This is a genomic window from Actinomadura sp. (assembly GCF_044508335.1).
GTDB lineage: Bacteria > Actinomycetota > Actinomycetes > Streptosporangiales > Streptosporangiaceae > Spirillospora.
This window is the reverse complement of sequence record NZ_JBIQHY010000036.1, coordinates 1-57007: the sequence shown is the minus strand read 5'-3', so window position 1 is coordinate 57007 and position 57007 is coordinate 1. Positions and strand designations below refer to the sequence as shown.

The following is a 57007-nucleotide window of genomic DNA, read 5'->3' as shown; positions in this document are numbered from 1 at the left end:
AGGGCGGCGGCTTCGGCGTTCTGCTGGGAGTCCTGCATCGCCCGGGTGTTCTCCTGGTCGACCTCTTTGGGCGACTCGTCCTTGGGGAAGATCGTCTCTTCGGGGACGATGGCGGTGTCGCCGTCGAGCCAGCCGCGGAGGGCGGTGAAGAGGTCGATGCGGCCGCCGGGGCCGCCGCGGTAGGTGACGGTGGTGAAGTTGAGGTTGCCCTGGTCGGGGTAGGTCTTGCGGCCTTCGATGCGGATGAGGGGCTGGCCTTTGTCGTTCGTGCCGAGGGTGTTGCTCGTGGGTCCGGGCATGAGCGCGACGTAGGGGACGCGCATGACGGAGCCGATGGCGGCGAGCACGAGGACGAGCACGCTCGCGACGGTGAGCGTGGCGGCACGGCGAGACATGCCGGAAACTCTATGCGGTCGGGGGGCTCAGCAGGCTCCGACCCACTCGTCGTCCCCGTCGGCGAAGGTCTGGTGCTTCCAGATGGGGACGTTGGCCTTGAGGTCGTCGATGAGGCTGCGGCAGGCGGCGAACGCTTCGGCGCGGTGGGCGGAGGACGCGGCGACGACGACGGCGATGTCGCCGATCTCGAGGTCGCCGACGCGGTGGACGGCGGCGAGGCCGAGGACGGGGTGGTCGGCGGCGACCTTCTCCATGACGGCGCGCAGTTCCCGTTCGACGGTGGGGTGGGCGCTGTAGGAGAGGCGGCTGACGGCGCGGGCGTGGTCGTGGTCGCGGACGGTGCCGGCGAAGACGGCGATGCCGCCGGCGCCGGGGGCGCCGACGGCGGCGTACGCCTCGTCGATGGACAGGGGCGTCTCGCGGACGCCGATCAGCCGGATGACGTCCTCGCCCGCAACGCTTTGGGTCACGTCCCGCAGGCTACCTCGCCGGGAGCGGCCTATGGCCGCGGGGACGCACCGGGTTCGTCGGGTTCGAAGGTGGCGGCGAGCGCTTCGGCGAGGGCGGGGACGAGGTCGGGCCCGGCGAGGACCTCGTCGTCGCTGTCGTGGCGGCGCAGGCGGAGGGCGGAGTGCCGGGCGCCGTCGCGGAGGACGCCGACGACCATGCGCACGTCTTCCCGCTGCGGGTGGGACGCGGCGAACTCGGCGGCTTCGGCCTCGTCTTCGGGGATGTCGTCCTCGACGCCGGGCGGCAGGACGACGCGTTCCATGACGAGGGCGCAGCCTTCGACGGCGTCGGGCCAGGCGATGGAGGCGAGGGAGTCCTCGATGGCGTCTCTCTCCGGGAGGGCCGGCTGTTCGAGGGCGGCGAGGGTGTCGGCGTCGGGGGCTAGGCCGAGCTGGTCGGCGAGTTCGGGTTCGGCGCGGCGGAGCTCGGTGCTCCGGACGAGGGCGTAGAGGCGGGGCGCGCTGTCCCAGCCCTCCTGGGCCGAATGACGTTCCAGGTCCAGCACGACTTCTTCCAGAAGACTCACGGGCCCATCTTTCCCCCAATCGGGACCTGGAAATGCCGGAACCTCCGCGGCAGTCGGTAAGTTGCATCTACAGCACCGGCGGGCTGCCGGTGAGCGAGACCTCGATCGGAGGGGCCCGACTTGACGTTCCGGACTCCCGCTTTCGGGCGCCGGCTCGGTACCGGACGGACGCGGCTGGTCCTGCCGGTTCTGGTGGTACTGGCCGTGCTGCTGGTCGTCTTCATGATCTTCACGACGACGTACACGAACCTGCTGTGGTACCGCTCCATCGGCTTCTCGTCCGTCTACACGACGCAGCTGCAGGCGAAGATCGCCCTGTTCTTCGGGGCGGGCCTGCTGATGACGCTGGTGGTGGGCGCGAACATACTGATCGCCTCCCGGCTGCGTCCGGCGTACCGGCCGCTGTCGGTGGAGCAGCAGGGCCTGGAGCGCTACCGCGCGGTGATCGATCCGCGGCGGCGGCTGATCTCCTTCGTGCTGCTGGGCCTGCTGGGCGTGCTCACGGGCTCGTCGGTGGCGGGCCAGTGGCCGGTGTGGCTGGCGTTCCTGAACCGGACGCCGTTCGGCGTGGAGGATCCGCAGTTCCACAAGGACGTGTCGTTCTACGTCTTCACGTACCCGTTCCTGCGGCTGGTCCTCGGTGTGGTGTTCGCCACGGTGATCCTGTCGATCCTGGCCGCGGTGATGGTGCACTACCTGTACGGGGGGCTGCGGCTGCAGGGGCCGGGCGACAAGGCGAGCCCGTCCGCGCGGGCGCACCTGTCGGTGCTCTTCGGGGTGTTCATCCTGCTGAAGGCGGTCGCGTACTGGTTCGACCGGTACGGCCTGGTGCATTCGGACCGCGGGGTGACGACCGGCGCGTCCTACACGGACGTCAACGCCCTGCTGCCCGCGAAGACGATCCTGTTCGTCATAGCGCTGCTGTGCGCCGTGATGTTCTTCAGCAACCTGCTGCGCCGCGGCATGATGCTGCCGGGCGTCGGGTTCACCCTGCTGGTGCTGTCGGCGATCCTGCTGGGCGGCGTGTACCCGCTGCTGATCCAGCAGTTCCAGGTGAAGCCGGACGAGCTGGCCAAGGAGCGCCAGTTCATCGCGCGCAACATCAAGTTCACCCGCGCGGCCTACGGGGTGGACGGCGCGAAGGTGGTCCCGTACGGGTCGCAGCCCGTGACGGACAAGAAGAAGCTGCGGGAGGACGCCGACAAGCTCACCGACGGCGGCGTCCGCGTCCTCGACCCGAACGTGGTCGGCGAGACGTTCCAGCAGCTGCAGCGGATCCGCCCGTTCTACCAGTTCCCGGACACGCTCGACGTGGACCGCTACCAGGTGGACGGCAAGACGGTCGACACGATCGTCGCGCTGCGGGAGCTGTCGGGCGCCCCGGCGGGGCAGCGCAGCTGGATCAAGGACCACATGGTCTACACGCACGGCTACGGCTTCGTGTCGGCCTACGGCGACCGGTTCGACTCGCGGGAGCCGGACTTCATCACCCGCGACATGCCGGCGTCCCAGAACCAGCAGATCAAGGTGGCGCAGCCGGAGATCTACTTCGGCGAGCGCTCGCCGGAGTACTCGGTGGCCGGGGGGCGCGGCCAGCAGGAGCTGAACTACCCCGACAACAGCGCCTCGGGGCAGCAGAGCAGCACCTATGAGGGGCAGGGCGGCGTCCGCATCGACTCGTTCTTCCGCAAGCTGCTGTACGCGGCGAAGTTCCAGGACAAGAACCTGCTGCTGTCCGGCGCGATCAACCAGGACGCCAAGATCCTGTACGACCGGTCGCCGCGCGAGATGGTGCAGAAGGCCGCGCCGTGGCTCACGCTGGACGGCGACCCGTACCCGGCGGTGGTGAACGGGCGCATCCTGTGGATCGTGGACGGCTACACGACGTCCAGCAGCTACCCGTACTCGGAGCGGATGAGCCTCGGGGACGCGACCCGCGACACCATCACCGACACCCGGTCGGCGGTGGCGCAGCAGGCGAACGACCACATCAACTACATGCGGAACTCGGTGAAGGCCACCGTCGACGCCTACGACGGCAGCGTCCACCTGTACCAGTGGGACGAGAACGACCCGGTGACCAAGACGTGGATGAAGGTGTTCAAGGACACCGTCCAGCCGCGCTCGTCGATCCCGCCGGAGCTGGAGGCCCACTTCCGCTACCCGCAGGACCTGTTCAAGGTGCAGCGGAAGATCCTCACCAAGTACCACGTGACGGACCCGTCCGCGTTCTACAACGGCGAGGGCTTCTGGGAGGTCCCGCAGGACCCGACGGTGAGGGGCAAGCGGCAGCCGCCCTACTACCAGAGCCTGCGGATGCCCGGCCAGGACACCCAGTCGTTCGCGCTGACGACGGTGTTCAACCCGCGCAACAACCCGCAGCTGGCGGCGTTCATGGCGGTGGGGTCGACGCCGGGGCGCGACTACGGGCAGATCCAGATCCTGCAGATGCCGCGCAACGCGCAGCCGGCCGGGCCGGGCCAGGTGCAGAACTCGTTCGAGACCGACTCGAAGGTGAAGAACGACCTGTTCGCGCTGCGGCAGGGCGGCACGAAGACCGTCGCCGGCAACCTGCTGACGATCCCGTTCGGCGGCGACCTGCTGTACGTGGAGCCGATGTACACCAAGGCGTCGGGCGGCAAGGAGCAGCAGCCGTACCCGATCCTCGGCAAGATCCTCGTGCGGTACGGGGAGAGCATCGCGGCCGCGGACACCTTCGCCGACGCGCTCGACCAGGTCCTCGGCGGGACTGGCTCCGGCCCGCAGGCCCCGGCGCAGCAGGGCGCGCCGCCCGGCGGCGAGCTGAGCGCGGCGGCGCAGAAGGCGATCAACGACCTGAACAAGGCCGTGACGGACTACGAGAACGCGCAGAAGAAGGGCGACTACCCGGGCATGGGCGACGCCTGGAAGCGGATCAAGGACGCGCAGGCGGCGCTGGCCGCCGCGGGCAAGGCCGCCCCGAAGGCGTCGCCGAGCCCGTCGCCGTCCCCGAGCGCGACGCCGAGCGCCACACCGTCGTCGAGCTGACGCCCGGCTCCGCCCGGGCCGGGCGGGGCGGGGCGCCGGCGCGCGGCCCGGGCTACCTGCGGCGCTTGCGGGCGCGGCGGATGGCGGCGGCGGCGCCGATCGCGGCGACGGTGGCGCCCGCGGCGGTCGCCACCGTGGCCTCCTTGCCGCCGACGCGGCGGCCGACGACGGCGTGCCGCCCCGCGGTCTCCTCCATCACGACGCGCAGGGCGGCGGCGTTGTCGTACATGGGCTTCCAGCCGGCGGCGCGGAGCCGGGCGCAGTCGACGACCCACGGGTAGGCGACGTAGTGCAGGTCGGTGGCGGGCGCGGGGGTCATGCCGAGCCGGTGCAGCCGCTGCGCCATGCCGAAGGTGAGCGCGGCGGGCAGCTCGAAGCTGCGCTTGCCGGTGATCTCGGCGACCTCCTCGGGGCCGAGCCAGCCCTCGCCGCCGACGGCGACGGGGCCCCGCACGCCCTCGGTGACGACGACGTCCAGCGCGGAGGCGAGGTCCTCGATGTGGCAGAACTGCCAGCCGGGGGTGCTGCCCTTGACCGACAGCAGCCGCGGCGCCTCGAAGTGGCGGGTGACCACGGTGTCGACGCCGGGCCCGACGACCGCGGCGGGGCGGACGACGGTGACGTCCAGGCCGGGGTGGGTGACGGGCGCGGTCGCGGCCAGCTCCTCCATCTCCAGGTAGTCGCCGGCGATGCTGGTGCTGGCCTCGGCGAGCAGCGGCGCGTCCTCGCTCAGCGGCACCTCGTTGCCGGGCCCCGCCCCGTACACCATCGCGGAGGTGACGAGGACCACCCGGCGGACGCGGGCGGCCGCGGCGGCGGTGACGACCGTCTGGGCGCCGCGGACGTTGTGGGTGCGGCGCTCGCGCGGGTCCGCGTCCGGGGACCGCTCGATGTCGAGGTTGACGATGACGTCCACGTCGGAGAGCCGCCCCGACAGCAGCGGGTCGCGGATGTCGGTGACGCGCCAGGTGACGCCGGGCACGTCGCCGCGCTGCCCGTCGATGGCGACGACCTTGCGGATCTCTTCCCGTCCGGCGAGCCGGGCGGCCAGCAGCCGCCCCGCCCCGGACGCGGCGCCGGTGACGGCGACGACCGGGGCCTTGCTACGCCGAGGGCGAACCTTGCCCGTTGCCACGGGGCTGCCCCCTTCCTTGAGTACGCGACCTTGCCGGGACCGGCTAACGTTGCGGATATGAGCCCATCATGCATCCCAGGGGCGATCCGATGAGCAACACTCCCTTCGGCTTCAACCGTCCCGGCGACGGAGACGACGACGACCGGCCCCAGGATCCATTCAAGGGCATGGGCGGCGACATGGCGCAGTTCGCCGACATGCTGCACCGGTTCGCCGACATGATCGGCGCGCAGGGCGCGGGCGGCGGGGCGGGCGGCCCGCTGAACTGGGATCTGGCCAAGAACATCGCGCGGCACACGGTGGTGGAGCAGGGCGACCCGTCGGTCGTCGACACCGAGCGGCGCCAGGTCGAGGAGGCGCTGCGCCTGGCCGACCTGTGGCTGGACGAGCGGACGACGCTGCCCGCCGGCATCCGCACGCCGCAGGCGTGGAGCAGGTCGGAGTGGATCGAGCAGACGCTCCCCGTGTGGGCGAAGGTGTGCGACCCGATCGCGACCCGGATGGTCGACTCGATGGGCGGAGCGCTCGGCGGCGGCGAGATCCCCGCCGACGTGCAGGCGATGGCCGGCCCGCTGATCGGCATGGTCAAGCAGATGGCCGGCGCGATGGTCGGCGGCCAGGCCGGGCAGGCGCTCGGCGCGCTGGCCCGCGAGGTGACCGGCTCGGCCGACGTGGGCCTGCCGCTCGCGCCGGACGGCGTCGGCGCGCTGCTGCCCGCGGGCGTCGAGGCGTTCGGCGAGGGCCTGGAGGTCTCCGCCGACGAGGTCCGGCTGTATCTGGCGCTGCGCGAGGCCGCCCACCAGCGGCTCTTCGCGCACGTCCCGTGGCTGCGCTCGCACCTGCTGGGCGCGGTGGAGGAGTACGCGCGCGGCATCACCGTCGACCTCTCGGGCATCGAGCAGGCCGTGCAGGGGCTCGACTTGAGCAACCCGGAGGCCCTCCAGGAGGCGCTCGGCGGCGAGATCCAGCTGCAGCCCGAGGAGACGCCGCGGCAGAAGGCGGCGCTGGCCCGGCTGGAGACGACGCTCGCGCTGGTCGAGGGCTGGGTCGACACGGTCGTGAACGAGGCCGCGGAGGGGCGGCTGCCCGGCTCGGTGAAGCTGGCCGAGGCGGTGCGGCGGCGCCGCGCCACCGGCGGCCCCGCCGAGCGGACGTTCGCGACGCTGGTCGGCCTGGAGCTGCGGCCCCGCCGCCTCCGCGAGGCGGCCGCGCTGTGGCGGTCGCTGGGCGAGGCGCGCGGCACGCAGGGCAGGGACGCGGTGTGGGACCACCCCGACCTGCTCCCGACCGCGGACGACCTCGACGACCCGGACGGCTTCGTGCACGGCCGCGACGAGATCGAGGGCCTGTCCGACCTGGACCTGACCAAGCTGACCAAGGCGCCCGACGAGGGCGGGGAGTCCGCGGAGAAGCCGGACGAGAAGCCGGACGACGAGAAGCCGGACGACGGGGGGCCCGGCGGCGGGCCCGGCCCGGACGACGGCGGGCCGCGCGCATGACCGGGCCGCGTCCGCCCCGGGTGAACGGCTGCCGCTACGCGCCCGGGTCGTCCACGAACGCCGTGCGGCGCCGTGTCGCGCGGGCGAGCCTGTGCTGGCAGCGCCCGATCGATCAGGAGCGCCGTCGCCGCCGCCCCGACAACTCCCGCTACCCCCGCGTGGGCCGCACATGACGCGGGCCGCCCGATGACCGCGCGGCGCGGGCTCCACCCGGCGCGGAGGGGCCGGTGACCCGGGGTTCACCGGCACCGGACGGCCTCTACGGCGATGCGGTGCGGGTGCTGGCGTCGTGGCGGGCGCCCGACGCCGGGCAGGAGCGGGTGCGGCGGGACTTCCTGCGGCATCTGGAGGAGCATCCGGCGGACGGGATGTGGCGCGCGTGCGCGGCCGGGCACATCACCGCCAGCACTGCCGTGCTGGACGCGTCCCGCTCCCGCGTGCTGCTGACCCTGCACGCGAAGGTCAAGGCGTGGCTCCAGCTCGGCGGGCACTGCGAGCCGGGCGACGCCACCCTCGCCGCGGCGGCGCTGCGTGAGGCGACGGAGGAGTCGGGCATCGCGGGCCTGCGGCTGCTCCCCGAACCCGTCAAGCTGGACCGGCACGCCGTCCGCTGCCATCCCGCCGGTACCTGGCACCTGGACGTCCAGTACGTCGCGATCGCCCCGGAGGGGGCCCGGCACGCGATGTCGGACGAGTCGGACGACCTCGGCTGGTTCCCGGTGGACGACATCCCCGAGCCCACCGACGACGCCGTCCGCGACCTGGTGGCGCGCGCGGTCTCGCTGAGCCGCTGACGCGCACGGCCCCGTCCGGCCCGGTTCAGCGGCCCAGGGGGTGGCCTTGCAGGAGGGCGCGGGTGTTCTCCCAGCCTTCGAGGCCGGGGTCCAGGCGGCGCAGGTCGGCGAGGGTGCGCAGGCGGTGCCAGCCGGGGCCCTGCGGGACGAGGCCCGGGCGGGGCGCGGCGGCGCGGAGGCGCGCCAGGGCGTCCGGTGTGTCGAGGTCGACGTCGTGCAGGGCGGCGGCGAGCCAGCCGGGCAGGGGCAGGCGGGCGGCCAGGGCGACGAGCGTCCCGTCTTCGGCCCGGCAGGCGGCGGACGGGGCGCTGCCGACGGCGCGGAACAGCTTGCCGAGCAGCAGCGGCGGCAGGTCGGGGGCGTCCTGCGCGACGAGCGCGGCGGATCCGGCGCCCAGCGCGTGCAGCGCGGCGAACGCGCCGGCGAGGGTCGCCTCCCGGACGATCGGGGTGCCGGGCCAGGTGACCGCCTCGGCGTCCGGCTGGTCGGGCGGGTCGAGGACGAGCGCGGGCGTCACCAGGTCGAGCCCGGCGACGACCTCGTAGGTGTCTTCGAGCAGCGCGAGCCGGAACTCGCCGGGGTCGATCCCCGGCGGGACGTCCCTGGGGCGGGCGGGGAGCGAGAGCACCGCGGCGAAGCGGGCGGGCGCTCCGGGCGCCCGGTCGGGGGCGTCGGTCACCCGGCGGCCTCGTGCGGGTACTCCGCGCCCGGGTGCAGCCCGTCGCCGCGGTGGATGGCGTCCCCGGCGGCCTCGCCGTCGGGCGCGTCGGCCTCCAGCGGCAGGTGCGCGGCGGCGGCGACGCCCTCCAGGTAGCCGCGGGCGCGGTCGGCCTTCGGGTAGTTGCCGACCAGCTCCCAGAAGTCGGCGCCGTGCCCCGGGACGAGCAGGTGCGCCAGCTCGTGGACGAGGACGTAGTCGACCACCCAGCCCGGCATGCCGCGCAGCCGGGTGGACAGCCGGATCGTGCCGTCGTCCGGGGTGCAGGACCCCCAGCGGGTGCGCTGGTTGGCGACCCAGCGGACGCTGACCGGGTCGGCGCGGCCGTCCAGGTAGCGGCGGGACAGCTCGCGGGCGCGCGACTGGAGGTCGGCGTCGGTCGGCCGCCTGCGGCGCTCGCGCTCCTCGAGCCGTTCCAAGATGGTCGCGATCCACTGTTCCTCTTCGGCCTTGGTGAGCCTGGACGGAACCATCACCACCACCTTGTCGCCGTCGCGGTAGGCGGACACGGTTCGCCTGCGCCTGGCACTGCGGCGGACCTCAACATTAGGGGGCACGCTGGAACCGTACTCGAAAATTTGCCCGCACCAAAGGGGGTGTTTGACGTCGCCGCAGGTCAGGCCCTATGTTTTGACCATCCCCCGGGGGCGTGTGGAATCTCCGCGCGTGTTTTACTCACCCGTGAATTGCGGGCTGCGCCGCTCCTTCCGGGCCGTCAGTCCTTCGATCATGTCGCGGGACGACATCGTCAGCGGCTGCGCGAGCGACTCCCAGCGCAGCGCCGCCTCCATGTCGGCGTGGCCGCCCCCGGAGAGCGCGACCTTGGTGAGCCGGGTCGCGATGGGCGCCTGCGCGGCGACCCGCGCGGCGACGGCGAGCGACTCCTCCAGCAGGTCCGCGCGCGGGAAGGCCCGGTTGACCAGCCCGTTCGCGGCCGCCTCGGCGCCGGTGAGGACGCGTCCGGCCAGCAGCATCTCGCGGGCCAGCGGGAGCCCGGCGACCTCGGGGAACAGCCAGGTCGCGGCCATCCCGGGGTGCAGGCCGAGCGCGGTGAACGGGGCGAGGAGCTTGGCGTCGTCCGCGGCGTAGCGCAGGTCGCAGGCGAGGGCGAGGCAGAGCCCGGCGCCGACGGCGTGCCCGTTGACGGCGGCGATCGTCGGGACCTCCAGGCCGCGGATCAGCAGCCACGTCCGGTAGAACTCCAGCATGCGGTCGCGGAGCGGCGGGACGGAGACGGAGTTGGTGCCGGCCAGCCAGGACAGGTCGCCGCCGGAGCTGAACGCGCTGCCGGCGCCGGTGACGACGACGCATCGCAGTCCCGCGTCGGCGCGCAGGCCGCCGATCGCCGCCTTCCACGCGGCGGTCATCTCGTCCGACATCGCGTTGCGGCGCCCGGGGTCGTTCAGCGTGAGGACGGCGACCCCGTCGGGGCGGCGGTCGACGAGCAGCGCGTCGGCGGAGTCTCCGGGCATGCCCCGCACGCTACCGAATGCCGTTCCGCCCGTGTCCCCCGGACCGCCCGCACCGCCGTGAGAAAGCGCACACTTACCACATCGGTGCAGGTCACGCGTGCGAGCCGGTTCCGGCACCGGCGATACTTGCCGACCGTTGTGGCGTGAACGACACCCGATCACCGACAATGTACGGCGTGAGCGATCTTCCCCGCCGCGCGGTGACGCGGTCAGCAAAGCTGGCGTCCCTCCCCATCGGCTTCGCGGGTCGCACCGCCCTCGGCGTCGGGAAGCGGACCTTCGGCAAGCCCGCCGAGGCGGTGGCGATGGAGATCCAGACGCGCACCGCCGAGCAGCTGTTCAAGGTGCTCGGCGAGCTCAAGGGCGGGGCGATGAAGCTCGGCCAGATGCTGTCGATCTTCGAGGCGGCGCTGCCGCCGGAGATCGCCGGCCCCTACCGGGCCACGCTGACCAAGCTGCAGGAGGCCGCTCCCCCGCTGCCGGCGGCGACCGTCCACAAGGTCCTGGAGGAGTTCCTCGGCGAGGACTGGCGCGACTACTTCGAGTCGTTCGACGACAGGCCGGCCGCCGCGGCGTCCATCGGGCAGGTGCACCGGGCCGTCTGGCACGACGGCCGCGCGGTCGCGGTGAAGGTCCAGTACCCGGGCGCGGGCAAGGCGCTGATCAGCGACTTCAACCAGCTCGCCCGCCTCGGGCGGCTGTTCGGCGTGCTGATGCCGGGGCTGGACGTGAAGGCGATGCTCGCCGAGCTGAAGGAGCGGGTGGCCGAGGAGCTCGACTACACGATCGAGGCCGAGTCCCAGTCCCTGTTCCGCGAGGCGTACCTGGACGACCCGGACTTCTACATCCCCGAGGTCATCGCGCAGTCCGGCGACATCCTGATCACCGAGTGGATGGACGGCACCCTCCTCTCGAAGATCATCAGTGACGGCGACCAGGACACCCGGAACCACGCGGCGCTGCTGTACTGCCGGTTCCTGCTGTCCGGCCCGAAGCGGTCGGGGATGCTGCACGGCGACCCGCATCCCGGCAACTTCCGGCTGCTGGAGGACGGCCGGCTCGGCGTCCTGGACTTCGGCGCCGTGGACCGCATCCCCGGCGGCTTCCAGCGGCGGCTCGGGCTGCTGCTGCGCATCGGCACGATGGCCGACATCGACGAGATCGAGGAGGCGCTCCGCGGTGAGGACTTCATCCGCGAGGGCGTGGAGATCGACACCGAGTCGCTGCAGGCGTTCCTCGCCCCGATCACCGAGCCGTTCATCACCGAGACGTTCAAGTTCAACCGGGAGTGGCTGCGCGACATGGCCGCCCGGGTCACCGACCTGCGGCCGTCCAACGTCGTGCGGCAGCTGAACCTGCCGCCCGAGTACGTGATCATCCACCGGGTGCTGTCGGCGGGCACCGGCGTGCTGTGCCAGCTGGAGTGCGAGATCCCCGCCCGCGCCGAGTCGCTGAAGTGGGTGCCGGGCTTCGCCGGCGACGAGGACGGCGAGCTCGTCCCCGGCTGACGACCCGGCCGCGGACCGGCGGGGCCCCGCGCATTGATGAGATGCGCGGGACCCGTTGTTCGCGCGCCCGGTGAAGTGGGGCACCGGACGCGCTCCACGTGCCCGCCGGGAGGCGCGCCGCCCGCCGAACCATCCGAGAAGGACGGGGGCGCGGCTGCGACCGGCGGGCGTCCGGTCTCAGTGGTCCCGGTGCCGCGGCTCCGGGACATGGGCGTACGCCTCGCCGCTCGCGGTCGGCGCGAGCAGGACGCGGCGGACGCGGGAGGCCCTCGTCCGGGCGTCCCGCCGCGCGCGGCGGAGTGCGCGCACGCGCGCGGCCAGCTCGTCGGGCACGGTCACGGGCATTCGCTCACGGGCGAGGTCCTGGCTGAGCATCGTCATCTCGTTCCCCCCGGCGGCCCGGAGGCGCGGTCCCCGCGCGGGGGCCGCGCCTCCGGGGCGGATTCGGTCGATCGTCGCGGGCATGCCCGCCTCACACCGCCACTTCGTCCGGGCGCGGGTGCTTGCGCGGGCGGCCGCGCGGCCGCTTGCGCGGAACGATGACACCGCGGACGAACAGCTCGCCGCCCCAGACGCCCCAGGGCTCCTTGCGCTCGAGAGCGCCGGCGAGGCACTCCTTGCGGAGCGGGCACTCCAGGCACAGGGCCTTGGCGAGCTCGACGTCGGCGGGAGCCTCGGCGAAGAACAGCTCCGGGTCGGTCCGGCACGGAAGCGTGAGGTCCTCCTCGCTGATCGCGAGGGCCCCCTGCATCACAGTCACCCTTGTTCCTCTCGTTGGATCTCAACGGGTGTGTCGGTGGGTCGTCTGGACAAAGAAGAAGGCCGCGGATCCGGTGTCTGGATCCGCGGCCTGGGGGCTTGCCGGCCTTCGCTAGACCGGTCGCCTCCAGGGATACGGACCCGACACGCCACCCTTGACGGTGACGCCCACGTGGGCCGTGGCCGGAGCCTGGACGTTCGCGTCCTCGATGAGGTGTTCGAAGACACTTCGCCCCTGGTCGTCCTGGATCAGCTGCTCAAAGCGCAGATCGCGCAGCTTCGCGCGCCGCTGCCCGCGCAGCCCGCCGGACGCCGGGAGATAGGCGTCGGGCATGGACATGCGGGACATCGAGGCGCCGCGCACCGAGACACAGGGCATGGAGGCGCCAGGGACGGACGCGGTCCAGGACGACGCGAGTTTCAGCAACGTGCTGCTCACCGGACTGCACACCACCTCTCTGGCTCCTCGGGCCGGGGGCCGGTGGATCAAGATCCACACGGTCGGCCGGTTGAATGCTCGCGACGAGCGTACGGGGATCCCGCCGAATCAAGCAAGATATTTTTGACCTGCGGTTTTGTGGGTGACTTCACCCTTTTCCCGGGGAACCCGCGCCGCCTCGCGGGCGTCGAAGCTCACGGGAGCCCCATAGGGGGACGATCATCCCACAGGCCGCCGGGTCAGCGCCGCGGCTCGGCGGAGACCCGGACGAGCCCCTCCTGCATCACCGAGACGACCAGCTCCCCCGACCGGGTGAACACCTGGCCGCGGGCGAGGCCGCGGGCGCCGCCGGCGAACGGCGTGTCCTGGTAGTACAGCAGCCAGTCGTCGGCGCGGAACGGCCGGTGGAACCACATGGCGTGGTCGAGGCTGGCGCCCATCGTCCGCTTGTCGCCCCAGGCCAGGCCGTGGTTGAGCAGGACGGTGTCGAGCAGCGTCATGTCCGAGGCGTAGGTCATGAGGCAGACGTGCAGCAGCAGGTCGTCCGGCAGCTCGCCGTCCACTTTCAGCCACACCTTCGACTCGGGGCTGGCGAGCGACGGGTCCCTGGCCGCCTCCCACGTCAGCGGGGTCGCGTGCCGGATGTCGAACGGGCGCCGGTCGGCGAACTCGCGCGCGCCGACCTCGCCGAAGATCGGCGTCAGCCGCGCCAAGCTGTCCGGCAGCGTCTCCGGGGGCGGCGCGTCCGGCATCGCGGCCTGGTGGGACGGGCCGTCCTCGACGATCTGGAACGACGCCGACAGCGTGAAGATCGCCTTGCCGTGCTGGATCGCCATGACCCGCCGCGTGGTGAACGACCGCCCGTCCCGGACCCGGTCGACGGTGTAGACGATCGGGACGAGCGGGTCGCCGGGCCGGATGAAGTAGGCGTGCAGCGAGTGCACGGGCCGGTTCGCGGGGACGGTGCGCCCGGCGGCGACGAGCGCCTGCCCGGCCACGTGGCCTCCGAAGACGCGCTGCCGCCGCTCCTCGGGGCTGCGGCCGCGGAAGATGTCGTTCTCGATCTGTTCGAGGTCGAGCAGGTCCAGCAGGGCCTTGAGCGATTCCTTCACGGCGGCCAGTCTTCCGCATCGGCCCGCGTGACCGCGATCTCACCCCTGCGGCACCGGCTCATCCGCCGGGCCCTGTGACCGGGATCTCAGCCAGCGCGGGTCAGTGGCCGCAGAGGGCGAGGACGGCGTCGCCGTAGCGGTCGAGCTTGACCCTGCCGACGCCGGGGATGCGGGCCAGGTCCTCCAGCGACTCGGGGCCGCGCTCGGCGATCGCCTGGAGGGTCGCGTCGGTGAAGACCACGTACGCGGGGATCTTCTGCTCGGCGGACACCTGGGCGCGCCACTCCTTCAGCGCGATGAGCAGCTCCTCGTTCAGCTCGGACGGGCAGTCCTCGCAGCGGCCGAGCTTGCGCTCGACGGCGGCGGTCAGCGGGCGCCCGCAGACCCGGCAGGGCTGCGGGCCCTTCGCCGGGCGCCGCTTCGACCGGTCGGCGCGGGGCGGCGTGTGCGTGGCGGCCTTGCCCGTCAGGCCGTCGAGGAAGCGGGACGGGCGGCGGTTCTGCGCCCCGCCCGGCGACCGCGACAGCGCCCACGAGAGCGCCAGATGGACGCGCGCCCGCGTCACCCCCACGTACAGCAGGCGGCGCTCCTCCTCGATCTGCGCGGGCGTCTTGGCGTAGACGATCGGGAGCGTGCCCTCGGCCAGCCCGACGAGGAACACCGCGTCCCACTCCAGGCCCTTGGCGGCGTGCAGGGACGCCAGCGTGACGCCCTCCAGCGGCGGCGCGTGCTGCGCGGCGGCGCGCTCCTCCAGTTCGGCGACGAACTCGGCGAGCCCGGCCTTCGGGTCGTCGGCGGCCATGTCCTCCGCGAGCTGGGCCAGGGCGGCGAGCGACTCCCAGCGCGCGCGGGCGGCGCCCGCGCCCTCGGGCGGCCGGTCGGAGAACCCGGCCCCGGACAGGACGTGCCGGACGGTCTGGATCAGCCCCATCCCCTCGGTCTCGGCGTCGGCGCCCGCCCGCGCCGCGCCGCGCAGCCGGACCACCGCCTCGCGCACCTCGGGCCGCTCGAAGAACCGCTCGGCGCCCCGCACCACGTACGGGACACCCGCCGCCGCCAGCGCCGACTCGTAGGTCTCCGACTGCGCGTTGATCCGGAACAGGATCGCGATCTCGCGCGCGGGGACGCCCTCGTCGATCAGCTTGCGCGCCCGGCGGGCGGCGTCGTCGGCCTCGGCGACCTCGTCGTCGTACTCGTTGAACACCGGCTCGGGGCCGTTCTCCCGCTGGGCGACCAGCTCCAGCCCGTGCCGCGCTCCCCCGGCCCGGCCGATCACCCCGTTCGCGAGCCGGACGACCTGCGGCGTCGACCGGTAGTCGCGGACGAGCTTCACGACCTTCGCGCCGGGGTGCTCGCGGGTGAAGCCGAGCAGGTGGGACGGGGACGCGCCGGTGAACGAGTAGATCGTCTGGTTGGGGTCGCCGACGACGCACAGGTCGTCGCGGTCGCCGAGCCAGGTGTCGAGCAGCATCTTCTGCAGCGGGTTGACGTCCTGGTACTCGTCGACCACGAAGTACCGGTACTGCTCGCGGACCTGGTTCGCGACGTCCCGGTGCTCGGTGAGGACGGCGGCGGTCAGCTCCAGCATCCCCTCGAAGTCGAGGAGGTTGCGCTCGCGCCTGAGCTGCTCGTACATCGCGTAGACGCGCGCCACGTCCACGACCTCGGCGGGCGGTCTCCGGCCGGCCCCGGCGACCGCGGCCGGGTAGTCCTCGGGGCGGTTCTGGGTGACCTTCGCCCATTCGATCTCGCTCGCGAGGTCGCGCAGCTCGGTCCGGCCGAACGACAGCCGGCAGGCCCGCGCCGCGTCCGCGACGAGCCCGATCTTCGAGTCGATGATCTTCGGGGGTTCGCCGCCGACGACGCGCGGCCAGAAGTAGCTGAGCTGCCGCAGCGCCGCCGCGTGGAACGTCCGGGCCTGGACGCCGGGCGCGCCGAGCTGCCGCAGCCGGCCGCGCAGCTCCCCCGCCGCCCGCGTGGTGAACGTCACGGCGAGCACCCGCTGCGGCGTGACGACGCCCGTCAGCGTGGCGTAGGCGATCCGATGCGTGATGGCCCTGGTCTTGCCCGTCCCGGCGCCCGCGAGCACGCACACCGGACCCTTCACCGCCTCGGCGACCGCCCGCTGCTCGGGGTCGAGTCCCTCCAGCACCGACTCAGCCAACATGCCCCCATACTCGCAGCCCGTCCCGTCTGCCTCAGCCGATACGCCCACCTGTGGACAGCGGAGGAATGCGCGGGGCGCGTCTACTGTTCTCCGGTAGGCACTGATCGTCCGAACGAACGAGGAGACGACGAAGCGATGGCGACGCCTTCGACCGCGCATGGCACGGGCCCGAGCGGCCGGCTCACCATGTACACGACCACCTGGTGCGGGTTCTGCCGCCGGCTGAAGAGCCAGCTCGCCCGGGACGGCATCGAGATGGTCGAGGTCGACATCGAGCGCGACCCGGAGGCCGCCGACTTCGTCATGAGCGTCAACGGCGGGAATCAGACCGTCCCCACCATCCTCTATCCCGACGGCACGGCCGCGACGAACCCGAGCGCCAAGGAGGTCAAGCGCCGCCTGGCGGAGATCGCGAAGACCGCGTAGGCCCATCGCGGAGCAGGCCCGCCGGCCACCGGGCCGGCGGGCCTGCTCATGCCCGCGTGCGCGGGGAGCGGACTGCTCGCGCCACGTGAGCGGCTTCAGAAGGCGGGCATCTTGGGGAGTTCGCCGCCGTACCAGCGCATGATGAGCTGGGCGGCGATGGACAGCGGGCCCGGGGCGACGATCTCGCCCGACTCGATGGCGGCGCGCAGCTCGTCCCGCGTGTACCAGGCGGCGTCCAGGATCTCCTCCGGGTCGGGGTTCAGCGGGACGTCGCCGTCCGCCCGCGCGGTGAAGCCCAGCATCAGGCTCTGCGGCAGCGGCCACGGCTGGCTGCCGAGGTAGCGGACGTCCCGGACGGCCAGCCCGACCTCCTCCTTCACCTCCCGCGCGACGGCCTGTTCGAGGGACTCGCCCGGTTCGACGAACCCGGCGAGGATCGAGCGGCGGTCGGCGGGCCACTGCGGTCCGCGGGCGAGCAGGACGCGGTCGGCGTCGTCGGTCACCAGCATGATCACGGCCGGGTCGACGCGCGGGAAGTGCTGCGAGTCGTCGCGCGGGCAGACGCGCACGTGCCCGGCGGACTTCACCCGCGTCTCCGCGCCGCAGCGCGGGCAGTAGCGGTTGGTGTCGTGCCAGTGCTCCAGCGCGACGGCGTGGGTGAGCAGGCCGGAGTCGCGGTCGTCGAGGAGTGCGCCGACGCGGCGCAGCCCGGCCGGCTCCGCCCCCTCGATGGTGGGCAGCGGGCCGGACACGCCGTAGTAGACGACGCCGTCGTCGTCCGCGCCGAGGAGCCAGCGCTCGCCGTCCGGCGCCCGGTCCGGCGGGACGAGGACCAGCGCGGGGGCGGGCTCGCGGGTCACGAGCGCCCGCCCGTCCCGGACGATCAGGACGCGCGTCTTCGGATCGTTCCAGGTGGCCTCCAGCCAGGCGTCGTCGCTGCGGTTCAGCGCGACCCGGTCGAGGGTTCCGCGCGCGAGCGCTAGCCACTCGAGGCTCTCTGTCACAGGGGGCACTCCTCTCACACGCACGCGGGGCGTCGTCGGGGGCGACGCCGGGGGCGACGCCGGGGGCCCGCCTCACGCGGCCGCGGGCGGATACGCCGGCGGATACGCCGGCCGGATACGTCAGCGCAGCGCGGTGGCGAGTTCTTCCCAAAGGTACGCGGCGGCCTCCGCGCCCTTGAGCAGCAGCGGGATCTCGACCTTCTCGTTGGGCGCGTGGATGCGGTCGCCGTTCAGCCCGACCGCGACGAAGATCAGCGGCGCGTCCAGGATGTCGGCGAGGTCGGCCTCGGGGCCGCTGCCGCCCTCGCGGGTGAACAGCACCTCGGTGCCGAACGCCCGCTCCATGGCGCGCCGCGCGGCGGCGACGCCGGGCGAGTCGATCGGCGAGAAGCACGGCCGGACGCCGCCGCCCGGGATGCGGACCTCGGCCTCCACGCCGGGCGGGACGTGCTCGGCGACCCACGCCTCGAACGACTCCTGGACCTTGCGGGGGTCCTGGTCGGCGACGAGCCGGAACGAGATCTTCGCGTGCGCCTCGCGCGGGACGATCGTCTTGCCGCCCGGCCCGGTGTGCCCGCCCCACATGCCGTTGATCTCGGCGGTCGGGCGCGCCCAGACCCGCTCCAGGGTCGTGTAGCCCTTCTCGCCGTACGGGGCGCGGCTGCCGCCTGCGGTGCGCAGCCACTCCTCCTCGTCGAACGGCAGGCGCGCGAAAAGCTCGCGCTCCGCCTCCGTCAGCGGGACGACGTCGTCGTAGAAGCCGGGCAGGGTGACGCGCCCGTCGGCGTCGTGCAGGGCGGCGAGCAGCGCCGCCATCGCGTGCAGCGGGTTCGGGACGGCGCCGCCGAACGAGCCGGAGTGCAGGTCGCCGGACGGGCCGCGCAGCGTGACCTCTGCCTCGGTGAGCCCGCGCATCCCGGTGCACATGGACGGGACGTCCTCCGCCCACATCGTGGTGTCGCTGATGACGACGGCGTCGCAGGCGAGCCGGTCGCGGCGCTCGCGGAGCAGCTCGGCGAAGTGCACCGACCCCGACTCCTCCTCGCCCTCCACCAGCAGCTTGACGGTCACGGGCGGGGCCTGCCGGCCGGACGCGGCGAGCAGCGCGCGGAGGCCGAGCGTGTGGAAGAACACCTGGCCCTTGTCGTCGGACGCGCCGCGCCCGATGAGCCGGTCGCCCTTCTCGACGGGCTGGAACGGGGCGGTCTCCCACTCCTCCAGCGGCTCGACGGGCTGGACGTCGTGGTGGCCGTAGACGACGACGGCGGGGGCGTCCGGGTCGTCGGCGGGCCATTCGGCGAACACGGCGGGCAGCCCGGCGGTCTCCCAGATCTCGACGGTCGGGAAGCCCTGCTTGCGCAGGCGGGCGGCGAGCCACTCGGCCGATTCGCGCACGTCGGCGGCGTGCGCGGGGTCTCCGGAGATGGACGGGATCGCCAGCCACTCCCCGAGGTCGGCGACGAACCGGTCCCGTTCGGCCTGGATGTACCCGACTACGTCGTTCACCCGCATGCCCCTTCGCATGTGTCGTGTCGTACCGTTGCACCGGCTCCGCAGGCCGTCACCGCCGCGAGCTTACATCGGTGTCAACGCAGTGTTAGGGGAAGCAGCCGTGATCCTCATCGATCCGCCGCTGTGGCCCGCGCGCGGCCGGATCTGGTCGCACATGGTGAGCGACGTCTCCTACGAGGAGCTGCACGCGTTCGCGGCGGAACTGGGGATGCCGCCAAGGGCGTTCGAACGCGACCACTACGACGTCCCGTCCGAGCTGTACGAGGCGGCGGTGCTGCAGGGGGCGCAGGCGGTCGGCTGCCAGGAGCTTCTCCTGCGGCTCACCAGGGCGGGCCTGCGCCGCCGCAAGGACTACCGCCCCCGCGTCGCAGGACGCTAGCCGCCTGTCGCCGGACGCCAGGCGCCTGTCGCCGGACGCCAGGCGTTGCCGGACGCTAGGCGTTGAGGAGCATCAGTTCCGTCCGGACGTTGTTGCGCGCCGGTTCCTCGAAGCGTTCGCGGGCGGCGGGCGTGTGGAAGAGCTCGGGGAGGGCCAGCAGGCCGTTGAGCACTTCGGCCCGCCCGGCGCGGAAGAACTCGTCGGGGACGAACGCGTACTCCTCCCGGACGGCGGCGGCGTAGGCGGCGTAGGTCTCGGGGTCCGCGCCGAGGATGGCGAGGTCGGCGTCGCACAGGACCTGGCCGTTGCGGTCGTCTCCGTCCGGCGCGTGCGTGGCGGTCAGCTCCACCAGCCGGACGACCTCCTCGACGCGGGCGGGCGCGAGGTCGGTGTCGGCGAGCATGCGGGCGGCGAGGCGGGCGCTGCGCTCCTCGTTGTCCGCCCGTTCGGGGGCGTAGACGGCGTCGTGGAACCAGGCCGCGAGCCGCACGGCGTCCGGGTCGGCGGCGTGCCCGGCCAGCTCGTCCACGAGGTCGAGGACGGCGGTCAGGTGCGTCCGGGTGTGGTAGCGGCGGTGGGGCTCGCCGTAGCGTTCGTCCAGTTCTGTCCCGATATGCCGGGTGTGAGGCCCTGCCAGCGCGACCCACCGGTCGACAAGATCCATGGCCCCATCCTGGCCGATGGGCGCCCGGCCGGGACACGCGGTGCGCCGTTCTTGCGCGCGCCGCACCGCCCCGCCACTATGGTGATCACCGTGAGTTAGGCAAGCCTTACCTCACCACGGCTTGCCGCACCATCCGCCCGAACTGGAACCGCCCGAGCTGGAAAGGCCGACCGTGGCCGCCTCTGTCCATCTGGTCGCCGGGAAGGCGACCGACTCGGTGACGTACGGGTTCCTGCCCGCCGCCGCGCGCCTGGGCCTCGACGTGACGCTGCTCACCGACCGCCCCGCCGCGTACCGGTCCGGCCCGCACGCGTTCGGCGGGCCGGTCGTCGGATGCGACGTCTCCGACTTCCGGGACATCGTCGCCCGCGTCGCGGACGCCGGCGGCGAGCCCGCCGCCGTCTTCTCCAACAGCGACTTCCTGCAGGCGCCCGCCGCGCTGGCGGCCGCGTACTTCGGTCTCCCGGCCAAGGACTGGCGGGCGGCGGCCCGCGCGAAGAACAAGGCCCTCATGCGCCGCCACCTCGCGGCCCTCGACCCCGTTTTCTCGGCGGACGCGCGGCGGGTGCCCGCGGACGCGCCGTACCCGCTCGTCGTGAAGCCGCGTGAGGGAGTGGCCAGCGAGGACGTGTTCCTCGTCCACGACGCCGCGGAGCTGAACGCACGGATCAAGGAGATCTCAGCCCGGCGGGGCGACCCGCTGGTGGCGGAGGAGTACCTGCCGGGGAGCCTCCACACGCTGGAGACCCTCGGCGATGGGCGGGAGCTGCGGGTGCTGGGTTCGTTCCGTACGACGCTCTCACCGCCGCCCTTCTTCGTGGAGGAGCGCCTCGAGTGGACGGAGCCGCCCCCGGAGACGCCCCAGATCCTGCGTCAGCTGGAGGCGCTGGGCATCGGCTTCGGCGCATGCCACACCGAGTTCGTCGTCCACGAGGGCCGCGCCCGCATCATCGAGGTCAACTACCGGCTGATCGGCGACCACTGCGACTTCCTCCTGGCCGACCTGCTGGGCGTCCCGCTCTTCGAGCAGATCCTGCGGGTCCACCTGGGCGAGCCGTTGCCGGGCCCGCCGGCACCGGGCGTGCCGCGTCCGCGGCACGCGGTCGCGGAACCGGTCATCGCCGACCGCTCCGGCACGCTCACCGCGGCCCCCGGCCCGCTGCGGCTGGACGACGGCCCGGTGCGGCTCTCCTACCGGCCGCAGCGCGCGGTGGGCGACACGATCGCGGTCACCCGCACCAACCGCGACTACCTGGGCACCGTGCGCGCCATCGGGCCCGGCCCGGACGAGGTCGACGCCGCCCTCGCCCGCTTCCGCGCGGCCCACGACTGGACGATCACGTGACGGGCGACCTCGAAGGCCCGTTGGCGGCCCGTGTCCTGGACGCGCTGCTGCGCGAGGACTACGGCGGCATACGCCGCTTCGTCCGCGACGGCGCGTTGGAGATGCCGGGCCGTTCCGTGCGCCTGCTGCGGGCGCGTCCCGTCTTCCTCGCCGAACTCGTCGTGGACCCCGAGCAGGGCCTCAAGCTCACCGACGTCTTCCGAGCCGTCCGCGCGGTCGCCGACCCGCGCGACGACACGGCGGCCTTCGAGCGCGAATGCCTCGACGCGCTGGCGGCCGCCAAGCTGCATGACGACGCCCGTCCGGCCGTGCACCGGCGGCTGGCGCGCGTCCCCGACGAGCTGCGGCGCGGACCGGGGACGTTCTACGAGACGCTGGCGGCCTACAACGGCCATCCGGTGCACCCGGCAGGGCGGGGCCGCGCGGGGCTGTCCATGGCCGATCTGAGCCGCTACGCGCCCGAGTTCGCGCCGTCGTTCCCGCTGCGGTGGGCGGCCGTCCGGAACCCGGTGCTCGCCGGGCCGCTGCCGGAGTGGTGGCCCGTCCCGTCCGACGTGGGGCTGGAGCCGGGGCCGGTGCTCTTCCCGGTCCATCCGCTGGCGGCGCGGCGGGTGCGCGAGCAGCCCGGCGCGACGCTGGCCCCCGCACCGTTCCTGCGGGTCGCCCCGACCCTGTCGATGCGCACCGTGGCCGTCCTGAACGGCGAGACGCCGCACGTCCACCTGAAGATGCCGCTGCCGACCAGCACGCTCGGCCTCCGCAACCGGCGCACCATCAAGCCCGGCACCCTGCCGGACGGCGCACTGGTCGAACGCATCCTGCACCAGGTGCTCCGGCGCGAACCTGGGCTCCCCGTCCTCCTCGCAGACGAGCAGACCTACGGCCACGCCAACGACCCGCTGCTCGCCTACCTGGTACGGCGTTTCCCCGCGGACACGGCGCGCGCGCACATCGTGCCCGTGGCGGCCTTACTGGCGGAAGACCCCGCCGGGGGCCACGTCATCGAGCGCTGGGATGTCGAAGACCTCTTCGGCACCTACCTGTCGGCGCTGTTCGCATGGAACGTCACGCTGTTCCGCTACGGCATCGCGTTAGAGGCGCATCAGCAGAACGTCGCCCTCGTCTTGGACGACACGTCCCCGCCCCGCCTCCTCATCAAGGACAACGACGGCGCCCTGATCGACCCGTCCCGGCTCAGGGAGCGTGTGGCTCCATCCCCGGGCACGGACCCGCGCGACCTCTCGGACCGCCGGATGGTCGTCCACGACCCCGACGCGCTCGCCCGAGTGTTCGTCACCATCACGCTGCACCTGTGCGCGGCGGCGGTCGCCGCCGGCCTCGCGGAGCGCGGCCTGCTCCCCTGGCGCACCGCGATCACGATGGTCCGCGACCGGCTCGACGGCGCGCTCGGCCCGGACGACGCGTTCCTGCGCTCCCGCACCCTCGACGCCGACACGCTGCCGGGCAAGGCCATGGTCACCGCCGGGACCCTCGTCGACAAGGCCAGGACCGGCGCGGCCGACATCAACAAGCACTACGGGCCGCCAGGGCCCAACTACCTACGGGACGCGACGTGCTGCTGACTGGGCTCTCACAACACACCGGTGCGGCCGCCAAGGCCGGCGACGCCACGGCGACCGCGCTGCTCAACTGCCTGATCCGCGAGGTATGCGCGCCCGAGCAGCAGGTATGGCCGGACGGTGCGCGGCTCGTCGTCCGCCTGCCCCGGGCCGGGGTCGTGTTGCGCGCGGGCCTGGCCCGTCCCCCGGCCGGCCCTACGCACCGCCTGGCGCCGCCCTACGAGGAGCGACGCGAGGACGAGTGGATCCCGGCCCCATGGGACCGGCTGGCGAACCTGGTCGCGGGCGAGCTGGAACTGGCGACCGGCCGTCCCAACCCGGAGTTCCTCGCCCAGGTGGACGCCAGCCACACCGCACTGGCCGCCATCCTCGCCGCCAGGGGCGAGCCCTCGGACGACCGGTACATCGCCTCGGAGCAGGCCCTCGTGGCGGGGCACCGTTTCCATCCGTCTCCGAAGTCCCGCCAGGGGGCGCCCGAAGACTGGCTGCGGTACGCACCCGAGACGAGGGCTCGTTTCCGTCCGCACTGGCTGGCCGTCCACGAGGACCTCATCGCCGAAGAAGGGCACCCGGACGCGTTCACGGCCTTGTCGTCCCATGGGCCGGACGCTCCGCCCGGCCGAAAGCTGCTTCCCGTCCATCCGTGGCAGTTCTCCCTGCTGGCGGACAACCTCGTCCTGCGGAGCGCCATGGCGCAGGGCCTCGTGCTCGACCTCGGTCCGTCCGGCATGGAGGCGATCCCGACCTCGTCCGTCCGGACCGCCTACCTGCCGGACGCGGACGTGTTCTGCAAGTTCAGCCTGGACGTGCGCATCACCAACTGCGTGCGCAAGAACGCCTGGTACGAGCTGACCGGAGCGATGGTCCTCAACGATCTACTGCCGCCCATCTTCGAGAAGCTGGACTCGACGCTCCTGTCAGAGCCCGCCTACCGCAGCGTCGCGCTCCCCGACCGCCGCCTCTACGAGGGCCTGGGGGTGATCCTGCGCCAAGGCGTCAGATCGCTTCCCGGGACACCACTGCTGGCAGGAGCGCTCACCGACCCTTACAGCACGTTCCTCGCAGACCTGCCCGCCCTCTCGACCCCGGAGAACGCACGAGCATGGTGGGACGCCTACGTCGCTCATGTGGCACCACCCGTTCTTCGCGCCTACCTGGATCACGGTGTCGTCCTGGAACCGCACCTCCAGAACGTCCTTGTCTGCGTCGACTCAACGGGCATGCCCGTCCATGCCGTGTTCCGCGACCTTGAGGGGACCAAACTGACCGCCGGGCGCTGGGACCTCGCCCACCTCCCGCCCCGCGTGGCCGAAAGCATCACCTACGCGCCCGACCGAGGCTGGAACCGCGTCGTCTACTGCCTGCTGGTCAACCACCTCACGGAAATCGCGGCCGCCGTGGCCGACCTCCATCCGCACCTGGAAGCAACGCTTTGGCAGGACGCGAGGAAGTACCTCGCCGCGCACGACCGCCACCCTCAAGTCAGGGCTCTGCTGGCCGGAGTCCCGCTGCCGGCCAAGGCGAACCTCCGCACCCGCTGGGCGCGCGCGGCCGACCGAGGCGCCACCTACGTTCCCGTGCCCAACCCGCTGGCAGCACCCCGACCGCTATGAACGAACTCGCCCTGAGCCTCGACGCCTACCCGGCCTACGTCTACGACCTGCCGGGCTTGGAACACCACATAAGGACGATCCGTGCCGCTCTCGGCCCCACGGAACTGTTCTATGCCGCGAAGGCCAACCCGGATGCCGAGATACTCCGCACCCTCGCGCCCCACGTGGACGGCATCGAGGTGTCATCAGGCGGCGAACTGGCCCACGTCCGGCAAACCCTGCCGAGCAAACCGCTGGCCTTCGGCGGCCCCGGGAAGACTCCTGAAGAACTGCGCCAGGCCCTGACCGCGGACCGCATCCACGTGGAAAGCCCGAACGAGCTGAGACGACTGGCCGCGCTAGGCCCCGCCGACATCCTTCTCCGCGCGAACCTGCCCTTGAACACGCCGAACGCCGCCCTCACCATGAGCGGCCCTTTCGGCATGGACGAGGACGCGCTCAACGAATGCGCCCGCCTCCTGGCCGACAATCCCGGCCTCACCCTCCGGGGCGTGCACGCCCATCTGGCCTCCGGCCTGGACGCGCCCACCATGCTCGACCTCGCCCACCAGATAGCCGACTGGGCACTCCCCTGGCTGAAGGCCCACGGCGTGGACGAACCCGAACTGAACGTGGGCGGTGGAATGGCGGTGGACTACACGTCCCCCGAAGCGCTCTTCGACTGGCGTACCTATGGCACCGGCCTGGCCTCCATCCCGGCCAAGGTCCGCATAGAGCCGGGCCGTGCCATCACGGCCTACCACGGCTGGTACGTCACCGACGTCCTGGACGTGAAGACGACCAGGGGCGAGACCTACGTGATCCTCAGGGGCGGTACGCATCACCTCAGAACCCCGGTGACGAAGGGCCACGACCAGCCCTTCAGCATCCTGACCGCCATGGGCCCGGAGTCACCCGCCACCCTCGTCGGCCAGTTGTGCACCCCGAAGGACGTGTTCGCCCGTGACGTCCCCGTCCCGCCCCTGTCCCCCGGTGACGTGGTCGCCTTCGCGATGGCCGGCGCCTACGCCTGGAACATCTCCCACCACGACTTCCTGATGCACCCCAAGCCGGCCTTCCACTACCTGCGCTGAGCCTCCCATTCGTCCAAGACCGGGCAACGGACGGGTCGTGAACGTCCTGGGCCACCGCTGAGGAGCGTCAGGGACGCGGCTCCCCGTACCAGCGCCAAGAGGTGAGGCGCGGGCGGCCGGGGAGTTCCGCGCGTCCCGTCGCCCACAGCAGCGTCGTCCAGGGGTCGGTGTCGCGGGGCGCATCGGGGAACAGGCGGCCGAGCGCCCGCGAGCACAGGCCCGCGGGCGGCTCCCAGGCGAGCCCCAGCCCTTCGGCGAGGTCATGGGTGTGGACGAGCGTCTCCACGACCCCCATGGCGGCGAAGCCCTCGGCGTCGGCGGCGCCGAAGACGTGGTGGGCGCGGACATCGGGAGAGGCGGTGCGCACCATCGCGACGAGAAGTCCGCCGCACGCATCGAGCACTTGCAGCAGCCCGTCCGGCCCGGCCTCGCGGTCCGCGTGGATGACGTTCGCGGGGCCGCCCGGCCGCCGGCTCCACCAGACGAAGGGCACTTCGCCGTCCATCGGCGGCGCTTCCGGGCCGAGCTGGGCGGCGTACGCGAACAGGTCGTCGCTCAGATGCTCGACGGTCTCCCAGCAGTCCCATTCGAGCGATCCGGCCTTGCCGTCCCACGCGTCCGGCGGCGCCTCCCGGAGAACGGACACGGCAAGCCGGACGGCCGACTCCACATCGTCGGCGGTCACGGCGGCATTCGAGGTCGGCATCCCTCGACGGTAACCGGCGATACGGAGGTACCGAGGTCGATATTTGGCGGGACGGTGGGTATGTCCTTGCGCCACGGCCGTTGACGGAGAGAGGCGTTCTGTGTTGGTCGAGAGGCTGCGCGGGGTCGCGCTGGCGGGCGGACGGGCGGCGAGGGCCGTCAGGAACACGGGGGTCCTGCGGCCGGTGCGTCCGGACCGGGCGCTGCGGCTGCCGTTCCCGTATCTGCGCTTCGGGCCCGTGCCGGCGACACTCTGCGCGATGTCGGCACTGCGGTTCCCGCAGCGCACGGCGCTGATCGACGAGCGCGGCGCGCTGACCTACGCGGAGCTGGACCGGCGGGCCGCGTCGCTGGCCACCGCGCTGAGGAGCCGGGCCGGGGACGGCCGGGTCGGGGTCCTGTGCCGCAACCACCGCGGGTTCGTGGAGGCGGTCCTCGCGGTGACCCGGCTGGGCAACGACGTCGTCCTGCTCAACACCGACTTCTCCGCCGCGCAGCTCGGCCAGGTCGCGGAGCGCGAGGGCATCTCGTTCCTCGTCCACGACGAGGAGTTCGCCGCCGCCGTCGACGAGTCGGGCTTCGCCGGCGGACGGGCGGTCGCCTGGGCCGACGGCGCCTCCGGCACCACCGACGCGCTGATCGGCGCCACCGAGCCCGAGCGGGTCGCCCCGGAGCGGGCGAGCAACGTCATCGTGATGACGTCCGGGACCACCGGCACGCCGAAGGGCGCCCGGCACGACATGTCGCTCTCGGCGCTGCTGCCGGCCGCGCTCACCCACGCCATGCGCGTGCCCGTCCGGTCCGGGGCGCCGATCGTGGTCGCGCCGCCGCTGTTCCACATCCTCGGCTTCGCGTACACGGCGGTCGCTCTCGGGATGGGGATGCCGCTCGTCCTGTCGCGGAGGTTCGACGCGCGGGAGACCCTGCGGGCCGTCGCGGACCGCCGCGCGGAGGCGCTCGTCGCGGTGCCGGTGATGCTCCAGCGCATCCTGGAGGTGGACGACAGGCCGGAGACACCGCACCTGCGCGCGGTGGTGTCCGGCGGTTCGGCGCTCCCTCCGCATCTGTCGGAGGCGTTCATGGACGCGTTCGGCGACGTCCTCGTCAACGTGTACGGCGCGACGGAGACCGGGTGGGCGACCATCGCCACGCCGGACGACCTGCGCAGCGCGCCCGGCACCGCCGGGCGGCCGTCCCTGCGGATCGCCGTCAGGATCCTCGGCGAGGACGGGCGGGAGGTCCCGCGCGGGGAGGTCGGGGAGATCTACACCGGCGGCGGCCTGCGGTTCGCCGGGTACACGGGCGGCGGCGGCAAGCGGGTGCTGGACGGCCTGACGGGCACCGGCGACCTCGGCCACCTCGACGAGGCGGGGCGGCTGTTCGTCGACGGCCGCGCCGACGACATGATCGTGTCCGGCGGGGAGAACGTGTTCCCGGGCGAGGTGGAGGACCTGCTCGGCGGGCACCCGGACGTCGCGGACGTCTCGGTGACCGGCGTGGACGACGAGAAGTTCGGCCGGCGGCTGGCCGCGTACGTGGTGCGGGCGCCGGGCTCGTCCGTCACCGAGGACGACCTCAAGGCCCACGTGAAGAAGCACCTGGCCCGGTACAAGGTGCCGCGCGACATCCGGTTCGTCCGGGAACTCCCCCGCACGAGCACGGGGAAGGTCAGGGCGCGGGCGCTGCCGGGCTGAGGGCGGCGTCCGGGCCCAAGGCCGCACGGTCCCGGACGCGCCCGGTCAGTGGAGCGGGACGCGAGACCGCCGGCGCCGGGCCCCGGCGCGTCCGGTCAGGCGGCGCCGCGGTTCTTGGCTGCCATGCAGATGCGGGCGAGGTCGTTGAGGGCGTCGGCGCGGCGCTCGTCCAGGGTGCGGCGGTCGCCCGGGCCGGCCTCGGCCAGGGTGTCGATGACCAGGGAGAACACCGGCCATTCGGCGGGGCCGATGGCGCCCTGGAAGTCGACGCCGTCCTCCAGGTCGTCCAGGTCGAGGTTGCGGGCGAACGTGGCGAGGGCGGCCTCGGCGGCGACGACTCCGATGCGCATCGCCAGCGCGGCGGGCTCGCGGTCGAGGGACCGCGCGGTGGTGGAACCCATGTTCGACAACATAGAACATATGAGCGATCCACGTCGAACGTTTGCTCGAAACGTTACCCGGCGATCGCCTGCTGGAACAGGTACGAGTGCGTGAAGTGCAGGACGCCGTCGACCATGCTCGGGCGCATGCCGGTCGCCGGCCCGCCCTCCAGCTCGTCCCGCAGCTCCCGCCTGATCCGCGCGGCGTCGCCGGCCGGCGTCCGGGCGAACTCCAGCCACGGGTCGAGCGCGCGGACGTAGTCGAACCGCTCGGCGCGCTTCACCTCCGCGCCCGCCGCCGTGACGAGGTCCGCGATCTGCGACTCGGTGAGCATGGTGGCGTGCGAGGGGTCGCGGAGCCGCTCGATGCGGTCGGGGTCGCCCTCCAGGCCGTCCGGGCGGATGAGGTCGGCGATGATCAGCGCGGCGCCGGGACGGCTCACCCGGGCCATCTCCTTCACCACGGCCTCCGGGTCGGCGACCTGGTGCAGCGAGAAGCGGGTGACGACCAGCGTGAACGACCGGTCGACGTACGGCAGCGCGCTGGCGTCGCCGTGGGTGAAGGTGATGTTCATGAGGCCCGCGTGATCGGCGTCGCGCTTGCCTTCGGCGAGCATCGCGGGCGTGAGGTCGAGGGCGGTCACGTGCCGGACCCGGTGCGCGATGGCGCGGGACACGAGGCCGGTGCCCGCCGCGACCTCCAGGACGACGTCCTCAAGGTCGAGCTCGGGGTCCATGAAGCGGACGAGCCGGTCCAGATGGCGGGTGAACGCGACGTTGAGCCGCGGGTCGGCGAAGCCGGCCGCCTGCTTGGAGAACTCCTGTACGACTTTCTCGTCGTGGGTCACCGTCACCGTCGCCTCCCTCACATGGTTGCCCGGATCATCCCCGAAAGCACTCACGGTGAACAGGGGTGAGTGAGACTCATCACCCCGATTCCGGGACAAATCACACGGCTACGGGGCACCCGTGACGATCACAGCGCGGGGACGCCGTCCAGCAGCGCGGCGAGCCCGGCGGCGTCCAGCAGGTCGGCCGGGCGGACGGTGACGTTGGCGGCGACGTAGTGGAACGCCGCGCTCACCTGGTCGACGTCCACGCCGGCCAGCTCCGCCCACGCCAGCCGGTACGCGGCGAGCTGCACCGACGCGAAGCGCGCCTCGTCGCCGGACGGCGGCGACCCCGTCTTCCAGTCGACGACCTCGTAGCCGCCGCCCGGCGACCGGAACACGGCGTCCATCCGGCCCCGGACCAGCCGGTCGCCGATGATCGTCTCGAACGGCACCTCGATGTCGAGCGGCTCGCGGGACGCCCACTCCGACTCCTCGAACCGGGCCCGCAGCCGGTCGAGCTGCGCGTCGTCGGCCGCGCCCTCGTCGGCGGCGCCGGGCAGCTCGTCCGGGTCGATGAGGCGCTGCTGCCCCCAGCGGCTCTCCAGCCAGGCGTGGAACGCGGTGCCGCGCCGCGCGTAGGGGGCGGGCGGGCGCGGCATGGGCCGGCGGATCTGCCGGGCCAGCGCCGCCGGGTCGCGCGCCAGTGAGACGAGGGACGACACCGACAGGTGCGCGGGCAGCTCGACGAGCATGCCGTCGCCGCCGCGGCCCCGGTCGCGTTCGGCGAGCAGCAGTTCGACGTCGCGTGCCCACGCGGTCATGCGGGCGCGGTCGGCGTCGGACAGCCCGGCGTCGCCGGCCCAGTGCCGGGTGCGCCCGGCCATCTCGTCCTGGACCATGCGGGCGCCCTCGACGACCGCCTCGTACCGCTCCCGCGCGGTGATGCCGGACCGGCCTCGCTCGCCGGGCGCGACCGGCCACCGCGCCTCCTCGGGGTCGGCGAGCAGCGGGTTCGCGGCGCCCTCCTCCGGCGGGTCGGTCCACACCGGGACGGACCCGGCGCCGGCGACGCAGACCGCGCGCACCTCCTCCAGGAACGGCGAGGGCCCGAGCGGGCGCCCCGACGACCCCCACCAGTAGCCGGTGGCGATGAGCAGGCTGGACGCGCGGGTGACCGCGACGTAGGCGAGCCGCCGCTCCTCCCGCAGGTCGCGTTCGGCGCACGCCCGGTCGAACTCGGCGAGGTCGTCCTTCTCCAGCCCGGTCAGCACGGGCAGGTCGGCCCGGTCGCCGCGCAGCATGAACGGCAGGACGCGCGGGTTCGCCGTCCAGCGGGTGGCGTTCTGCGGCGGCGACGGGAAGACCGACCCCTTGGCGGGGCCGCCGTTCTTCTGCGGGGTGTACGACAGGCCCGGCACCACGACGACGGGCCACTCCAGGCCCTTGGACGCGTGGACGGTGAGGAGCTTGACGCTGTCGGTCTCCCCGACGCGCCCGGCCTCCAGCCCGAACTCCTCGGTCTCGGCGGCCTTGAGGTAGGCGAGGAACGCGCCGAGCGTCGGGTCTTCGGCGTCGCCCGCGAACGTGGCGGCGGCGTCGATGAAGGCGTCGAGGTCGGCGCGGGCGGTGACGGGGTCGAGCCCGGACCGCGCGGCGACCTCGATGTCGAGCCCGAGCGCCCGCTCGACCTCGGTGACCAGGTCGGGCAGCGGCAGCCCGACCTGGCTCCGCAGGCCGCGCAGCTCGTCGCGGAGGCGGCGCAGCCGCCCGTACCCCTCCGGCGAGTACGCGTCCGCCGGGCCGAGGTCGTCGAGGGCGTCGACCAGGCTCCCGGTCTCCTGGCTCAGCTCGCCGACGAGCTGGCGGAGCGGGTCGCCGGACGGCGCGGCCTCGTCGCCGCCGGGCGCGGCTCCGTCGCCGCCGGGTTCGGCCCCGTCGCCGCCGGGTGCGGCCGCGCCCTCGGGCGGCGTGACGTCGCGGGCGGACTCCTGCGCCAGGGCGCGGGCCCGGCGGCCGAGCGCGACGAGGTCGCGGGGGCCGAGGCGCCAGCGCGGGCCGGTGAGCAGCCGGGCGAGGGACGCGCCCGCGGCCGGGTCGTGCATGACCCGCAGCGTCGCGACGACGTCCTGCACCTCGGGGACGGTGAGGAGGCCGCCGAGCCCGACCACCTCGACGGGGATGCCGCGCGCCTCCAGGGCCCGCCTGATGAGCGGGAACTGCGACCGCTTGCGGGCGAGGACGGCGATGTCGGAGTACCGCAGCGGCTCCGCCAGCGGCCCGCCGTCGGGCGCGGTCCCGGGGTCGGCGGCCATGAGGCCCGCGATGCGCGCGGCGATGCGGTCGGCCTCGTCCTCGACCGTGTGGAAGAGGGCGCATTCGACGCGCCCGCGCCCTTCGCGCCCGGCGCCCGGGACCAGGCGCGGCACGGCCTTCGTCTCGGCGCGCAGCTCCTCCTGCACCTTGGCGGCCGCCTCGAGGATGCGCTCGCCGTTGCGGAACGACCTGCTGAGCTGGACGACGGGCGCGGGCACGGGCCGCCCCCCGCCGGCGCCGGGCCGGAGGGGGAAGTCGTGCGCGAACCGCAGCAGGTTCCCGGCGCTCGCGCCGCGCCACCCGTAGATCGACTGGCACGGGTCGCCGACGGCCGTCACCGGGTGGCCGCCCGCGAACAGCGACCGCAGCAGGACCAGCTGCGCGTGCGAGGTGTCCTGGTACTCGTCGAGCAGCACGACGGAGAACCGGGACCGCTCGATCATCCCCACCTCGGGATGCCCGGCGGCGATGCGCGCGGCGAGCGCCATCTGGTCGCCGTGGTCGATGACCTCCCGTTCGGCCTTGGCCCGCCCGTACGCCTCGACCAGCGGCATGAGCTGCTCGCGGACGGCGTGCTTGGCGAGGATGTCGCGCTGCGCCTTGAGCGGCTTCTTCACCGCGGCGAGCCGCTCGTCCAGCCAGGCGCCGACCCTGCGGACGTCCTCGGCGGTCCGCAGGTGCTCCGCCAGGTCGCCGGCGAGGTCCATGACGGCCTTGGTGACGGTGTCGGGCTGCCAGTCGACGCGGTCCATGGGGCCGTGGTAGGCGTCGACCACCCGCGAGCAGATCTGCCAGGCGACGGCCGGCGAGATCAGCCGCATGGTGGGTTCGAGCGCCTCGCGCAGGGCGTGGTCGCCGAAGAGCCGCGCCGCGTACGAGTGGTACGTCGACACCGTCGGCTCGCCGTCGAACAGGGCCTCGCCGCCGAGCCGCTCCAGCTCGTCCCCCGGCAGGACCTCGCGCAGCCTGTCGAGCCGCTTGCGCACGCGCACGCCGAGCTCGGCGGCGGCCTTGCGGGTGAACGTCAGCCCGAGGACGCGCTCCGGCCGGACGAAGCCGTTCGCGACCAGCCACACCACCCGCGCGGCCATCGTCTCGCTCTTCCCGGACCCGGCGCCCGCGATCACCGCCATCGGCGCCAGCGGCGCCTCGATCACCCGCGCCTGCTCCTCCGTGGGCGCCGGGATCTCCAGCAGCCGGGCCAGCTCTCCCGGCGTGATCACCTCGCTCCCCCCGAGCCAGTCCGTTCCGTTACGGCCCGGTCAGTCGCCGACCCGGCCGCCCTCGTCATGGACGGGGCAGCAGGAGCGTACGGGACAGGTGCGACACTTGTCGTTCGCGCGCGCCTGGAAGACGTCGCTCGCCATCCCGGTCGCGACGATCTCGATGAGCTTCTTTGGCCATTCGGGGTCGGGGTCCTCGCTGGGCGGCGGCTGCTCCTGCTCGCGCGCCTTCGCGGCGAACGCGGCCTTGCCGACCTGGATCAGCTTGGCGCCGCCGGGCTCGATCAGCCCGTGCCGCTCGAACGCGCCGAGCATCACCGCGTACTGGTAGACGCCGAGCTGCGGGTGCCGCGCCAGGTCGTCCTTGGGGACGGCCGTGGAGGACGTCTTGATGTCGATGATGACGGCGCGGCCCTGCTCGTCGCGTTCGGCGCGGTCGATGCGGCCCTTGATGACGACGCGGCCGAGGTCGACCTTGAAGGACTCCTCCAGCGCGACGACCTCGTTGGGGTTGTCGCGGTGCCAGGCGAGGAACTTGTCGACCATCCTCGCGGCCTGCTCGCGCTGCTTCTCCGAGTACCAGGAGCTGCGGAACTCCAGGTCGCTCCAGATCTCGTCGAGGCGCTCGGCGACGTGCACCTCGTCGATCCCGTCGTCGGCGCCGGCCATCTCGGCGACCGCGTGGACGACCTTCCCCATCGTGCTGTACTCGTTGGGGCCGCCCTCCTGCGCGCCGACCGCCGAGGCGAGCAGCCAGCGCAGCCCGCAGGTGGTGAACGCCTCGACCTGGGACGGCGAGATGGTGATCTGCTCGTCGGCGGCGAACGCCGGCCCCGGGTCGGACAGCGCGGTGATGGCGTACCAGTTCTCCGGTCTCGCGCCGCGCACGCCCGCGCGGGCGAGCCGCGCCAGGTGCGCGGCGGCGGCGCGCCGCATGGGTTCCGGACGGGACGGGTCGGCCACCACCGAGCGCAGGTCGGCGACCAGCGCGGACAGCGACAGCCACCGCGTCTTCTCGTCGAGCTGCGACTGCTCGATGGCGCCGGGCAGGAGCTCGTTCAGGAACCGGGACGGCCGCTCCTCGGTGTCGTCGCCCCCGACGGCCGTGACGACGAGGCGCTTGCGGGCGCGCGTCACCGCGACGTAGAAGAGCCGCCGTTCCTCGTCGAGCATCTTGGCGGCCATGGAGGCGCCGGCCGCGGCGCCGCCTTCCGGCTCGGCGCCGGCGGCGTGCTCGATGAGCTCCTCGACGCCCAGCAGCGACCCGCGCAGGCGCACGTCGGGCCAGACGCCCTCCTGGACGCCGGCCACCACGACGACGTCCCACTCCAGGCCCTTGGAGCGGTGCGCGGTGAGGATGCGGACGGCCTCGCCCTCCGGCGCGTGCTCGGCGAGCGTGTCGCCGGCGATCTCCTGGGAGGCGATGTTGTCGACGAACAGCTCCGGCCCCGCCTGGGGGAGCCGGTCGACGAAGCGCGCCGCGTGGTCGAACAGCGCCACGACGGCGTCGAGGTCGCGGTCGGCCGCCGCGCCGCGCGTCCCGCCCTTCGCGCTCTGCTCCAGCAGGGCTTCGGCCTGGCCGCTCTCCTGCCAGACGGCCCACAGCACGTCCTCGGCGGTGCCGCCCTCGCGGACGGACCGCCGCGCCACCTCGATGAGGTGTGCGATCCGCTCGGCGGGGGCGCGCACCTTCTCATGGACGAGGATCAGCTCGCGCGGGTCGTCGATCGCCGCGACCAGGAGCTCGCCGAGCGGACGGTTCCCGCCCGACAGTTCCTCCAGGTCGCGCAGGGCCCGCTTGAGCCGCCGCATGGCCAGCGCGTCGGCGCCCCCGAGCGGGCCCGTCAGCAGGTCTTCCGCGACGACCTCGTCCAGGAAGCCCTTCTTCAGCGCGGCGCGCAGCAGGATCAGGAACGGCCGGACGGCGGGCTCGCCGATCAGCGGGACCTCGTCGCCCGCGACGACCACCGGGACCCCGGCCTGGGCGAGCGCGCGCCGGAGCACCGGGACCTGCCGCACCGCGCTGCGCACGAGCACGGCCATGCGCGACCACGGGACGCCGTCCAGCAGATGGGCGCGGCGCAGCTCGTCGGCCACCAGTGCCGATTCCTGGCTCTCCGAGTCGGCGATGACGGCGCGCACCTCCCCGTCGTCCAGCCCCTCGGCGGGAAGCAGCGCGCGGTGCTCGGCGGCGCCCGCCGACCCCGCGGGCAGCCTCCGCGCGATGCGGCGCGACGCGGCCAGGATCTCCGGCCCCATCCGGCGGCACGTCCGCAGCGCCACCACGGGCGCGGGCTCGCCGTCGATCGTGCGGAAGCGGTCGGGGAACTCCTGGATCCCCCGCACGTCGGCGCCGCGGAAACCGTAGATCGACTGGTCGGGGTCGCCCACGACGACGAGGTCGCGTCCCTCCCCGGCCAGGTGGTGCAGGAGGGCCTCCTGCGCGGGGTCGGTGTCCTGGTACTCGTCCACGAACACCGCGTCGTAGGCGTCGCGCTCCCTGATGCGCACTTCCTCGTCGGCGAGCATGCCCGCGGCCATGTGGATCAGCTCGCCGTAGTCGTACGTCGGCACGGGGTCGAGCAGGAACCGGTCGACGTAGCGCTCCATGAACCCGCCGATGGCGGGCCAGTCGTCGCGGCCCCGCATGCGCCCGAGCGCGACGAGGTCTTCGGGGGCGTACCGCCGCTCGACGGCGCGCAAGGTGAAGTCGCGCAGCTCTTCGGCGAACCCGCGCGTCGCCAGGGCGGCCCGCAGGCGCTCCGGCCAGTCGCGGGCGCCGTCCGCCAGCTCGCCCTCCAGCAGCCGGCGCACTTCCAGGAGCTGCTCGGGCCCGGACAGCAACCGCGGCGCGGGCTCCTCGTTCAGGACGGCGTCCCGCCGGATCAGCGCGTAGGCGTAGCTGTGGAACGTGAGGGCGAGCGGTGTGCGCGTCGTCCGGTGCAGCCGCCCGGTGATCCGCTCCCGCAGCTCCCCGGCCGCCTTCCGGCTGAACGTCAGGACGAGCACGCGCTCCGGGTCGACGCCGCGGTTCTCGATGCGGTCGACGACCGCCTCGACGATCGTGGTCGTCTTCCCGGTGCCCGGCCCGGCCAGCACCAGCAGCGGCCCCCCGGCGTGCTCGACCACCCGGCGCTGCCGCTCGTCGAGCGCAGGCGGGACGGTCCGCGCGGGACCGGCGCGGCGCACGAGGCGGTAGGAACCAGAGGGCACAACAGTTCATTGGAACAGATCACCGGGACGGTTCTGACCACAACGCACGCATGTCGCGCAGGAGAAAACCCACACCGCGCCCCCGGTGCTCGGCGACCTTCCACCGCCGCCCGCCGCGCCGCACGGCCTCCGCTCAGGCCGCGGCGACCTTCTCCTTGAACGCCCGCAGCGCGGCGGCGCCCACCGCCTTGTCCTGCTCTCCGTTCCCGCCGCTGACGCCGACGGCGCCGACGACCTCGCCCTCGTGGACGATCGGGAAGCCGCCCACGAAGATCGCGAACTTGCCGGGGTGCATCTGCTCGATGCCGAACGCCTCGTTGCCGGGCAGCGCGGGCCCGTTCGGCGGCTCGTTGAACTTGTGGGTGTCGCGCTGGTGGCCGGCCGCGGTGAACGCCTTGGCGATGGCGATCTCGACGCCGGTGAGGCGGGCGCCGGTCATGCGGTGGACGGCGATCGGGTGGGCGCCGTCGTCGGCGATGCAGATGGTCTGCTTGACGCCGATGCGGCGCGCCTCCTCCTCGGCCGCGGTCAGCATCACGAGGGCGTCTTCCAGGGTGAGCCGGTGGACGGTGTGCAAGGGGGCCTCCCATCGGGCGCCACCCCGCTTCTGAAATGCGGGGTATTGCCGGATTCGGACTGGTAAAGCAGGATGTGACAGACGGTCTTTCCTTTTTCCCGGCCGTCCGCCACGAACTCCTCCACTCCCGTCAGTCTCGGAGGACCGCGTCCGTCGAGGCTATGTACACTCTGCCGAACGAACCCGACGGGATGTGGGCACATGGCACATCACCCATCGATCGTGACGACCACCGACGGGCACGTGCCGGTCGGGACCCTGCTGGGCGAGCCGCTGCTGCGCGGCACCCTCCTCGCCGGGCGCGACGGGCTCGGCCGCGGCGTCGGCTGGTGCCTCCCGCTCTCCGAGACCCGCCGCTACGGCGATGGGCAGGACGCCGACCTCGCCGGCGTCGCCGTCCACCTGCCGGTGACCTCGCTGGCCGCGCCGGACGAGGCCGCCGCGCTGATCGCCGACCTCGCCCGCCGGGACGCCGCCGCGCTGCTCGCCTGGCGGCCGCCCGGCGTCGAGTCCGACCTGGTGGCCGCCGCGCACGCCGCCGACGCGGCGGGCGTCCCGCTGCTGGCCCTGCCCGCGGAGGCCGACTACCGGGCGGTGAGCCGGCTCATCGGGCAGAAGGCCCTCGCCCAGTCCGCGCACATCCTGGAGTACGGGTCGCGCGTGCACCGCATGCTCGCCGAGGTCCTCGCGCGCGGTCCGGGCGTGCCGGCGATGGCCCGCGCGGTGGTCGGGCTGTCCGGGTGCAGCGTGCTGATCTGCGACGCCGACGGCGAGCGCCTGGCCTGGGAGGAGGCGCCCGGCGCGACGCCGCCCGACCCGGACGCGCTGCTGTTCGCGCTCCCCGACGGCCTCGGCCGCCCCGAGGACCATCCCGAGTTCGCGGACGGGAGCACGCACACGGCGGAGGTGCGGCTGCGGATCGTCCCGGACGGCCCGGCCGTGTACGCGCTCGTCACGCCCGTCCTGGTGGGCGGCCAGGTGTTCGGGCGGATGGTGATGGTGGAGCGGTCCAGCCCGCCGGACCCGCACGACCTGGCTCAGCACCGGGTCGTCGCCGAGCACGGCGCGACGCTGGTCGGGTCGGAGATGCTGCGGCAGCGGTCGGTGCGGGCGGCGGAGGAGCGGGCGCGCGGCGACTTCGTGGAGGCGCTCGTCCACGGCCGGTTCGCCGACTCCTACGAGCTGGGGTCGCGGGCCCGGCACCACGGCTTCGACGTGGACGGGCACTTCGCCGTGCACGTGGTGGCGGCGCCGTCGCTGCTGCCGGTCGGCCGCGACTACCTGCGCCGGACGGTCACCGCGACGCGCACCGCGCAGAACCTGGAGCCGGGCGGCTGCGCGCTCACCGCCGCGATCAGCTCGACGATCGTGGTGATCCAGCAGGTCACCGCGCGGCACGACCCGATCAGGCAGCGCGGCGAGGCCGCCCGGTTCGCCGAACGGCTGCACCGGGCGCTGCTCCCCCAGCTGGGCGACGACCTGCGCGTCGCGCACGGCCGCCCGGGGCAGGGCGCCGCCGGGGTGGCGGCCGGATACCACGAGGCGCGGCTGACGATGGGCCTCGCCCGGCACGCCGCCGCCGGCCCCGTCTGCGGCTACGACGACCTGCGCGTGTTCGCCGCGCTGAAGGACGTCGCCGACAGCGCGGAGGCCCGCTCGTTCGCCCGCGAGACCCTCGCCCCGCTGCGCCGGGCGAACGGCGGCGACCTGGAGAAGATCGTGCTCGCCTACATCAGGGCGTCCGGGAACCTGAACGCGGCGGCCCGCGACCTCGGCCTGCACCGCAACACGATGCTCTACAAGCTGGACCGGGCGTCCCGCGCCCTGCGCATGGACATCCGGTCGGCGGAGGCCCAGTTCACGTTCTGGCTCGCCCACCACATCGACACGCTGACGAAGGTGACCGGCGCGCTCGCCGACGAGATGGCCCCACCCGCCCCCGCCCGCTAGGCGGGGTCGGGGCCGGCGAAGGTCGCCAGCAGGCCCAGTACCGCCGTCGCGGCGCAGACGGCGAACACGACGCCGAAGGCGGGGGTCTGGTCGAGGACGGCGCCGACCCACGCGGCGCCGAGCGCCGAGCCGCCGAAGCGCAGCAGGTTGAACAGGCCGAGCCCGGCGCCGCGGCGGCCGGCGTCCGAGCGGGTGGCGCCGGTCGCCGCGGGCGTCTGCACGAACGCGACGCCGGCGCCGGTCAGGGCGAGCGCGGCGAGCAGCCACGGCACCGTCCCGGACGCGGCGAGCACCGCGCCGACGAGCACCTGCCCGGCGATGAGGACGACGAGGCCGCCGCGCAGCACGGCGCGCGGGGACAGCCGCTCCATCAGCACCCCGGTGACCGGCCCGAGCACCGCCATCATGACGGGCAGGCTCAGCAGGACGCCCCCCGCGTAGAGGGCGTCGGTCTGGCGCTCGGTCGTGAGGTACACGGGGACGGCGAGCAGCGTGGCGCCCAGGCAGAACATCTGCGCGAGGACGCTGAGGCAGGAGCGCAGGTAGCGGGTCTCGATCAGGAGCCGGGGCGGCAGGAACGCGTCCGGGCGCCCCCGCGAGGACGCGACGTACGCCGCGGCGGCGAGGAGCCCCGCCAGCGAGCCCGACCACACGACCGGGGAGGTCGCGCCGAGCGTCGCGGCGGCCGACGTGGCCCCGAGCCCGAGCCCCGCCGCGAGCGTGAGCAGGGCCGCGCCGCGCCAGTCCAGCGGGACGCGCCGCGCCCGCCCCGCCGGGACGAACCGGACGGCGAGCGCGGCGGCGGCCACGCCCAGCGGCACGACCGGCCAGAACACCGCGTGCCAGCCGAACCAGGTGGCCAGGCCGCCGCCGAGGGTGGGCCCGGCGGCCTGGCCGACGCCGTTGGCCGCCGCCCACAGCCCGAGCGCCCGGCCCCGCCGCCCGCCGCCGAACAGCCGCGCGATCAGCGCCATGACCGCGGGCAGCATCGCCGCGGTCGCGACGCCCTGCACCACGCGCATCGCGACGAGCGCGGTCAGGTCGCCGGCCAGCCCGGCGCCCGCGGAGGCGAGCCCGAGCACCAGCATCGCGGCGATGAACACGCGGCGCGGGCCGCAGCGGTCGCCGAGCCAGCCCGACACCGGCAGCAGGACGGCGAACGGGAGCGTGAACCCGATGACGACCATGGTCCCGGCGGAGATCGAGACGCCCAGGTCCCGCACGATCAGGGTCAGCGGGACGTTGACGATCGTGTTGGCGACCGTCCCGGTGAACGTGCCGAGGAGCAGCGGGACGAGCGCCGCCCACGAGCCGCGCGGCGGGGGGTCAGGCTCGGCCAACGGGCCTCCGCCGCCTGGGGCCCGCCTGCGCGGCGTCCTCCGGGGGTACGTGCACGAAGATCTGCCCGTCCTCCTCCTTCGCCGGGTACACCTTGACCGGCTTGGTCGCCGGCGGCGTGACCGGCTCGCCGGTCGCGAAGTCGAAGACGCTGCCGTGGCAGGAGCACAGCAGCCCGTCCTCGGTGGCGCGCCCGGACGACAGCAGGCAGTCGAGGTGGGTGCAGTAGTTCGACATCGCGTGCACCTCGCCGTCCCAGCGGGCGACGGCCACCTCGGCCTCGCCCACGTAGAAGCGGCGGACGACGCCCTCGGGCACCTGGCCCGACCGGGCCACGCGCTGGTACTCCATGGTCGCTCCCTAGCTCAGTGCGTCGAACAGGTCGGTGAGGTCGGTGTCCTCGTCCCGCAGGACCTCGGGGTCCGGGACGGCTTCGCAGGCGATGAGCTGCCGCGCGACGGCCAGGTCGGCGCCGCGGTCGATGGTGAACGCGCCGCGCAGCACCCCGTCGGCGAGGTAGAACGCGATGAAGTCGAAGTCCTCGACGCGGCCGCGGACGACGAGGCGGTCCGCGCCGTCGGCGAAGCCCGCGTGCTGGAGGCTGTGGCCGAACTGGTCGGACCAGAACCACGGCGGCGCCGTGTGCGGGGACGCGGCGCCGAGGATGTTCTTGGCCGCCGCCATGCCCTGCGTGTTGGCGTTGTCGAAGTGCTCCGCCCGCACGTGCCTGCCCAGCGCCGGGCGCCACTGGCAGGCCACGTCGCCGGCCGCGTAGACGCCGTCCAGGCCCGTCCGGCAGTACTCGTCGACGGGGACGCCGCCGGGGGTCCCGATCCCGGCCCCGGTGACCGGCTCGACGTTCGGGACCATGCCGGCGCCGACGACGACCACGTCCGCCTCCAGGGACGTCCCGCCGCTGGTGGTGACGACGCCCGCCGACGGGGTCTCCTCGTAGCGCTCGACCTTCTCGCCGGTGCGCAGGTCGACGCCGCTCGTGCGGAGCATCGCCGCCATCACGTCCCCCATCAGGTCGCCGAGGACGTGCCCGAACGGCCGCGCCGCCTGCTCGACGATCACCACCCGCGCGCCGCGGTCGAGCGCCGCCGAGGCGACCTCGCAGCCGATGAACCCGGCGCCGACGACCACGACCCGCGCGCCGGGCCGCAGCTCGGCGCGCAGCCGGTCGGCGTCGGCGATGGTCCGCAGGTACCGGACGCGGTCGCCCGCCACGCCGGGCAGCCTGCGCGGGCGCCCGCCCGTCGCGATGAGCAGGACGTCGCCGCGCAGCGCCGTGCCGTCCGCCAGTTCCAGCGAGCGCTCGGCGGGGCGGATCGCCACCGCCTCCGCGCCGAGCCGCAGCTCGACGCCGTTGCACTCGCACCAGTCGGGCGTGAGCAGGCACAGCTCGTCGCGGTCCTGCTCCCCCGCCAGGTACTCCTTCGACAGCGGCGGACGCTGGTAGGGCGCGTCGTGCTCGGCGCCGACTAGGGTGATCCGGCCGTCGAAGCCGCGGCGGCGCAGCGTGCGGGCCGCGACGGCGGCGGTCTGCCCCGCCCCGGCCACCACAACGGATTCCATCACGGCCGCTCCTCCCTCACGGCTGCTCCTCGGTCAGGACGCGCGGCCGAGGGTCGACGTAGACGACGTCGCCGTCGACGCGCACCGCGTGGGTCGGCTGGCACTCGTCGCCGTCCTCGACCCGGCCGGTCGCCGGGTCGAACACCCACTGGTGCCCTGGGCAGATGACCCGCCCGTTCAGCACGGCCCCCTTCGACAGGGACCGCTGCTTGTGAATGCACACGTCGGCCAGCGCGTACACGTCGCCGCCGACGAGGAACAGCGCGATCTGCCGTCCCTCCACGGTCACGGCCAGGCGCTTGCGCCGCCGCACCTCCGCGAGCGTGGCCGCCGCCACCCACTCGCCCGTCCGCTGGTCCACGGGCGTCCCTCCTCACGTGCGGTCCGGCGGCGGGGCGGGCCGCGCCCCGCCGCCGGGTCGGAAATCGGATCAGGCCCCGACCAGGTCGGGCTTCACGTACGAGTCGTAGAGACCCTGCGTGTAGGAGAACCGCATCTCCGCGCCCCACCGGCACATCTGCAGGCAGCGCTGCTGCAGCTCCGGCGTGTCGGCGTGGTCGAGGACGATCTGGTAGCCGCGTTCGCCGTGCACCACGTCCGAGGTGATGTGCAGGTCGAAGAACTCGATCTCGTCCTCGGTGAACCCGTAGATCTCGCGCAGCGGCACGATCTGCTTCTTGTAGATGCTCGGGACCTGCGACTCCAGCCCGACCACGAGCGCCGCGGTCGCGACCACGAAGTGCTCGCGCATCGCCACCGCGTAGCACCATGCCTGCAGCCCGCGGGTGATGGCGTTCATGTTGGAGGGGTCCTCGACCCGCTCCCGGGTGGTGCCGCACGCCTCGGCGAACCGGATCAGCAGATCGGTGTGCCGGATGTCGGCCAGCTCCTCCTCGTACATGTTCTGGAGCGTGAAGTCCTTCGCGCCGGTGAACTCGTCGGGGGTGTTGGCGTAGACGTAGGCGAGATAGTCGGCGAACGGGCCCACGTAGTGGTAGTGGTTCTCCGCCCACCGGGCGAAGTGCTCCCTCTTCAGTTTGCCTTCGGCCCACGCCCTGCTGAACGAGGCGTCCTTCGCCTCACGCCCTTTGATGGCGTTCTGCAGCTCGGCGCGGAACGCGTCCTTTGACAGCAGCTCTGCCATTTCCTGCTCCTTCCGAACCCTTTCTCGGGTCTCTTACCGGGGTGAGATGTAGACGCTCTTCTCCTGCGTGTAGAAGAGCATCATCGAAGGTCCGGCCTGCTCCTTGAACGTCTGCGTGCTGGAGTCCTTGAGCCCGCCGAACGGCACCGTCATCGCCATTCCGGACGTCGGCTGGTTGACCTTGACCAGTCCGCTCTCGGACCGCCGCGCGAACTCCAGGGCCCGGTCCAGGTCCCGGGTGACGATCCCGGCGGACAGCCCGTACCGGGTGCCGTTCGCCAGCGCGATCGCCTCATCGAGCCCGGACGCGCGCTGGAACGCGAGCAGGGGCCCGAAGACCTCCTCCCGCGCGATCCGCATCTCCGGCGCCACGCCGGCGAAGACCGCCGGACGCACGAAGTACCCGTCGCCGCGCCCGTGTCCCGCGGGAAGGCGGCGCCCGCCGGTGACGAGCTTCGCGCCCTCCTCCTCGCCGATCCGCACGTAGTCGAGGAACTTCTCCAGCTGGAAGCCGGCGGCGAGCGGCCCCATGTCGACGTCCTCCCGCAGGCCGTCGCCCACGACCCGCGCCTCCGCCGCCCGGGCCACGCGTTCGAGCAGTTCGTCGTGGACGGCCTCGTGCGCGATGACGCGGCTCGTCCCCGTGCACGCCTGCCCGGACAGCCCGAACGCGCCCTTGGCGATGATCTGCGCGGCGCGGTCCAGGTCGGCGTCGTCCAGGACGACCACCGGGTTCTTGCCGCCCATCTCCAGCTGGCAGCGCCGCGACGGCCCGACCGCCGCGTGGACGGCGCGTCCCGCCGCCGTGGACCCGGTGAAGGTCACGGCCCCGACCCGCTCGTCGGCGGCCAGCGCCGCGCCCGCCTCGGCGCCGCCGTGCACCATCGCGACGACCCGCGGCGGCAGCCCGCCGGCCAGCAGCGCCTCCACGAGGCGCTGCGCGAGCAGCGGCGTCACGGGGCTCGGCTTGAACACCACCGCGTTGCCCGCGGCGAGCGCCGGCCCGATCTTCCGGGACGGGATGTTCAGCGGGAAGTTCCACGGCGTGATGGCTCCGACGACCCCGACGGGCTCGCGCCGCGTGTAGACGATGCCGCCGTCGCCGGCCGGGAAGCTCGTGCCGTCGATCCGGTGCGCCTCGGCCGCGTAGAACCGCAGATTGCGCGGCGTCCGGGACACCTCCATCGCGGCCTCGGCCCGCGTCTTCCCCTCCTCGCGCACCAATTCGACGACGAGTTCGCCGGCGCGTTCTTCAAGCCACCGCGCCGCCTTCTCCAGAACGTCGGCCCGTTTCTCCGCGGGCGTCGCGGCCCACAGGGCGGCGCCTTCGACGGCGCCGGCGACGGCCGCCTCCACATCGGCGGCCGACGATTCGGGGAATTCCCCGACGACGTCGTCCAGCGAAGCGGGATTGCGCCGCCGGAAAGTCGTCCCGGACGCGGCCGCCGTCCATTCCCCGCCGACGAAGTTCAGCCCTTGGTGCATGTTCACTCGTCCTCCGCGCTCGAATCGGCCGCCGCGGCGACCGCGGTCAGTTCGATCTCGACCGGGGCTCCGCCGGGCAGCGCGCGGACGCCGATCGCGCTGCGGGCGGGACGGCCGAGGCCCGGCGCCGCCTCGTCCAGCACGGCCGAGGCCCCGTCCGCCACCGCGGACAGCTCGGCGAACCCGTCGGCGCACGCGACGTACACGCTCATCCGCACCCACCTCCGGACACGGCCGGGCGCGCCCGCGGTGGCGGCGGCGACGGCGTTGCGGGCCGCCAGGGCGGCGGCCTCGCGGGCGGCGCCCACGTCCAGGTCGCGGCCCACCAGGCCGGTCACGGCCAGGCGGCCGTCCCGGCGGGGGGTCATGCCGGCGGTGGCGATCAGGACGTCGCCGGTGCCGAGCGGTTCGGCGACCACCGGGACGTAGGCGCCCTGGGGGCGGGGCATGGCGGACCGCTCAGACACCGAGGGTCACCCCGTCCTGGCGGGGGTCGGAGGCGCCGAGGAGGGCGTCGCCGGCGACGGAGACGACCTGCGCGCTGCCGCCGCCGTCCCAGGGGCCCTGGACGGTGACGTCGTGCCCGGACGCGCGCAGGGCGTCGATCCGGGCGGAGCCGAGGCGCGACTCGACGCGCAGTTCGGGCGGGCTGCCGAGGACGTCGGCGTCGCTGCCGGGGTGCACGGTGAAGCGGGGCGCGGCGACCGCGGTGGCCGGGTCGTGCCCGTGGTCGAGCAGGTGGGAGATCAGCTGGGTGTTCCACTGGACCTGGCCGTCCCCGCCGGGGGTGTTGCCGATGTGCAGGAGGCGGCCCGCGGCGTCGGTGACGAGCCACGCGTTCAGCGTGTGCAGGGGGCGGCGGCGCGGGCGCACCTCGTTGGGGTGGCCGTCGAGCAGGTAGGCGCCGCGGCCGAGGCGGTTGTTCAGGACGATGCCCGTGCCGGGGACGGTGATCCGGGCGCCGAAGGTGAACGCGAGGGAGTGGATGAGGCTCACCGCGCGCCCCTCGGCGTCCACCGCGACCATCGAGGTGGTGTCGCCGCCCGCGGGGACGGGCGAGGGCGCGGCCGCGGGGAGGTCGCCCGCGTCGAGGCGGGCGCGGGCGGCCTCCAGCGCGGACGGGGTGAGCAGCTCGCGCCAGTGGTCGTTGTCGGCGCCGCAGCCGGCGAAGCGGTCCGCGAACGCGATGCGGGCGGCCGAGGCCATCCGGTGGACGGCCTCGGCCGACAGCCACGGCAGCCCGGAGAGGACGCCGTCGCAGAGCCCGGCCTGCTGGGCGACCATCCAGCCGGGCGTGGGCGGCGGCGTGAGGTGGACGGTCGTCCCGCGGTAGGCACAGGTCAGCGCGGGTTCGGGGGCCGAGCGGCCGCTCGCCAGCCATTCGTAGCCGGAGAAGGGCGCCCCGGCGTCCACGAGGGCGTCCACGCAGCGTTCGGCGAGCACCCCCGAGTAGAGGTCGCCGGGGTCGGCGGCCAGGCGGCGCAGGGTGGCGCCGAGGTCGCGCTGGAAGACCGGCTCACCGGTGCGGGGGACGCGGCCGCCGGGCAGGAAGACCTCGGCGGTGCCCGGGTCGCGGGCGAGCGCGTCGCGGCGTTCGACGATGTCGGCGCGCGTCTTGGCGGTGCAGGGCAGGCCGTCCTCGGCGGCGGCGATCGCGGGCGCCCACAGCTCGGGCAGGCCGCGGGACGCCGAGTCGGCGTGCAGGGCGGCGAGGGCGGCGACCGCGCCGGGCGCGGCGACGGCGAGGGCGCCCTCCAGCGGGAGGGCGGTCAGGCCGCGGTCCCGGTAGAAGGCGGGCTCGCCGCCGTCCGGGCCGAAGCCGCTGCCGCCGAACGCGGCCACCGAGCCGTCCGGGCGGCGCAGCAGGACGAACGCGTCGCCGCCGACCCCGCACTGGCCGGGCAGCGCGAGCCAGGACAGCGCGGCCATGGCGAGCGCGGCGTCCGCGGCGTTCCCGCCGTCCGCGAGGACGCGGGCGCCCGCGAGGCTCACCGCCGGGTGGCTCGCGGCGACCATCCCGCCGGCCCCGGCGGCCGGGCCGCGTCCGGGAAGTCCGAACTCTGGTGACATGCCGCCCAGTCTCGGCGGCGCCTGATCAGCGCCGATACGGACCGAGTGCCGGGAATTCCGCGGATTCCTTGGGCACCGTGCACAGGGATGCCGGGCCCTGCGGGTTCATCGGCCGGGTGCCCGACATGGTGCACAAAATGACTAAGTCCGTCGTGTGCACGTTCCTCATTGTTCACCTCTCGCCGATCGAGCAGATTCTCTGCAATCGTTGCGCCCACCGGTCCAGCAGAGGCGCGTACAGGGAGGGGGCGTCCTTTGGGAGCCGCTCACTGGATCTATCTGTCCGGAATCATCCTCATCATCGCCGTGATGATCGCCCGCAAGAACGTCGTCATCCCCGCGGTCGCGGCGACGTTCCTCACCGCCTGGGTGTTCACCGGCAACTTCGTCACCGGGCTGGAGTCGATCTTCAACGCCAGCCTGACCGCGGCGACCGAGCTGTTCAGCATCTTCTTGATCATCGCGCTGGTGACCGCGCTGCTCGGGTCGCTGCGCTCGCTCGGCGCCGACCGCCGCATGGTGGAGCCGTTCCGCGTCGTCATGCGGTCCGGCCACTCCGCCTTCTGGGTGCTCGCGCTCGTCACCTACGTGATCAGCCTGTTCTTCTGGCCGACGCCGGCGGTGCCGCTGATGGGCGCGATCCTGCTGCCCGCCGCGATCGCCGCCGGGCTGCCGCCGATCAGCGCGGCGGTCGCGATCGCCATCGCCGGGCAGGGCATGGCGCTGTCCAGCGACTACGTCATCCAGGTCGCGCCCGGCCTGTCCGCGAAGGCGGCGGGGGTCGACACCGGAGCGGTCGCCGACCGCTCCATGGTGCTGTCCCTGATCACCGGCGGGATCGCGCTCGTCCTCGGCTACCTGATGTCCCGCTCGGAGTTCCGCAGGCCGGACGCCGTCCTGCTGGAGCGCTGGGAGGCCGGCGAGTCGGAGGCCGCCGTCCCGGCGCCGCGCCGGTCGCTCATCCGGGTGCTGCCGCGGCGCCGCGTCCTGCAGACCGAGACCGTCGGCGGCGAGGGCTCGGTCGCCGTCCTCGACCCCGGCCCCGGCTCGGGCGGCGGGTCCCGCACGTCCGGCGGCGGGACGGGCGCCGGGACCGGTACCGCGAGCGGCGGCGGGACGGGCGCGGACACCGGCGGCGGGGCGGGCGGTGCGGACGCCGGCGGCGACGCGATGGCCCGCGAGGCGCTGGCGTCCATGAACGGCGACGACGCGCCGGGCGCCGACTGCCCCCGGCGGTCCAAGTCGTTCGCCGTGATCGTCCCGATCGCCCTCATCGGCCTCGTCGGCTACATGATGCTGGGCAAGTTCACCGGCCTCGTCCCCGAGGTCGTCGGCGGGGACGCGGCCGCGCTCGTCGGCGGTGTCGCCGCCGCGCTGCTGCTGTCCGCCACGATCGCCAAGGACGGCCGGAGCAGCCTGGAGCGGTGCGCCGACCACGTCGTGGACGGCCTGGTGTTCGCGATGAGGGCGATGGGCATCGTCATCCCCATCGCCGGGTTCTTCTTCATCGGCAACGCCGACTTCGCCGGGAAGATCATGGGCATGGAGGAGGGCGCGAAGGCGCCCGCCTTCCTGTTCGACATCGTCGTCCGGATCCAGGACGCCATCCCCGACAGCCAGTACGTCGTCGGCTTCGGCGTGCTGATCATCGGCATGCTCACCGGGCTGGACGGGTCCGGGTTCTCCGGGCTGCCGCTGACCGGCTCGCTGTCCGGGTCGCTCGGCCCGGCGTCCGGCGTCGACCCGGCGCTGCTCGCCGCGATCGGGCAGATGGGCTGCATCTGGGCGGGCGGCGGCGTGCTCGTCGCGTGGTCGTCGCTGATCGCGGTGGCGGGGTTCGCCCGGGTCCCGGTGCTGGAACTCGTCCGCCGCTCGTTCCTGCCCGTCATCGCCGGCCTGGTCGTGGCCACGGTGGTCGGGCTGATCATCTATTAGGGGGTATGTTGACCGCCTCGTCCGATCTGTCCCCCGCCGCCGCGGCCACCGCGGCGGCGGGGGCCCGTCCCGCCGCGGGACCGCTCCGGCTGCGCGCCGCGCTGCTGGTGCTGCTCACCTTCGGCTCCGGGACGACCGACATCGTCGGGTTCCTCGGCATGGAGAAGGTCTTCACCGCCAACATGACCGGCAACATCGTGCTGTTCGGCCTCGCCGCCGGCGAGGGCAGCGGCGCCGACCTGGCCCGGTGCGGCGCCGCGACGCTGGCGTTCGCGTGCGGCCTGCTCGCCGGCTTCCTCATCGCCGGGCGCCCCGCACCCGGCCGGGTCTGGCCGCCCCGCGTCACCGCCGTCCTCGGCGTCGTGCTCGCGCTGCAGACCGTGTTCCTCGCGGGCTGGGCGGCCGCGGGCGCCGCGCCGCGCGGCGGCGGGCTGATCGCGCTCATCACGCTGTCGTCCACCGCGATGGGCGCGCAGACGGCGGCGGCGCGCAGCCTGTCCGCGGACGGCATCACCACCACGTTCGTCACCGGCACGCTCACGTCCATGATGGGCGGGTTCGCGGTCGGGCAGGGCGGCGCCGCGGGCCTGCGCACCGCCGTGATCCTCAGCCTCGCCGCCGGCGCCGCCGTGGCCGGCGCCCTGATGGCGAGCGCCCCCGTGCTCGCCGCCGCGCTCAGCCCCCTCGTCCTGGCGACCGTGATCGCCGGCGCCGTCCGGCTGCACCCGGCACGGGCGGCCTGACGAGCCGCCCGTGCCGGGTGCGGCTCCGGGCGCGGTTCAGGACGGTCCCGGCCAGCGGGCGCGGGCCATGTCGACGCGGCGGCCGTCGGGGCGCAGAGGCGTCCCCTCGGCGCGGTAGTGCTCGTGGGCGCGGCCCTCGTGGCAGCGCGGCGGGCTCCCGTCGGCGCGGATCACCCGCCACCACGGGACGGCGCCCCCGTACAGCGACATGACCCGCCCGACCTGCCGCGGCCCTCCGCTTCCCACCAGTTCGGCGACGTCGCCGTAGGACATGACGCGGCCCGGGGGGATGCGCTCCACCGCGTCCAGCACCGCCTCGGCGTACTCATCAGGTTCGGACCACATCCCCCGATTCTCCCGGATCGTGCGGCGCGCCGCGCAGGAACACCGCCGCGCCCGCCATGCCGAACAGGGCCAGCGCGCAGACCACCGCGTAGGTGAGGACCAGCGCGCCCGAACGGTGCACGACCTGCACCGGGCGGACGGGCTCGTCCGCGAAACGGCGGTCGCCGGGCAGGCCCGCGGCGCTCATCCGGGCGCCGGCGAGGCCGTCGGACGCGGCCAGCGCGGCCGCGGCGTCGACCCGGCCGAACCCCACGGCGCGGTTGTAGCCGCGCTCCGGGCGGTTCCGCGTGCTCTCCACGATCGCCTGCGAGACGAGCGCGGGCGCCATGCCGGGATGGCGCGACCTGATGAGCGCGGCGACGCCGGAGACGAACGCGGTCGCCGGGCTCGTGCCGTCCCCGATCCAGTAGCCGCCGTCCGGCCCGGCGCCGATGATCTGCACGCCGGGCGCGGACACGACGACACCCGAGTTGCGGTTGGAGAACCCGGCGTGCCGGCCCGCCGCGTCCACGGCGGCGACGGAGATCACGCCGGGGAACGAGGCCGGGTAGGAGTACTCGGTGTGCCCGCCCGCCGCGGCCCCGCCGGAGCCGCGGCGCCGTTTCGAGGGGCCCCGCACGCCCCCCGGAGCGCCCTCGTTCCCGCCGTTGCCGGCCGCGGCGACCACCACCGCGTTGTGCCGGATCGCGTAGGCGACGGCCTCCCGCTCGCGCGGCGTCGGGTAGGAGCGGCCCAGCGACAGGTTGATCACGTCGGCGCCGTGGTCGACCGCGTACCGGATGCCGTCCGCGATCGTCCCCGCGAAGCGCTCGGCGCCGGTGAACTCCGCGAAGCCCTGCTCGTCCCGCTCCAGGATCACCCGCAGGGACAGCAGCCGCGCCTCGGGCGCGACGCCGATCATGCCGAGCGCGTTGCCGGGGCCGTGGCCGTGCCCGGCGATGATGGACGCCATGTTGGTGCCGTGCAGCCGCTTCGGCCGGGCGCCCGCCGGGCCGGCGCCGCGGGTGAGGTCGGGGCCCGCGGTGACCGACCCCGCCAGGTCGGCCTGGTCGGCGTCCACCCCCGAGTCGAGGACGGCGACGGTCACGCCGCGCCCCTTCGACATCGTCCAGGCGCGCGGGACGTTCATCGACTCCAGGACGGGCATCACCGCGTCCCGCACCTGATCGGCGCGGGCGGCGGCGGGCATGAGGGCGGGCGCGGCGAAGGCCGACAGCGCGGCCAGCGCGGCGGCGGCCCGCCTCAGCACCGCCACTCCCGCTCCCCGCAGCGGACCTTCGCGGGCGTGGTCAGCGGCCGGAGCACGCCCCGCACCAGCTGCGGCGCGAGCTCGGCCGGGTCGGGCTGCCCCCCGCGCAGCGCGGGGCGCCCGTCGGCGTACCCGGCCGTCGCCGCCACCACGTACGGGCCGCGCTGGGCGGCGGCGGACGCCTGCCGGGCCGCGTCGCCGAACCGGGCCGCCACCGAGCCGGGGAACGGCAGCGCCCGCAGGCCGGGGCTCGGCGCGCCGTCGGAGAACCATTCGACCGCCTCGCGCGCCGCCGGCTCGCCGGGGAACACCACCACGCCGACCGTCACCGCGAGCCCCTGCGCCTGGTCGAGGTAGGTGGCGCGGAGCACGGCCCGGCAGCCGCGGGACGTCAGGGACCGGACGAGCGCGTCGTCGGCGGCCGCCTCGCAGCGGGTGTCGGCGCCGATCCCGACCCGGCGGGCCGTCTCCGGGGACGCCTGGCCGAGCGTGTACGGGAGCTCGGCGGGGAAGATCCGCCCGGCCGGCCAGGTGCGGTAGCGGCCGGCGAGCTCCGCCGCCGTCGCCGCGGCGCGCTCGGCGGGCGTCGGGCCGCGGGTCAGCTCCGCCGACAGCCGGACGCCGGCGACCACGAACACCGTCGCGCACGCGGACGCCGCCACCAGCGCGGCGGTGCGGCGCGACACCCGCCGGCCGCCGGGCGGCTCGCCGGATTCCGGTTCCGGCTCGGTGCCCGGGGCGGAGACATCGGCGCGCGACACGCAGCGGAGCGTAGCCGAAGCCGGGCCCGTACGGGCAGGGTCAGGGAGGAGTGAACGTCGGGCCGCCGGGCGCGGCGCGCGGGCCGGACGGCGCCGGTCCCGGCGGGTGCGGCGCGATGTACGGCGGGCGGGGCGGCGGCGGGACGTACGGCCCGGGTCCCGTCGCCGGGCCGGGCGGCGGGCCGTCCGCGGCCCTGGGGTGGCGGCGCCGGAACGCGAGGGAGATCGCGCCGGCGCCGGCGGCCCCGCCGACGCCGATGACCAGGATCGCGACGACCAGCCAGGTGACCCAGGCCGGACGGTCGATGATCTTCACCGGCCCCGGGTCCCCCGGGCCGAACCGCTCCCGGGCCGGCTTGCCCCTGCCCGGCCCGGCGGCCGTCGACGCGAGCGAGTCCGCGGCCGACAGCGCGCGGGCCGCGTGCACCTCGCCGAACCCGATGTCGGGGTCGTAGCCGTCCTTCGGCCCGTGCCGGACGCTCTCCACCAGCGCCTGCGACACCAGCGCCGGCGCCATGTCCGGGTGCTCGGCGCGGATCAGCGCGGCGATCCCGGAGACGATCGCGCTGGCCTGGCTGGTGCCGGCGCCGATGAAGTACCGGCCGCCGGGGGCCGCCGCGGGCACGGCGACGCCCGGCGCGGACAGCACCACCGAGTAGTTCCGGTTGGAGAACGGCGCGCGGGCGTGGCCGGGCTCGGCGGCCGCGACCGCGATGACGCCGGGGTAGGACGCCGGGTAGGAGTACGGCGCGAACCCGTCCTCGTCCAGCAGCCGGTCCTTGTCGCCGTCGTTGCCGGCCGCCGACACCACCACGACGCCCTTGCCGATGGCGTACCCGACGGCCTCGCGCTCGTCCGCGACCTCCTCGCCGCTGCCGATGGACAGGTTGATGACGTCGGCGCCGTGGTCGGCGGCGTAGCGGATGGCGCGGCCGACGGCCTTCCTGGCCCGCTCGGACCGGTTGTAGAGGGCGAAGCCCGCGTCCTCCCGCTCGCTGATGGCGCGGATGGACAGGATGCTCGCCCGCGGGGCCATCCCGATGATCCCGGAGCGGCCGCCGGAGCCGTGGCCGTGCCCGGCGATCAGCGACGCCATCCCGGTGCCGTGCAGCCGCGCGGGCTTCCCCCGGTCGACGAAGGAGATCATGTTGGGGCCGGTGGTGACCTTGCCGCGCAGGTCCGCCTGGTTCGGGTCGACGCCGGAGTCGATGACCGCGACGGTCACCCCCTCGCCCCTGGTGACCTTCCACGCGGCGTCCGTGCCGAGGAGTTTCAGGATCGGCCGCTGCAGTTCGCGGACCTCGTCCGCGTGCGCCTGGACGGGCGCCAGCCAGCTCCCGGCCAGCGCCCCCGCCAGCAGGGCGGCGGCCGCCCGCGAACGCCTCAGCATTCCCACTCCGGGTCGTCGCAGTCGGGCACCGCCTTGACCGCGAGCGACCGCGCGACGGCGTGGCCGATCTGCGGCGCCACGGCGAACAGCTCGCCCGGCCGCGCCTTCTTGATCTCCGACGCGGGGCGTCCGTCGGACTGCCCCGAGGTCGTCAGCACCACGTACGGGCCGCCGCGGTCGCTCGTCCGGTCCTGGCGGGCCTTGTCGGTGAACTTCGCGGACGCCGTGCCCGGGAACGCGGCCGCGTGCAGCGCGGGGTCGACCGGCCCGGCCCCCTCCTCGTCCGGTCCCTTCGAGCCGGGGATCTCCTTGTACGCGCGGTCGGCCTTCCACGGGTCGGGGAACGCGACGACGCCGACGGTGACGACGACGCCCTGGAGCTGGTCGACGTAGGTGGCGCGCAGGACGGCCCGGCAGCCGTGCCGGGCGAGCGCCGCCGCGATCTCCTCGTCGACGGCCTGGAAGCAGCCGGTCTCGGGGACGATGCCCGTCCGGGTCGCGTACTCGGTGTGCCGGCCGATGGGGCGGTACGGGATCCGCTCGGGGAAGATGCGGCTCGCGGGCCACGCCTGCCAGCGCCGCGCGACCTCCTTGTTCGCGGCCACCTGCAGTTCGGCGCTCGTGGGCTCGCGGTGGTAGGTCGCCCACGCCCCCGTCATGGCGATCCCGGTGATGAGGAGGTAGCAGCAGCCGACGACGAGCGCGACGAGCATCCACTGGCGCCCGGTCAGCCCCAGCACCGTCAGCGGGTCGCGCGGTGCGGGCAGCGGGCCGCCGGGCCGCGGCGGGCCCGCGTAGGGCGGCCCCGGCGGGCCCGGATACGGGGGGCGCGGCGGCTGCTGCGAGGGGGGCGTGAATGCCACAACAATCAAGATTAACTGTGCTTCGCGACATTCCGCCCCGCCGTTATGGCGAGGAAGCCCTCCCGGGGAGTACGGACAGGGGGAGACCCCTCCGCGGAGGGGCCTCCCCAGCGGGTCCCGTCAGGACCCGGTCCCGAAGGTCTTGCGCGCCTCCTGCGCGGCGTCCTTGGCCTTCTCACCGACCTGCTTCGCGCCGCCGGACGCCTGGTCCCTGCGCCCCTCGGCCTCCAGGGACGGGTCGCCGGACCGCCGCCCGGCCTCCCGCTTGCCCTGGCCCTTGGCCTTCTGCGCCGTGTTCTTGAGCTTGTCGAGGAAGCCCATGGCTCCTCCTCCTGTGTGGACGTTCGTGCGTCCTGCCCCTGTGCCCGCTGGTTCCCGGGTCATGCGGGTGCTCCGCGTCACGCGACGGCCGGGCGGTCGCGGGGAATTCCGCGGGACATGGCAAGGTTGTGCGGGTGAGGACAGTGACGTCTTCCTCTACTCACCGCCGAGCGTCAGCACAGGAGCACCCACCGTGTCGTTGCCACCTCTGGTCGAGCCCGCAGCGGAGCTCACCCGCGACGAGGTCAACCGCTACTCGCGGCACCTGATCATCCCCGATGTGGGCATGTCCGGGCAGAAGCGCCTCAAGAACTCCAAGGTTCTGGTCGTGGGCGCCGGCGGGCTCGGCTCCCCCGCCCTCCTCTACCTCGCCGCCGCCGGCGTGGGCACCCTCGGCGTCATCGACTTCGACGTCGTGGACGAGTCCAACCTGCAGCGGCAGATCATCCACCGCCAGTCGTCCCTCGGCAAGCCGAAGGTGGAGTCGGCGGCGGAGACCGTCCGTGAGATCAACCCGCTGATCGACGTGGTCGTGCACAACACCGCGCTCGACCGCGACAACATCATGGACATCTTCTCCCAGTACGACCTCATCCTGGACGGCACCGACAACTTCGCCACCCGCTACATGGTGAACGACGCGGCCGTCCTGCTCGGCAAGCCGTACGTGTGGGGCTCGATCTACCGCTTCGACGGCCAGGCCTCGGTCTTCTGGGCCGAGCACGGCCCGTGCTACCGCTGCCTCTACCCCGAGCCGCCGCCGCCCGGCATGGTCCCGTCCTGCGCCGAGGGCGGCGTCCTCGGCGTGCTGTGCTCGTCCATCGGCTCCATCCAGGTGAACGAGGCGATCAAGCTCCTCACCGGCATCGGCGAGCCCCTCGTCGGCCGGCTGATGATCTACGACGCCCTGGAGATGACGTACCGCTCGGTCAACGTCCGCAAGGACCCCGAGTGCCCCCTGTGCGGCAAGAACCCGACGCAGACCGAGCTCCTGGAGGACTACGAGGCGTTCTGCGGCGCGGTGTCCGAGGAGGCCACCGAGGCCGCCAAGGACTCCACGATCTCCGTCCACGACCTCAAGGCCATGCAGGACAACGGGGAGGACATCTTCCTCGTGGACGTCCGCGAGCCCAACGAGTACGAGATCGTCTCGATCCCGGGCGCGACGCTGATCCCGAAGGGCGAGTTCCTCAACGGCTCCGCCCTGGAGCGCCTGCCGCAGGACAAGAAGATCGTCCTGCACTGCAAGTCGGGCGTCCGCTCGGCCGAGGCCCTCGCCGTCGTCAAGAACGCCGGCTTCTCCGACGCCGTCCACGTCGGCGGCGGCATCGTGGCCTGGGTCAACCAGATCGACCCGAGCCAGCCGTCCTACTGACCGCACGCGCCGACCGCGCACGAAGGCCCCGGGCTCCCCGCCCGGGGCCTTCGCACGTCATCGGCGATGTGGCGTTCGTAGACGTCCGTGAGGGACGGGCCGTAGGGCGCCCGCGGTTCAGCCCGCGGACGGCGGCCGGTACGGGAGAGCCAGGTCGGTGGAGACCTCGGTGAGCATCAGCTCGAACATCGGCGCGGCGTCGTCCAGGGCGAACTTCAGGTGGCCGAACACCTCCAGGCTCACGCCGCCCTGGAGGCGGATCCAGCATTTGAGGAACTGCCGGATGACGCCGAGGGGCAGGTCGATGCCGAGGACGTCGTCGCGGTAGTGGCGCAGCTGTTCGCGCAGGGCGGGGTCGATGTCCTCGTCGGCCGGCACCGGGAAGGGCTTCTTCTTCCACAGCTCCAGGAACAGGTCCATGAACGTCCAGGCGAACTCCCGGGCGCGCTCGTCGGCGAAGTCGGCCTCGTCGGTGTCCTCGGCCCCGCGCACGGGCGCGCCGAACAGCAGCGCGTACTCGCGGGGATGCGCCAGCGACCAGCTGCGGAACTGGCGGGACACGGCCAGGAACTTGCCGCCCATGTCGCCGGGCGGCACCTTCTCCAGCGCGCCGCGCAGCTCGCCGGTCAGCTCGCTGAACAGGTCGCCGACCAGGTGCCGCAGCAGCTCGCGGTGGCTGCCGAAGTAGCGGTACAGCGCGGGCGCGGTCATGCCCATCTCGCGGGCGATGGCCCGCAGGGTCACCGCCTCCGGCCCCTCCTCCACGAGGATGCGCCGGGCGGTCCCGGAGATCTCCCGGACCGTCGCGGCGCGCAGCCGATCACGCCGTGTTTCCAATTCGCCGCCCTCTTCCCTGCTCTCGCCGGCCGCTCCGGGCCGTCTCCGCATGATTCCCCATGAACGCCCTTGACGAAAGCTAACACTGTATGCGAAGTTAACGTCGTTCGCAGTTTACGGCGTTCACTCAACTGATAGGCGTTCGCAGAGGGGAACGGGTCATGTTCGATCGATGGGGACGGTGGGTCCACCTGCGCAGGCGATGGGTCCTCGCGGCGGCCGGCGCGGTGCTGGTCTTCGCCGGCGTGTGGGGGACGGGCGTCTTCGGGGCGCTGAGCACGTCCGGCGGCTTCGACACGCCGGGCAGCGAGAGCGCGAAGGCGGCGCACATCGCCGAGCGGGATCTCGGACGGGACGAGGCCGACGTCGTGGTCCTCTACCAGGGGCGCACCACGGTGGACGATCCGGCGTACCGGACGTCGGTCGAGCGGGCCCTGGCCGCGCTGCCACCGGACAAGGTCGCCGCCACGAGCACGTACTGGTCGACCGGCGCGCCGCAGTTCGTCAGCCAGGACCGCAGATCCACCTACGCGGTGCTGCGGCTCGCCGGCGCCGACGAGGGCGCGCGGAGCGACAGCTACGAGGCGATCCGGGACGACCTGACCGACGTCGGCGGCGGGCTCACCGCCAAGGTCGGCGGGTCGGTGGCCACGGAGGCCGCGATCAACGAGCGGGTCTCGTCCGACATCGGGCGGGCCGAGGGCATGGCCATGCCGGTCCTGCTGGTGCTGCTGGTGCTGATCTTCGGCGGCCTGGTGTCGGCGAGCCTGCCGCTGATGATCGGCGGCATCGCGATCCTGGGGTCGTTCACCGCCCTGCACGCGCTGACGTACGTGACCGACGTGTCGATCTTCGCGGTGAACATCACCACCTTCCTGGGCCTGGGGCTGGCGATCGACTACGGCCTGTTCATGGTGAGCCGGTTCCGCGAGGAGATCGGGCGGGGCCGGTCCGTGGAGGACGCGCTGGCCGCGACGATGGCGACGGCCGGGCGCACGGTCGCCGTCTCGGGCGTCACCGTGGCGGT

52 protein-coding genes (1 of these 52 cut by a window edge) are annotated in these 57007 nt (G+C 73.8%); 16 read left to right on the top strand and 36 right to left on the bottom strand.

The genetic code is table 11. The annotated features are described in order from the left end of the window. The 3 genes in view from ACIWVC_RS15380 to ACIWVC_RS15370 are tightly spaced (at most 29 nt apart) and all read right to left on the bottom strand, a layout consistent with a single transcriptional unit that may run on beyond the window. Positions 1-395: the start of a PDZ domain-containing protein gene (locus ACIWVC_RS15380; protein WP_396448998.1), read on the bottom strand. It extends 655 nt beyond the left edge of the window; the window shows 395 of its 1050 coding nt (coding positions 1-395); its start codon is at positions 393-395; the stop codon falls past the left edge of the window. A gap of 27 nt (positions 396-422) precedes the next feature. Then, positions 423-866: a molybdenum cofactor biosynthesis protein MoaE gene (locus ACIWVC_RS15375; protein WP_396448997.1), complete on the bottom strand. Its 444-nt coding sequence runs from the start codon at positions 864-866 to the stop codon at positions 423-425. Between the two features lie 29 nt (positions 867-895). After that, on the bottom strand, positions 896-1432 hold the full coding sequence (locus ACIWVC_RS15370; RefSeq protein WP_396448996.1) for a PPA1309 family protein: 537 nt from the start codon (positions 1430-1432) through the stop codon (positions 896-898). A gap of 120 nt (positions 1433-1552) precedes the next feature. Between ACIWVC_RS15370 and ACIWVC_RS15365 the strand changes: the two genes are divergently transcribed. Further along, positions 1553-4459, top strand: a complete 2907-nt coding sequence (locus ACIWVC_RS15365) for a UPF0182 family protein (RefSeq protein WP_396448995.1) — start codon at positions 1553-1555, stop codon at positions 4457-4459. A gap of 52 nt (positions 4460-4511) precedes the next feature. Here ACIWVC_RS15365 and ACIWVC_RS15360 read toward each other — a convergent pair whose 3' ends face one another. Next, a complete protein-coding gene (locus tag ACIWVC_RS15360; RefSeq protein ID WP_396448994.1) occupies positions 4512-5594 on the bottom strand; it encodes an NAD-dependent epimerase/dehydratase family protein in 1083 nt (360 codons plus the stop codon). A gap of 89 nt (positions 5595-5683) precedes the next feature. On the opposite strand from ACIWVC_RS15360, the gene ACIWVC_RS15355 reads away from it, so the two are divergent. Next, positions 5684-7093, top strand: a complete 1410-nt coding sequence (locus ACIWVC_RS15355) for a zinc-dependent metalloprotease (RefSeq protein ID WP_396448993.1) — start codon at positions 5684-5686, stop codon at positions 7091-7093. Positions 7094-7320: 227 nt separating this feature from the next. Beyond that, positions 7321-7887 carry an NUDIX hydrolase gene (locus ACIWVC_RS15350; RefSeq protein WP_396448992.1) on the top strand — a complete coding sequence of 189 codons (567 nt, stop codon included), beginning with the start codon at positions 7321-7323 and terminating at the stop codon, positions 7885-7887. Positions 7888-7912: 25 nt separating this feature from the next. On the opposite strand, the gene ACIWVC_RS15345 is transcribed toward ACIWVC_RS15350, so the two are convergent. The 3 genes from ACIWVC_RS15345 to ACIWVC_RS15335 all read right to left on the bottom strand — a co-directional run bounded on the left by ACIWVC_RS15345 (position 7913) and on the right by ACIWVC_RS15335 (position 10077). After that, the gene (locus tag ACIWVC_RS15345) at positions 7913-8566 is read right to left on the bottom strand and encodes a hypothetical protein (RefSeq protein WP_396448991.1); all 654 of its coding nucleotides are present in this window, start codon (positions 8564-8566) and stop codon (positions 7913-7915) included. Then, positions 8563-9114, bottom strand: coding sequence for a M48 family metallopeptidase (locus ACIWVC_RS15340; protein ID WP_396448990.1), 552 nt, complete (start codon positions 9112-9114; stop codon positions 8563-8565). The genes ACIWVC_RS15345 and ACIWVC_RS15340 overlap by 4 nt, the downstream gene beginning before the upstream one ends. 162 nt (positions 9115-9276) lie before the next feature. After that, positions 9277-10077, bottom strand: coding sequence for an enoyl-CoA hydratase/isomerase family protein (locus ACIWVC_RS15335; protein WP_396448989.1), 801 nt, complete (start codon positions 10075-10077; stop codon positions 9277-9279). Positions 10078-10253: 176 nt separating this feature from the next. Between ACIWVC_RS15335 and ACIWVC_RS15330 the strand changes: the two genes are divergently transcribed. Continuing rightward, positions 10254-11585, top strand: coding sequence for an ABC1 kinase family protein (locus ACIWVC_RS15330; RefSeq protein WP_396448988.1), 1332 nt, complete (start codon positions 10254-10256; stop codon positions 11583-11585). A 177-nt stretch (positions 11586-11762) separates the two neighbouring features. Here ACIWVC_RS15330 and ACIWVC_RS15325 read toward each other — a convergent pair whose 3' ends face one another. The 5 genes from ACIWVC_RS15325 to ACIWVC_RS15305 all read right to left on the bottom strand — a co-directional run bounded on the left by ACIWVC_RS15325 (position 11763) and on the right by ACIWVC_RS15305 (position 16062). Continuing rightward, positions 11763-11966 carry a hypothetical protein gene (locus tag ACIWVC_RS15325; RefSeq protein WP_396448987.1) on the bottom strand — a complete coding sequence of 68 codons (204 nt, stop codon included), beginning with the start codon at positions 11964-11966 and terminating at the stop codon, positions 11763-11765. Between the two features lie 91 nt (positions 11967-12057). After that, a complete protein-coding gene (locus ACIWVC_RS15320) occupies positions 12058-12336 on the bottom strand; it encodes a WhiB family transcriptional regulator (RefSeq protein ID WP_089326219.1) in 279 nt (92 codons plus the stop codon). A 120-nt stretch (positions 12337-12456) separates the two neighbouring features. Next, complete coding sequence (locus ACIWVC_RS15315; RefSeq protein ID WP_396448986.1) at positions 12457-12783, bottom strand: hypothetical protein; 327 nt, start codon at positions 12781-12783, stop codon at positions 12457-12459. Positions 12784-13022: 239 nt separating this feature from the next. Next, positions 13023-13895, bottom strand: a complete 873-nt coding sequence (gene tesB / locus ACIWVC_RS15310) for an acyl-CoA thioesterase II (protein WP_396448985.1) — start codon at positions 13893-13895, stop codon at positions 13023-13025. Between the two features lie 100 nt (positions 13896-13995). Then, complete coding sequence (locus tag ACIWVC_RS15305) at positions 13996-16062, bottom strand: ATP-dependent DNA helicase UvrD2 (RefSeq protein WP_396448984.1); 2067 nt, start codon at positions 16060-16062, stop codon at positions 13996-13998. Positions 16063-16197: 135 nt separating this feature from the next. On the opposite strand from ACIWVC_RS15305, the gene ACIWVC_RS15300 reads away from it, so the two are divergent. Beyond that, a complete protein-coding gene (locus ACIWVC_RS15300; RefSeq protein WP_396448983.1) occupies positions 16198-16488 on the top strand; it encodes a mycoredoxin in 291 nt (96 codons plus the stop codon). 95 nt (positions 16489-16583) lie between these two features. Here the strand turns inward: ACIWVC_RS15300 and nudC are convergent, their stop codons facing one another. Further along, positions 16584-17492 carry an NAD(+) diphosphatase gene (gene nudC, locus ACIWVC_RS15295; RefSeq protein WP_396448982.1) on the bottom strand — a complete coding sequence of 303 codons (909 nt, stop codon included), beginning with the start codon at positions 17490-17492 and terminating at the stop codon, positions 16584-16586. Between the two features lie 120 nt (positions 17493-17612). Beyond that, positions 17613-19004: a dipeptidase gene (locus tag ACIWVC_RS15290; RefSeq protein WP_396449000.1), complete on the bottom strand. Its 1392-nt coding sequence runs from the start codon at positions 19002-19004 to the stop codon at positions 17613-17615. A gap of 100 nt (positions 19005-19104) precedes the next feature. Here ACIWVC_RS15290 and ACIWVC_RS15285 point away from each other — a divergent pair, with 100 nt between their 5' ends. Then, positions 19105-19383, top strand: coding sequence for a DUF4031 domain-containing protein (locus ACIWVC_RS15285; protein ID WP_396448981.1), 279 nt, complete (start codon positions 19105-19107; stop codon positions 19381-19383). 55 nt (positions 19384-19438) lie between these two features. On the opposite strand, the gene ACIWVC_RS15280 is transcribed toward ACIWVC_RS15285, so the two are convergent. Continuing rightward, positions 19439-20047, bottom strand: a complete 609-nt coding sequence (locus ACIWVC_RS15280; protein WP_396448980.1) for an HD domain-containing protein — start codon at positions 20045-20047, stop codon at positions 19439-19441. Positions 20048-20219: 172 nt separating this feature from the next. On the opposite strand from ACIWVC_RS15280, the gene ACIWVC_RS15275 reads away from it, so the two are divergent. Genes ACIWVC_RS15275 through ACIWVC_RS15260 form a run of 4 tightly spaced genes read left to right on the top strand, consistent with a single transcriptional unit; the run spans position 20220 to position 25658 of the window. Then, positions 20220-21392, top strand: coding sequence for an ATP-grasp domain-containing protein (locus tag ACIWVC_RS15275; RefSeq protein ID WP_396448979.1), 1173 nt, complete (start codon positions 20220-20222; stop codon positions 21390-21392). Further along, positions 21389-22975 carry an IucA/IucC family protein gene (locus ACIWVC_RS15270; RefSeq protein WP_396448978.1) on the top strand — a complete coding sequence of 529 codons (1587 nt, stop codon included), beginning with the start codon at positions 21389-21391 and terminating at the stop codon, positions 22973-22975. The genes ACIWVC_RS15275 and ACIWVC_RS15270 overlap by 4 nt, the downstream gene beginning before the upstream one ends. Beyond that, positions 22966-24585, top strand: coding sequence for an IucA/IucC family protein (locus ACIWVC_RS15265; protein WP_396448977.1), 1620 nt, complete (start codon positions 22966-22968; stop codon positions 24583-24585). Before ACIWVC_RS15270 ends, ACIWVC_RS15265 begins: the two co-directional genes overlap by 10 nt. Then, entirely contained in the window at positions 24582-25658 is a 1077-nt protein-coding gene (locus tag ACIWVC_RS15260) for a type III PLP-dependent enzyme (RefSeq protein WP_396454248.1), read from the top strand. The genes ACIWVC_RS15265 and ACIWVC_RS15260 overlap by 4 nt, the downstream gene beginning before the upstream one ends. A gap of 67 nt (positions 25659-25725) precedes the next feature. On the opposite strand, the gene ACIWVC_RS15255 is transcribed toward ACIWVC_RS15260, so the two are convergent. Then, positions 25726-26364 carry a hypothetical protein gene (locus tag ACIWVC_RS15255; RefSeq protein ID WP_396448975.1) on the bottom strand — a complete coding sequence of 213 codons (639 nt, stop codon included), beginning with the start codon at positions 26362-26364 and terminating at the stop codon, positions 25726-25728. Between the two features lie 100 nt (positions 26365-26464). Here ACIWVC_RS15255 and ACIWVC_RS15250 point away from each other — a divergent pair, with 100 nt between their 5' ends. After that, positions 26465-28057, top strand: coding sequence for an AMP-binding protein (locus tag ACIWVC_RS15250; protein ID WP_396448974.1), 1593 nt, complete (start codon positions 26465-26467; stop codon positions 28055-28057). A gap of 95 nt (positions 28058-28152) precedes the next feature. Here the strand turns inward: ACIWVC_RS15250 and ACIWVC_RS15245 are convergent, their stop codons facing one another. From ACIWVC_RS15245 to ACIWVC_RS15225, 5 genes are all read right to left on the bottom strand, one after another. Continuing rightward, positions 28153-28458, bottom strand: a complete 306-nt coding sequence (locus ACIWVC_RS15245; protein WP_396448973.1) for a hypothetical protein — start codon at positions 28456-28458, stop codon at positions 28153-28155. Positions 28459-28511: 53 nt separating this feature from the next. Continuing rightward, positions 28512-29291: a class I SAM-dependent methyltransferase gene (locus ACIWVC_RS15240; protein WP_396448972.1), complete on the bottom strand. Its 780-nt coding sequence runs from the start codon at positions 29289-29291 to the stop codon at positions 28512-28514. 122 nt (positions 29292-29413) lie between these two features. After that, a complete protein-coding gene (locus tag ACIWVC_RS15235) occupies positions 29414-32806 on the bottom strand; it encodes an ATP-dependent helicase (RefSeq protein WP_396448971.1) in 3393 nt (1130 codons plus the stop codon). Between the two features lie 39 nt (positions 32807-32845). After that, positions 32846-36019 (bottom strand): ATP-dependent helicase, encoded by a 3174-nt coding sequence (locus ACIWVC_RS15230; RefSeq protein WP_396448970.1) that lies wholly within the window; start codon positions 36017-36019, stop codon positions 32846-32848. 133 nt (positions 36020-36152) lie between these two features. Continuing rightward, positions 36153-36596 carry a heme-binding protein gene (locus ACIWVC_RS15225; protein WP_396448969.1) on the bottom strand — a complete coding sequence of 148 codons (444 nt, stop codon included), beginning with the start codon at positions 36594-36596 and terminating at the stop codon, positions 36153-36155. A gap of 201 nt (positions 36597-36797) precedes the next feature. On the opposite strand from ACIWVC_RS15225, the gene ACIWVC_RS15220 reads away from it, so the two are divergent. Then, positions 36798-38546 (top strand): PucR family transcriptional regulator, encoded by a 1749-nt coding sequence (locus tag ACIWVC_RS15220; protein ID WP_396448968.1) that lies wholly within the window; start codon positions 36798-36800, stop codon positions 38544-38546. Here the strand turns inward: ACIWVC_RS15220 and ACIWVC_RS15215 are convergent. The 8 genes from ACIWVC_RS15215 to ACIWVC_RS15180 form a co-directional block, all read right to left on the bottom strand. Continuing rightward, positions 38543-39886 (bottom strand): MFS transporter, encoded by a 1344-nt coding sequence (locus ACIWVC_RS15215; RefSeq protein WP_396448967.1) that lies wholly within the window; start codon positions 39884-39886, stop codon positions 38543-38545. The two genes, ACIWVC_RS15220 and ACIWVC_RS15215, sit on opposite strands and share 4 nt — an antisense overlap. After that, positions 39873-40235, bottom strand: coding sequence for a Rieske (2Fe-2S) protein (locus tag ACIWVC_RS15210; protein ID WP_396448966.1), 363 nt, complete (start codon positions 40233-40235; stop codon positions 39873-39875). The genes ACIWVC_RS15215 and ACIWVC_RS15210 overlap by 14 nt, the downstream gene beginning before the upstream one ends. 9 nt (positions 40236-40244) lie before the next feature. After that, positions 40245-41462, bottom strand: a complete 1218-nt coding sequence (locus ACIWVC_RS15205) for an NAD(P)/FAD-dependent oxidoreductase (RefSeq protein WP_396448999.1) — start codon at positions 41460-41462, stop codon at positions 40245-40247. A gap of 16 nt (positions 41463-41478) precedes the next feature. After that, entirely contained in the window at positions 41479-41823 is a 345-nt protein-coding gene (locus ACIWVC_RS15200; protein ID WP_396448965.1) for a Rieske (2Fe-2S) protein, read from the bottom strand. Between the two features lie 69 nt (positions 41824-41892). Then, complete coding sequence (locus ACIWVC_RS15195; RefSeq protein WP_396454247.1) at positions 41893-42606, bottom strand: TenA family transcriptional regulator; 714 nt, start codon at positions 42604-42606, stop codon at positions 41893-41895. Positions 42607-42639: 33 nt separating this feature from the next. Then, complete coding sequence (locus ACIWVC_RS15190; RefSeq protein ID WP_396448353.1) at positions 42640-44091, bottom strand: aldehyde dehydrogenase family protein; 1452 nt, start codon at positions 44089-44091, stop codon at positions 42640-42642. Positions 44092-44093: 2 nt separating this feature from the next. Beyond that, complete coding sequence (locus ACIWVC_RS15185) at positions 44094-44558, bottom strand: RidA family protein (protein WP_396448351.1); 465 nt, start codon at positions 44556-44558, stop codon at positions 44094-44096. After that, positions 44551-46161 (bottom strand): gamma-glutamyltransferase, encoded by a 1611-nt coding sequence (locus ACIWVC_RS15180; protein WP_396448350.1) that lies wholly within the window; start codon positions 46159-46161, stop codon positions 44551-44553. Before ACIWVC_RS15180 ends, ACIWVC_RS15185 begins: the two co-directional genes overlap by 8 nt. A gap of 255 nt (positions 46162-46416) precedes the next feature. Between ACIWVC_RS15180 and ACIWVC_RS15175 the strand changes: the two genes are divergently transcribed. Both ACIWVC_RS15175 and ACIWVC_RS15170 read left to right on the top strand, forming a co-directional pair. Beyond that, a complete protein-coding gene (locus ACIWVC_RS15175; protein ID WP_396448349.1) occupies positions 46417-48096 on the top strand; it encodes a hypothetical protein in 1680 nt (559 codons plus the stop codon). Positions 48097-48101: 5 nt separating this feature from the next. Then, positions 48102-48839 (top strand): YoaK family protein, encoded by a 738-nt coding sequence (locus tag ACIWVC_RS15170; protein ID WP_396448348.1) that lies wholly within the window; start codon positions 48102-48104, stop codon positions 48837-48839. Between the two features lie 36 nt (positions 48840-48875). Here ACIWVC_RS15170 and ACIWVC_RS15165 read toward each other — a convergent pair whose 3' ends face one another. The 6 genes from ACIWVC_RS15165 to ACIWVC_RS15140 all read right to left on the bottom strand — a co-directional run bounded on the left by ACIWVC_RS15165 (position 48876) and on the right by ACIWVC_RS15140 (position 53768). Then, a complete protein-coding gene (locus tag ACIWVC_RS15165; protein WP_396454246.1) occupies positions 48876-49184 on the bottom strand; it encodes an MGMT family protein in 309 nt (102 codons plus the stop codon). After that, positions 49168-50439: a S8 family serine peptidase gene (locus ACIWVC_RS15160; protein ID WP_396454245.1), complete on the bottom strand. Its 1272-nt coding sequence runs from the start codon at positions 50437-50439 to the stop codon at positions 49168-49170. The genes ACIWVC_RS15165 and ACIWVC_RS15160 overlap by 17 nt, the downstream gene beginning before the upstream one ends. Then, positions 50427-51194 (bottom strand): hypothetical protein, encoded by a 768-nt coding sequence (locus ACIWVC_RS15155; RefSeq protein WP_396448345.1) that lies wholly within the window; start codon positions 51192-51194, stop codon positions 50427-50429. The genes ACIWVC_RS15160 and ACIWVC_RS15155 overlap by 13 nt, the downstream gene beginning before the upstream one ends. Positions 51195-51234: 40 nt before the next feature. Then, the gene (locus ACIWVC_RS15150; RefSeq protein ID WP_396454244.1) at positions 51235-52584 is read right to left on the bottom strand and encodes a S8 family serine peptidase; all 1350 of its coding nucleotides are present in this window, start codon (positions 52582-52584) and stop codon (positions 51235-51237) included. Further along, positions 52578-53447 carry a hypothetical protein gene (locus tag ACIWVC_RS15145; protein ID WP_396448343.1) on the bottom strand — a complete coding sequence of 290 codons (870 nt, stop codon included), beginning with the start codon at positions 53445-53447 and terminating at the stop codon, positions 52578-52580. The genes ACIWVC_RS15150 and ACIWVC_RS15145 overlap by 7 nt, the downstream gene beginning before the upstream one ends. Positions 53448-53567: 120 nt before the next feature. Further along, positions 53568-53768, bottom strand: a complete 201-nt coding sequence (locus tag ACIWVC_RS15140) for a CsbD family protein (protein ID WP_396448342.1) — start codon at positions 53766-53768, stop codon at positions 53568-53570. A 193-nt stretch (positions 53769-53961) separates the two neighbouring features. On the opposite strand from ACIWVC_RS15140, the gene moeZ reads away from it, so the two are divergent. Next, positions 53962-55143, top strand: a complete 1182-nt coding sequence (gene moeZ, locus ACIWVC_RS15135; RefSeq protein WP_396448341.1) for an adenylyltransferase/sulfurtransferase MoeZ — start codon at positions 53962-53964, stop codon at positions 55141-55143. Between the two features lie 117 nt (positions 55144-55260). Here the strand turns inward: moeZ and ACIWVC_RS15130 are convergent, their stop codons facing one another. Continuing rightward, the gene (locus tag ACIWVC_RS15130) at positions 55261-55980 is read right to left on the bottom strand and encodes a TetR/AcrR family transcriptional regulator (protein WP_396448339.1); all 720 of its coding nucleotides are present in this window, start codon (positions 55978-55980) and stop codon (positions 55261-55263) included. A gap of 161 nt (positions 55981-56141) precedes the next feature. Here ACIWVC_RS15130 and ACIWVC_RS15125 point away from each other — a divergent pair. Continuing rightward, on the top strand, positions 56142-57007 hold an 866-nt coding region (locus ACIWVC_RS15125), incomplete at its 3' end, for an MMPL family transporter (protein WP_396454243.1).

Bases quoted from the DNA above. Each gene is read 5' to 3' on its own strand.
- ACIWVC_RS15170 (WP_396448348.1), top strand. From the start codon at position 48,102: ATGTTGACCGCCTCGTCCGATCTGTCCCCCGCCGCCGCGGCCACCGCG.
- ACIWVC_RS15325 (WP_396448987.1), bottom strand. From the start codon at position 11,966: ATGACGATGCTCAGCCAGGACCTCGCCCGTGAGCGAATGCCCGTGACC.
- ACIWVC_RS15150 (WP_396454244.1), bottom strand. From the start codon at position 52,584: ATGCTGAGGCGTTCGCGGGCGGCCGCCGCCCTGCTGGCGGGGGCGCTG.
- ACIWVC_RS15180 (WP_396448350.1), bottom strand. From the start codon at position 46,161: ATGTCACCAGAGTTCGGACTTCCCGGACGCGGCCCGGCCGCCGGGGCC.
- ACIWVC_RS15205 (WP_396448999.1), bottom strand. From the start codon at position 41,462: ATGGAATCCGTTGTGGTGGCCGGGGCGGGGCAGACCGCCGCCGTCGCG.
- ACIWVC_RS15165 (WP_396454246.1), bottom strand. From the start codon at position 49,184: ATGTGGTCCGAACCTGATGAGTACGCCGAGGCGGTGCTGGACGCGGTG.
- ACIWVC_RS15280 (WP_396448980.1), bottom strand. From the start codon at position 20,047: ATGGATCTTGTCGACCGGTGGGTCGCGCTGGCAGGGCCTCACACCCGG.
- ACIWVC_RS15355 (WP_396448993.1), top strand. From the start codon at position 5,684: ATGAGCAACACTCCCTTCGGCTTCAACCGTCCCGGCGACGGAGACGAC.
- ACIWVC_RS15190 (WP_396448353.1), bottom strand. From the start codon at position 44,091: ATGCACCAAGGGCTGAACTTCGTCGGCGGGGAATGGACGGCGGCCGCG.
- ACIWVC_RS15255 (WP_396448975.1), bottom strand. From the start codon at position 26,364: ATGCCGACCTCGAATGCCGCCGTGACCGCCGACGATGTGGAGTCGGCC.
- ACIWVC_RS15220 (WP_396448968.1), top strand. From the start codon at position 36,798: ATGGCACATCACCCATCGATCGTGACGACCACCGACGGGCACGTGCCG.
- ACIWVC_RS15140 (WP_396448342.1), bottom strand. From the start codon at position 53,768: ATGGGCTTCCTCGACAAGCTCAAGAACACGGCGCAGAAGGCCAAGGGC.
- ACIWVC_RS15290 (WP_396449000.1), bottom strand. From the start codon at position 19,004: ATGCGGGTGAACGACGTAGTCGGGTACATCCAGGCCGAACGGGACCGG.
- ACIWVC_RS15195 (WP_396454247.1), bottom strand. From the start codon at position 42,606: ATGGCAGAGCTGCTGTCAAAGGACGCGTTCCGCGCCGAGCTGCAGAAC.
- ACIWVC_RS15305 (WP_396448984.1), bottom strand. From the start codon at position 16,062: ATGTTGGCTGAGTCGGTGCTGGAGGGACTCGACCCCGAGCAGCGGGCG.
- ACIWVC_RS15320 (WP_089326219.1), bottom strand. From the start codon at position 12,336: ATGCAGGGGGCCCTCGCGATCAGCGAGGAGGACCTCACGCTTCCGTGC.
- ACIWVC_RS15210 (WP_396448966.1), bottom strand. From the start codon at position 40,235: ATGGAGTACCAGCGCGTGGCCCGGTCGGGCCAGGTGCCCGAGGGCGTC.
- ACIWVC_RS15260 (WP_396454248.1), top strand. From the start codon at position 24,582: ATGAACGAACTCGCCCTGAGCCTCGACGCCTACCCGGCCTACGTCTAC.
- ACIWVC_RS15335 (WP_396448989.1), bottom strand. From the start codon at position 10,077: ATGCCCGGAGACTCCGCCGACGCGCTGCTCGTCGACCGCCGCCCCGAC.
- ACIWVC_RS15300 (WP_396448983.1), top strand. From the start codon at position 16,198: ATGGCGACGCCTTCGACCGCGCATGGCACGGGCCCGAGCGGCCGGCTC.
- ACIWVC_RS15245 (WP_396448973.1), bottom strand. From the start codon at position 28,458: ATGGGTTCCACCACCGCGCGGTCCCTCGACCGCGAGCCCGCCGCGCTG.